This is a genomic window from Acinetobacter sp. YH12128 (genome assembly GCF_013418655.1).
GTDB lineage: Bacteria > Pseudomonadota > Gammaproteobacteria > Pseudomonadales > Moraxellaceae > Acinetobacter > Acinetobacter amyesii.
Genome location: NZ_VPBO01000009.1, coordinates 57,672 through 115,342 on the forward strand (window position 1 = coordinate 57,672; position 57,671 = coordinate 115,342).

General features: G+C 39.4%; 53 protein-coding genes and 1 tRNA gene (1 of these 54 only partly in view). 26 read left to right on the forward strand and 28 right to left on the reverse strand.

The genetic code is table 11. The features are described 5' to 3' along the window. From aspS to FTU64_RS06530, 3 genes are all read left to right on the forward strand, one after another. Positions 1-1,465 carry the 3' portion of an aspartate--tRNA ligase gene (gene aspS, locus FTU64_RS06520; RefSeq protein WP_180055859.1) on the forward strand. Its footprint begins 320 nt before the window's first position, so the window shows 1,465 of its 1,785 coding nt (coding positions 321-1,785); its start codon lies beyond the left edge, outside the window; it ends in the stop codon at positions 1,463-1,465. A gap of 314 nt (positions 1,466-1,779) precedes the next feature. Continuing rightward, entirely contained in the window at positions 1,780-2,646 is an 867-nt protein-coding gene (locus FTU64_RS06525) for a lysophospholipid acyltransferase family protein (RefSeq protein WP_180055860.1), read from the forward strand. A 125-nt stretch (positions 2,647-2,771) separates the two neighbouring features. After that, complete coding sequence (locus tag FTU64_RS06530; protein WP_180055861.1) at positions 2,772-2,993, forward strand: hypothetical protein; 222 nt, start codon at positions 2,772-2,774, stop codon at positions 2,991-2,993. 16 nt (positions 2,994-3,009) lie between these two features. On the opposite strand, the gene FTU64_RS06535 is transcribed toward FTU64_RS06530, so the two are convergent. From FTU64_RS06535 to FTU64_RS06580, 10 genes are all read right to left on the reverse strand, one after another. Beyond that, entirely contained in the window at positions 3,010-3,825 is an 816-nt protein-coding gene (locus tag FTU64_RS06535) for a hypothetical protein (protein WP_257222207.1), read from the reverse strand. Between the two features lie 60 nt (positions 3,826-3,885). Next, positions 3,886-4,644 (reverse strand): glycosyltransferase family 25 protein, encoded by a 759-nt coding sequence (locus FTU64_RS06540; protein ID WP_180059430.1) that lies wholly within the window; start codon positions 4,642-4,644, stop codon positions 3,886-3,888. Between the two features lie 17 nt (positions 4,645-4,661). Continuing rightward, the gene (locus FTU64_RS06545) at positions 4,662-5,669 is read right to left on the reverse strand and encodes a glycosyltransferase (RefSeq protein WP_180055863.1); all 1,008 of its coding nucleotides are present in this window, start codon (positions 5,667-5,669) and stop codon (positions 4,662-4,664) included. A gap of 7 nt (positions 5,670-5,676) precedes the next feature. Then, a complete protein-coding gene (locus FTU64_RS06550; RefSeq protein ID WP_180055864.1) occupies positions 5,677-6,321 on the reverse strand; it encodes a YrbL family protein in 645 nt (214 codons plus the stop codon). Next, entirely contained in the window at positions 6,305-7,324 is a 1,020-nt protein-coding gene (locus tag FTU64_RS06555; RefSeq protein WP_180055865.1) for a glycosyltransferase, read from the reverse strand. Before FTU64_RS06555 ends, FTU64_RS06550 begins: the two co-directional genes overlap by 17 nt. A 183-nt stretch (positions 7,325-7,507) precedes the next feature. Continuing rightward, positions 7,508-8,977 (reverse strand): phosphoethanolamine transferase, encoded by a 1,470-nt coding sequence (locus FTU64_RS06560; protein WP_180059431.1) that lies wholly within the window; start codon positions 8,975-8,977, stop codon positions 7,508-7,510. Between the two features lie 87 nt (positions 8,978-9,064). Continuing rightward, entirely contained in the window at positions 9,065-9,958 is an 894-nt protein-coding gene (locus tag FTU64_RS06565) for a mitochondrial fission ELM1 family protein (protein ID WP_180059432.1), read from the reverse strand. An 83-nt stretch (positions 9,959-10,041) separates the two neighbouring features. Then, positions 10,042-10,968: a branched-chain amino acid transaminase gene (locus FTU64_RS06570; protein WP_078191262.1), complete on the reverse strand. Its 927-nt coding sequence runs from the start codon at positions 10,966-10,968 to the stop codon at positions 10,042-10,044. A gap of 18 nt (positions 10,969-10,986) precedes the next feature. Further along, complete coding sequence (gene glnE / locus FTU64_RS06575) at positions 10,987-13,746, reverse strand: bifunctional [glutamate--ammonia ligase]-adenylyl-L-tyrosine phosphorylase/[glutamate--ammonia-ligase] adenylyltransferase (RefSeq protein ID WP_180059433.1); 2,760 nt, start codon at positions 13,744-13,746, stop codon at positions 10,987-10,989. A gap of 92 nt (positions 13,747-13,838) precedes the next feature. Continuing rightward, positions 13,839-15,125 carry a sensor histidine kinase KdpD gene (locus FTU64_RS06580; RefSeq protein ID WP_180059434.1) on the reverse strand — a complete coding sequence of 429 codons (1,287 nt, stop codon included), beginning with the start codon at positions 15,123-15,125 and terminating at the stop codon, positions 13,839-13,841. A 1,122-nt stretch (positions 15,126-16,247) separates the two neighbouring features. On the opposite strand from FTU64_RS06580, the gene FTU64_RS06585 reads away from it, so the two are divergent. Both FTU64_RS06585 and FTU64_RS06590 read left to right on the forward strand, forming a co-directional pair. Next, positions 16,248-18,482 (forward strand): NADP-dependent isocitrate dehydrogenase, encoded by a 2,235-nt coding sequence (locus FTU64_RS06585; RefSeq protein ID WP_180059435.1) that lies wholly within the window; start codon positions 16,248-16,250, stop codon positions 18,480-18,482. 191 nt (positions 18,483-18,673) lie between these two features. Continuing rightward, the gene (locus FTU64_RS06590) at positions 18,674-18,973 is read left to right on the forward strand and encodes an HNH endonuclease (RefSeq protein ID WP_180004595.1); all 300 of its coding nucleotides are present in this window, start codon (positions 18,674-18,676) and stop codon (positions 18,971-18,973) included. A gap of 412 nt (positions 18,974-19,385) precedes the next feature. On the opposite strand, the gene FTU64_RS06595 is transcribed toward FTU64_RS06590, so the two are convergent. Continuing rightward, positions 19,386-19,817 (reverse strand): hypothetical protein, encoded by a 432-nt coding sequence (locus FTU64_RS06595; RefSeq protein ID WP_092767600.1) that lies wholly within the window; start codon positions 19,815-19,817, stop codon positions 19,386-19,388. Positions 19,818-19,935: 118 nt separating this feature from the next. On the opposite strand from FTU64_RS06595, the gene FTU64_RS06600 reads away from it, so the two are divergent. The 6 genes from FTU64_RS06600 to FTU64_RS06625 all read left to right on the forward strand — a co-directional run bounded on the left by FTU64_RS06600 (position 19,936) and on the right by FTU64_RS06625 (position 23,623). Beyond that, the gene (locus tag FTU64_RS06600; RefSeq protein ID WP_058951649.1) at positions 19,936-20,130 is read left to right on the forward strand and encodes a hypothetical protein; all 195 of its coding nucleotides are present in this window, start codon (positions 19,936-19,938) and stop codon (positions 20,128-20,130) included. Positions 20,131-20,146: 16 nt separating this feature from the next. Next, the gene (locus tag FTU64_RS06605) at positions 20,147-20,521 is read left to right on the forward strand and encodes a hypothetical protein (protein ID WP_058951648.1); all 375 of its coding nucleotides are present in this window, start codon (positions 20,147-20,149) and stop codon (positions 20,519-20,521) included. Positions 20,522-20,653: 132 nt separating this feature from the next. After that, a complete protein-coding gene (locus FTU64_RS06610; protein WP_092767603.1) occupies positions 20,654-21,748 on the forward strand; it encodes a hypothetical protein in 1,095 nt (364 codons plus the stop codon). A gap of 3 nt (positions 21,749-21,751) precedes the next feature. Beyond that, positions 21,752-22,192: a hypothetical protein gene (locus FTU64_RS06615; protein WP_058951646.1), complete on the forward strand. Its 441-nt coding sequence runs from the start codon at positions 21,752-21,754 to the stop codon at positions 22,190-22,192. Beyond that, positions 22,179-22,868 carry a hypothetical protein gene (locus tag FTU64_RS06620; protein WP_092767664.1) on the forward strand — a complete coding sequence of 230 codons (690 nt, stop codon included), beginning with the start codon at positions 22,179-22,181 and terminating at the stop codon, positions 22,866-22,868. The genes FTU64_RS06615 and FTU64_RS06620 overlap by 14 nt, the downstream gene beginning before the upstream one ends. A gap of 83 nt (positions 22,869-22,951) precedes the next feature. Continuing rightward, on the forward strand, positions 22,952-23,623 hold the full coding sequence (locus FTU64_RS06625) for a hypothetical protein (protein WP_092767605.1): 672 nt from the start codon (positions 22,952-22,954) through the stop codon (positions 23,621-23,623). A 62-nt stretch (positions 23,624-23,685) separates the two neighbouring features. Here FTU64_RS06625 and FTU64_RS06630 read toward each other — a convergent pair whose 3' ends face one another. The 5 genes from FTU64_RS06630 to FTU64_RS06650 form a co-directional block, all read right to left on the reverse strand. Then, on the reverse strand, positions 23,686-23,931 hold the full coding sequence (locus FTU64_RS06630; protein WP_058951644.1) for an AlpA family transcriptional regulator: 246 nt from the start codon (positions 23,929-23,931) through the stop codon (positions 23,686-23,688). Further along, positions 23,918-24,889: a phage/plasmid replication protein, II/X family gene (locus tag FTU64_RS06635; protein ID WP_058951643.1), complete on the reverse strand. Its 972-nt coding sequence runs from the start codon at positions 24,887-24,889 to the stop codon at positions 23,918-23,920. Before FTU64_RS06635 ends, FTU64_RS06630 begins: the two co-directional genes overlap by 14 nt. Positions 24,890-25,121: 232 nt before the next feature. Continuing rightward, a complete protein-coding gene (locus FTU64_RS06640; RefSeq protein ID WP_092767610.1) occupies positions 25,122-25,454 on the reverse strand; it encodes a hypothetical protein in 333 nt (110 codons plus the stop codon). Next, positions 25,432-26,760, reverse strand: a complete 1,329-nt coding sequence (locus tag FTU64_RS06645) for an integrase arm-type DNA-binding domain-containing protein (RefSeq protein WP_092767612.1) — start codon at positions 26,758-26,760, stop codon at positions 25,432-25,434. Before FTU64_RS06645 ends, FTU64_RS06640 begins: the two co-directional genes overlap by 23 nt. Positions 26,761-26,917: 157 nt before the next feature. Then, positions 26,918-27,004 (reverse strand) — tRNA-Leu (locus FTU64_RS06650). 178 nt (positions 27,005-27,182) lie between these two features. Here FTU64_RS06650 and queA point away from each other — a divergent pair. The 8 genes from queA to secF all read left to right on the forward strand — a co-directional run bounded on the left by queA (position 27,183) and on the right by secF (position 35,444). After that, positions 27,183-28,223, forward strand: a complete 1,041-nt coding sequence (queA, locus tag FTU64_RS06655) for a tRNA preQ1(34) S-adenosylmethionine ribosyltransferase-isomerase QueA (protein ID WP_078191326.1) — start codon at positions 27,183-27,185, stop codon at positions 28,221-28,223. 21 nt (positions 28,224-28,244) lie between these two features. After that, positions 28,245-29,273, forward strand: a complete 1,029-nt coding sequence (locus FTU64_RS06660; RefSeq protein WP_180004596.1) for a hypothetical protein — start codon at positions 28,245-28,247, stop codon at positions 29,271-29,273. 54 nt (positions 29,274-29,327) lie between these two features. Then, complete coding sequence (locus FTU64_RS06665; RefSeq protein WP_078191268.1) at positions 29,328-29,894, forward strand: LemA family protein; 567 nt, start codon at positions 29,328-29,330, stop codon at positions 29,892-29,894. Between the two features lie 80 nt (positions 29,895-29,974). Next, entirely contained in the window at positions 29,975-30,871 is an 897-nt protein-coding gene (locus FTU64_RS06670; protein ID WP_180059436.1) for a DUF4303 domain-containing protein, read from the forward strand. Positions 30,872-30,951: 80 nt separating this feature from the next. Continuing rightward, positions 30,952-32,082, forward strand: coding sequence for a tRNA guanosine(34) transglycosylase Tgt (gene tgt, locus FTU64_RS06675; RefSeq protein ID WP_078191270.1), 1,131 nt, complete (start codon positions 30,952-30,954; stop codon positions 32,080-32,082). A 106-nt stretch (positions 32,083-32,188) separates the two neighbouring features. Beyond that, positions 32,189-32,518 carry a preprotein translocase subunit YajC gene (yajC, locus tag FTU64_RS06680; protein ID WP_078191271.1) on the forward strand — a complete coding sequence of 110 codons (330 nt, stop codon included), beginning with the start codon at positions 32,189-32,191 and terminating at the stop codon, positions 32,516-32,518. Positions 32,519-32,572: 54 nt separating this feature from the next. Beyond that, positions 32,573-34,471: a protein translocase subunit SecD gene (gene secD / locus FTU64_RS06685; RefSeq protein WP_078194180.1), complete on the forward strand. Its 1,899-nt coding sequence runs from the start codon at positions 32,573-32,575 to the stop codon at positions 34,469-34,471. A gap of 10 nt (positions 34,472-34,481) precedes the next feature. Next, a complete protein-coding gene (gene secF, locus FTU64_RS06690; protein ID WP_111885820.1) occupies positions 34,482-35,444 on the forward strand; it encodes a protein translocase subunit SecF in 963 nt (320 codons plus the stop codon). Between the two features lie 62 nt (positions 35,445-35,506). Here secF and FTU64_RS06695 read toward each other — a convergent pair whose 3' ends face one another. The 5 genes from FTU64_RS06695 to cysM all read right to left on the reverse strand — a co-directional run bounded on the left by FTU64_RS06695 (position 35,507) and on the right by cysM (position 41,743). Further along, positions 35,507-36,157 (reverse strand): hypothetical protein, encoded by a 651-nt coding sequence (locus tag FTU64_RS06695; RefSeq protein WP_180059437.1) that lies wholly within the window; start codon positions 36,155-36,157, stop codon positions 35,507-35,509. A 79-nt stretch (positions 36,158-36,236) separates the two neighbouring features. Further along, positions 36,237-38,543, reverse strand: a complete 2,307-nt coding sequence (locus tag FTU64_RS06700; protein WP_078191275.1) for a bifunctional (p)ppGpp synthetase/guanosine-3',5'-bis(diphosphate) 3'-pyrophosphohydrolase — start codon at positions 38,541-38,543, stop codon at positions 36,237-36,239. A 24-nt stretch (positions 38,544-38,567) separates the two neighbouring features. Further along, a complete protein-coding gene (gene rlmD, locus FTU64_RS06705; RefSeq protein WP_180059438.1) occupies positions 38,568-39,965 on the reverse strand; it encodes a 23S rRNA (uracil(1939)-C(5))-methyltransferase RlmD in 1,398 nt (465 codons plus the stop codon). 6 nt (positions 39,966-39,971) lie between these two features. After that, the gene (locus tag FTU64_RS06710) at positions 39,972-40,790 is read right to left on the reverse strand and encodes a 3'-5' exonuclease (protein ID WP_078194185.1); all 819 of its coding nucleotides are present in this window, start codon (positions 40,788-40,790) and stop codon (positions 39,972-39,974) included. A 32-nt stretch (positions 40,791-40,822) separates the two neighbouring features. Further along, a complete protein-coding gene (cysM, locus tag FTU64_RS06715; protein WP_180055878.1) occupies positions 40,823-41,743 on the reverse strand; it encodes a cysteine synthase CysM in 921 nt (306 codons plus the stop codon). 153 nt (positions 41,744-41,896) lie between these two features. Here cysM and FTU64_RS06720 point away from each other — a divergent pair, with 153 nt between their 5' ends. The 5 genes from FTU64_RS06720 to rsfS all read left to right on the forward strand — a co-directional run bounded on the left by FTU64_RS06720 (position 41,897) and on the right by rsfS (position 47,812). After that, entirely contained in the window at positions 41,897-44,704 is a 2,808-nt protein-coding gene (locus tag FTU64_RS06720) for an ATP-binding protein (protein ID WP_180055879.1), read from the forward strand. A gap of 111 nt (positions 44,705-44,815) precedes the next feature. After that, complete coding sequence (locus FTU64_RS06725; RefSeq protein ID WP_180009005.1) at positions 44,816-45,604, forward strand: crotonase/enoyl-CoA hydratase family protein; 789 nt, start codon at positions 44,816-44,818, stop codon at positions 45,602-45,604. Positions 45,605-45,636: 32 nt separating this feature from the next. Next, entirely contained in the window at positions 45,637-46,506 is an 870-nt protein-coding gene (locus FTU64_RS06730; RefSeq protein WP_180059439.1) for an NAD(P)-dependent oxidoreductase, read from the forward strand. A gap of 42 nt (positions 46,507-46,548) precedes the next feature. Continuing rightward, positions 46,549-47,346 carry a hydroxypyruvate isomerase family protein gene (locus FTU64_RS06735; RefSeq protein WP_078191282.1) on the forward strand — a complete coding sequence of 266 codons (798 nt, stop codon included), beginning with the start codon at positions 46,549-46,551 and terminating at the stop codon, positions 47,344-47,346. Positions 47,347-47,419: 73 nt separating this feature from the next. Continuing rightward, the gene (rsfS, locus tag FTU64_RS06740; protein WP_180059440.1) at positions 47,420-47,812 is read left to right on the forward strand and encodes a ribosome silencing factor; all 393 of its coding nucleotides are present in this window, start codon (positions 47,420-47,422) and stop codon (positions 47,810-47,812) included. A 90-nt stretch (positions 47,813-47,902) separates the two neighbouring features. On the opposite strand, the gene FTU64_RS06745 is transcribed toward rsfS, so the two are convergent. From FTU64_RS06745 to FTU64_RS06765, 5 genes are all read right to left on the reverse strand, one after another. After that, entirely contained in the window at positions 47,903-48,520 is a 618-nt protein-coding gene (locus tag FTU64_RS06745) for a hypothetical protein (RefSeq protein ID WP_180059441.1), read from the reverse strand. Between the two features lie 13 nt (positions 48,521-48,533). Next, positions 48,534-49,865, reverse strand: a complete 1,332-nt coding sequence (locus tag FTU64_RS06750) for an ammonium transporter (protein ID WP_180059442.1) — start codon at positions 49,863-49,865, stop codon at positions 48,534-48,536. 346 nt (positions 49,866-50,211) lie between these two features. Next, the gene (locus tag FTU64_RS06755) at positions 50,212-51,666 is read right to left on the reverse strand and encodes an NAD(P)(+) transhydrogenase (Re/Si-specific) subunit beta (RefSeq protein ID WP_078191286.1); all 1,455 of its coding nucleotides are present in this window, start codon (positions 51,664-51,666) and stop codon (positions 50,212-50,214) included. A gap of 3 nt (positions 51,667-51,669) precedes the next feature. Then, positions 51,670-51,990 (reverse strand): proton-translocating transhydrogenase family protein, encoded by a 321-nt coding sequence (locus FTU64_RS06760; protein ID WP_078191287.1) that lies wholly within the window; start codon positions 51,988-51,990, stop codon positions 51,670-51,672. A gap of 11 nt (positions 51,991-52,001) precedes the next feature. After that, on the reverse strand, positions 52,002-53,129 hold the full coding sequence (locus FTU64_RS06765; RefSeq protein ID WP_078191288.1) for a Re/Si-specific NAD(P)(+) transhydrogenase subunit alpha: 1,128 nt from the start codon (positions 53,127-53,129) through the stop codon (positions 52,002-52,004). Positions 53,130-54,069: 940 nt separating this feature from the next. Between FTU64_RS06765 and FTU64_RS06770 the strand changes: the two genes are divergently transcribed. Continuing rightward, positions 54,070-54,987 carry a DMT family transporter gene (locus FTU64_RS06770; protein ID WP_180059443.1) on the forward strand — a complete coding sequence of 306 codons (918 nt, stop codon included), beginning with the start codon at positions 54,070-54,072 and terminating at the stop codon, positions 54,985-54,987. Between the two features lie 123 nt (positions 54,988-55,110). Continuing rightward, a complete protein-coding gene (locus FTU64_RS06775) occupies positions 55,111-56,307 on the forward strand; it encodes an MFS transporter (RefSeq protein ID WP_180059444.1) in 1,197 nt (398 codons plus the stop codon). Between the two features lie 52 nt (positions 56,308-56,359). Here FTU64_RS06775 and FTU64_RS06780 read toward each other — a convergent pair whose 3' ends face one another. Then, positions 56,360-57,004: a HEPN domain-containing protein gene (locus FTU64_RS06780; RefSeq protein ID WP_180059445.1), complete on the reverse strand. Its 645-nt coding sequence runs from the start codon at positions 57,002-57,004 to the stop codon at positions 56,360-56,362. A gap of 97 nt (positions 57,005-57,101) precedes the next feature. After that, positions 57,102-57,512, reverse strand: a complete 411-nt coding sequence (locus FTU64_RS06785) for a hypothetical protein (RefSeq protein WP_180059459.1) — start codon at positions 57,510-57,512, stop codon at positions 57,102-57,104. Between the last annotated feature and the right edge of the window lie 159 nt (positions 57,513-57,671).

The following is a 57,671-nucleotide window of genomic DNA, read 5'->3' on the forward strand; positions in this document are numbered from 1 at the left end:
AACTCCTCCATTCCCATTGAATGACGAAAATACCAATATTTCTGAAGAAGTACGTTTGAAATATCGTTTCCTCGATATTCGTCGTCCAGAAATGTTAGATCGTTTACGTTTCCGTTCTAAATTGACTAACCTAATTCGTAACTACTTCGAAGAAAATGGTTTCTTAGACGTGGAAACACCGATTTTGACTCGTGCGACTCCTGAAGGTGCGCGTGACTATTTAGTACCAAGTCGTGTTTCTAACGGTAGCTTCTACGCACTTCCACAATCTCCACAATTGTTCAAACAGTTGTTAATGGTTGGCGGTATCGATCGTTACTACCAAATTGCTAAATGTTTCCGTGATGAAGACTTACGTGCTGACCGTCAACCTGAATTCACACAAATCGACGTTGAAACATCGTTCATGAGTGACGATGACATCATGGATTTAATGGAACGTTTAACGGTTAAGATGTTCAAAGAACTTCTAAACGTTCAGTTCGACAAGTTCCCACGTATGACGTATGCAGATGCAATGCGTGACTATGCATCTGATAAACCTGACTTACGTATTCCTTTGAAACTTGTTGATGTTGCAGACATGATGCAAGACGTTGAGTTCAAAGTATTCGCAGGTCCTGCAAAAGATCCTAAAGGCCGTATTGTTGCGCTTCGCGTACCAGGTGCTGGCGCGCTTCCACGTAGCCAAATTGACGAATACACTAAATTCGTTGGCATTTATGGCGCGAAAGGCTTGGCTTACATCAAAGTCAACGAACTTGAAAAAGGTATTGAAGGTCTTCAATCTCCAATCGTTAAATTCATCGAGCCAATCGTGCTTGATCTATTGAAACGCGTTGGTGCTGAAAATGGCGACATCGTATTCTTTGGTGCGGACAAAGCGAAAATCGTAAATGATGCGATGGGTGCTTTACGTATCAAAGTCGGTCACGACATGAAACTTGCAACTTGCGAGTGGGCGCCACTTTGGGTTGTTGACTTCCCAATGTTCGAAGAAACTGATGACGGTAAATGGACGTCTGTTCATCACCCATTCACGCTGCCAAAATCAAGCGTTGAAGAAGTGAAGAACAACCCAGGTGCTGCACTTTCTGTTGCTTACGATATGGTATTGAACGGTACTGAAATCGGTGGTGGTTCATTACGTATCTTCAACCTAGAAATGCAAAAAGCGATCTTTGAAGCGCTTGGTATTTCTGAAGAAGAAGCAGAAGAGAAATTCAGCTTCTTGCTTAATGCCTTGAAATTCGGTGCGCCTCCTCACGGTGGTTTAGCATTCGGTCTTGACCGTTTAGTGATGTTGATGACTGGTGCATCTTCTATCCGTGACGTGATTGCATTCCCGAAAACTAAGACTGCGGAATGCCCTTTAACTCAAGCGCCTGCGCCAGTTGAAGCAACCCAATTGCGCGACCTAGGTATTCGCTTACGTGAAAAACCAAAAGCTGAAGAATCTAAATAATCTTACATTTTAAGATTTAGATTTTAAGTTTCAAAAAACCCTGCGCTATGCAGGGTTTTTTATGTCAACCTACAAAAGGTGGTAGAAAACCTACAAAACATAAATTAAAGATTTGATGTACTTTGCTAATATCAAAACGCTTCAAGTACGTTATGATGTTGAACTACATCCTTTGAGCAATGGACAGCTCAATTTTCCACTTCCGATTATTTTGTTTTTAGATTCAGATCTTTTTGTACTTTTCATTGAATAAGTCCGGTCTCTTGGCAAAATTTATTTTATTCCATGCTGTCAATTTTGAGACCTTGTGATCCATGTACTTTATATTCAAAATCATCGCGCTATTGCCACTTTGGCTGTTACAAAACTTGGCCTTGATGATCGCGTTTATTCTTAATCTATTTAATTCATCGATCAAACTTATCACTAGCATCAATATTCAACTGGCCTACCCAGATTTGTCAGAGACTGCGCAGAGACAGCTCATTAATCAAAGTATCCGCAGCCAATGCCTGACCTATATTGAATTTATTAAATGTTGGGGGATGCCGCCAAGTTATAGCCTGAGCTTACTGAAAAATATTTATGGTGAAAATATCCTCACGGAAGCACTTGCGAATAAAAAAGGTGTCATTGTTGTGGTTCCGCATTTTGGCTGTTGGGAACTACTCAATGCATGGCTGAACTTGTATACAGAACCGATGATTATGTATAAACCGAATAAAAATAAAGGGATCAATCGTTATCTGTTAGAAGCACGAGAGAAGTTTAATGCAACCTTAGTCCCGACAGATGAAACAGGGATCCGTGCCATTTTTAAACATTTAAAACAAGGCGGCCTAACGGTGATTTTACCAGACCATTTACCAAAGCCTTCAGGCGGCATTTATTCCAATTTTTTTGGGCAAAATACTTTATCGATCACACTTGTTTCAAAGCTTGCTGCAAAAACCCAATGCAATGTCATCGGCTTAAGTTGTATCCGACAACCCAACTTAAGGCACTTTGATGTGCATTGCCACCCCTTAGCAGACGAGATTTTATCTAAAGATTTACAATCGTCTGTCGACGCGCTGAACATCGCGATGCAAGACATCATTAACCAAGCACCAGAACAGTATATCTGGTCTTATAAACGCTTTCGGGTCTGCTTTGGCAACATCAATATGTACCGCAAATAAAGGCGATCTAAACAGAACTCAACCTTAAGATTTGTGTATCACGCGCTTGGATTAATCTTATTCAATTGAGATCGATTATCGACAGTGGCATAATAGCCTCAATTTCCACTTTAAGTGATTCTCCTATGGCTATGCGTCCTGAAGTCCGTCGTCGTGCAATCGTCTTGATTGTTTTTTCTGTCGTACAATGGTTGTTCATGCGCTACATTTTAGCCAATGAATTATTCAACTTAACCACCTATAACCGAATTGTTTTATTCTGTGTCAGCAGCCTTGCAGGTGCATTATTAATCTTTGTCGGTTTGATTTATATGGTGTTGAAGGGGAACAGCGAGAAGGATTCCTAATAACCCATAATAAGAGTTAAAAATAATAAAGTGCTTTTTTTTCCACATCTTTATTATTTTCATATTTACTCAACATCTCGTTCATCTGAATAGTATTAAGATTAGCAGAATACGTTTTTCCCTGAGGTCTATAGCTATGATCTACTGGTGTGGCATCTACTATACCTATTCGGAAATACTTTTTTTCAGCAATTTTTGGCCAAATAAAATCAAGACCATAACCCATTGGACTTTCTACAGGGAATGGTAAAATATCCCCATAAACTGTTCTATGTATAGAAAAAATTGGACCAATTTCAACAAAATTAGTAGCTCTACAAGTTACATTTTTTTGAGCAAGACATATTTTATGATCATGAAAACTGTAGAATGTTCGTGCTGGTTGTGCAATTTTTAATGCGAACTTTTCTACATATAGTAAATATAAGTCAATAAAGTCAGCTAAAATATGAATATCATCATCACTTATAATTAAATAATCATACTTTTGATAATCTATATTATTAAGCAAGTTTGTAAGTAGTTCAAACTTAGGAATTTTAGTTGAAGAATGCCCTATAGTTACATCTTGCATTTCTACTGGAATTGGATTTTCTCCTATCGCAAACCACTTTTGTTCAACGTTATGAAATTTGGAACTAGAAAATTGTTTTTTTAAAATGGCTGCTTGGTTAGCATAATCCGTCAGATAAATACCTATGAGTAAAACATTAAGACTAACAGGAACATTTATCAAAATATCTTTATTGGTAGAATATTTATGACCATATCTCTTAAATCTACTCCTTAGCCAAGGACGAAATAAAGAAACTATTTTTTTACTAAGACTCATTAGAACACCCATAATTTAGATTTAAGAAATGAAGTATGTTTAATATACAAATGAAAAATATTATTTATATTTATGATTAAAAATCTTAGCTAAGTTTTTACTCAAAAAACCACCAAAATTACTCGTTTTTAAATCTGCAGAGCAATCTCTTTCATGTTGAATTAAGCTCACACCTTTATTATCACCATATTTTTCTACGATAGGATGATCAAATAAATGTGTCATTAAAATTTGCGAAGTTGAGTCAAAATCATGTAAATAACTCCAATCATCTGCGCGGCGAATAGGCTCATGATAATGTAGTAGGGTTTCCGCCATTACACGATCCACAATGTAAGCCACTGTATAATTAACTCTATTATAAAAATGAGGCGAGACTTTCAATATACTTTGATTTAAAAATGTATAAGGTTGTATCTTTCCACGAACATTTCTACACACTTTCATCTGTATACCACCTAAACTAAATAATATATTAGCTGGTAAATTAATGCTTTTTACTGTCTTATAGATAATATCTTCATTTAAATCATCTGGAATGATGGCATCATCTTCTAGAATAAGAGCGTAATCTTCTTTAGAGTTTAAAAATCTTTTCAAAGCCTCTAAATGTGATAAAGTGCATCCCAATTCACCAGGCGTTAAAGGTTTTTCTCTTCCTTTTACAGCCATTTCGAAATATTCTTTAGTAGGAAGATCTGCCCCCTTAATACCTATAATTTCGTAATGAATTGCTTTATCTTGAAAGAAGGATTGGTTTAAAAAATTTTTTAACCGAGGTGACTCTTTGTGTTCAACACTAATTATAAATACTTTCAATTGCCGCTCCAAAAAAATTACGATTTCTTTAGTTGAATCTGTTCATAGTACAATTTTTCAGTCTTTGTACACATTTCTTCAAATTTCAAATTCAATTGTGCTTTTTCAAAAGCTGATTCAAATTTTGGTTGAAGTTGAGATTTTAAACCAATTTTTTTGTTGATTAATAACTTAAGTGCTTGTGCGTCATTGGGTCGGCAAACATATTCTTGATCTAAAAAATCCGTCACCATTCCAACATCTGTGGCAAATACAGGTACTTTTAATAGTAAAGCTTCAGCAAGTGTAATAGGTCCACCCTCATTCCTAGAAGAAATAATCATAACGTCAGAATTTGTTAATAATTGAGGTATATCTGATCTCAAACCCAACAATTTTACATTGTCCTGCAAAAAAAGCTCAGATATTTTTTTTTCCAAAATAGGCCGATCTCCCCCTTCACCTGCAATCAAAAGATCAGCATCAACTCCTTGCCAAGCTTCAATTAAAAGATCAAAGCCTTTAGCTTGTACTAGCCGTCCAATAGCTAAAGCTTGTGGACGAATTCGTGGGGTCAATCTCATTTCAGATAAATACTCTACAGATGTCCCATTCCAGATTACTTGAACCTTATTCTCTTCTGGAAAAATTTGTGCAATTTTATGACTAACTGCAATTACCTTGTCAAATTTAAGGAATGGCTTAATATTAGTTTTAATATTGTGGATTGTAGCAATAGTTGGACAATCAAATTTATTGAGCCATGGTGATAATATATTTGCAGCCTTGTTTGCTTGTGCATGAATAATGTCTGGAGAAATACTTTTTATAAGCTGAAAAAGCTGATAATGAAGCAAGGGGTTAAATCGGCTTCTTGATAAATCAATATTATGTAACTTAATGCCTACGTGCAAATAATCTCGATATGAAGCATGAGCAATCAAATGCACTTCATGATGTTCTGCTAAGGCATTGCATAATTTTATGGTATGTTGTTCCAATCCACCCATACCGGCACTAGAAGCCATAACCTGTACTATTTTCATACGTTTTCTAGCCTTGTTTCTTAATAACTTGTTTCAACCGATCAGCCCTACGTAGAATTTTTTTCTTCATCAACCGATTAGACCAATATGAAATGGGGATAATTTCTTTACCACGAGCTATAGATTTAATATCGACACAATATAAACGCATCCCCTTTGAGGATTGCTGTATAACCATATTTCCAGAATTTAAGTCAAATAAAGGGATGCGATATTCAAGCAAAAATTTACAAAATTTATCAATCTCTTTGTATAACTGTTGCTTACTTAATGTGGAGTTTTCACATATATGATGATGTAAACTTTTTGCAACTGTACCATCTTCATTACGTACAAGTTCAGTTGATAATATCCAACCCAACTCACTCACATCAAGACTATAAATCGGAGCAATATATTCTAGAGCAATTTCATGAGTCACCAATTTGTGTAATTTTTTTGCAGCTCTCCATTCTACAAAATTTTCATTAAAATAATTAAAATTACGACTTAAATAGCGTTGTATTGACTGTCTCCAGTTTTTAGTCTTTTTCCGCTCAAATGGTAAATCAATTTTTAGACAAATCGAATTATCTCTTGGTGAAATCACACAATAACGATTTGCCCCTGAACCTAATAATTCTGCTTGAGCAATTTCACTTTTTGAATACATGTTCTAACCATTCATAATTTTCTGAATACGGCTTATCAAAAATTGTTTCCAACATAAATTTTGTTGTACGCTGACAATTATAACTCACATGTGCACGCTTCCAACCAGCCTCAGCTATTAACTTAGCCTGATCTGGATTATCTTTATAAAATTGTGTCTTTCGAGCTAAATCATCCAAGTTATCAAAATAGACTACTTCAGAATCATTAAATAAAAGATCTAATTCTGGTACTTTAGGCGTGAATGTCAGTAAACCATTCCCCGTCAATTGCACAATACGATCAGATACATATAAACAAATATCATTGCGTCGTGAATAACTCAATCCCATTTTACTTTGTGTTAGCGTTTGAATATAATCCGCTCCATACAACTTGGGCGCTACAAAACCAGGCAAGTACAGTTTTAAAAATGATATTTTTTGCTGCAACTGTTTTACAAAGTTTGCTCGCTCCTGATCTCCAGCAGAACCACAAAAAATAAAATCATGTGAAGTATTTTTATTTAAAAAACTTTGCCCTACTTCAACTACCGAATTGACCATGTTCGGCATATATGCAGCCACAGTTTGATCTTTAGCGAATTGTTTTAATAACTCACCGCCAGTTGTAACAAAAATAGTATCTAAGTAAGGCTGAAACTTATGGATAAACTTAATTTTTTCAGACTCATAGATTGGATCTACATACCAAAAGGCAATTTTAATATTTGGATATTTCTGTCTAATTTGCTTTAAAGTTTCAGGATCAATCTGTGGACAATGCCCAATCAATACTAAGTCTGGTTGTAAGTTATCAGTCAGACGTAAGACTTCAGCATTTGCCCATTTAGCCCCAATTTTTTTAGTCCGCCATATTGTTCCAAAGTAAGCCATATCTTTAAATGAAAAATCATAAACAAAATGACCATTTTGCTGTAATCCAAAAGAAATTTTACGGTCTGTGTTATAAAACTGCTCAGCAGATTTTTTATAAGCTAGGTTACAAATGTGAAGAATCTTCATCAGAAAATTAAGCCCCAATAATTTAACTTATTGTATATGATTCAAATTAATCTCGTTCATTTATTCAAATTATTTAACTTTATAGTATGAAAATTTGTCAGCACTCACTTAAACTTTCTTGTATTGAATAAGAACAGTATTTTGAATTGAGGAAAATTCTACTCACTCATACTAAAATTTTAATTATGTACCACCTAAACTTAGATATGGCACATAATCATCCCAATCAAAAACGGTGACATTTTGATTGTCTTCAATATTCGCCAACGATTTTTTAGGATCTAATAATGGTGTTTTCACCCCCAATAAATCTGCATAAATATGCATATAATCGTAGGCACTGACAGTCTTGTTATATTGTTTTTTAGCCTGCGCATCGCTACGTAATACAAAAAATGGAACCTGATAATTATCTTTAAATTCATTATCTACATGATATGAATCTTCATCTACGGTCATACCATGATCTGAAAAATACGTCACAGTGAAACTACGCTGATCAGCCTTTAAAGTGTTATAAATCTGCTCTATAAAGTGATCCAACTTATTGATCGAAGATAAATAACAATTAATGGTTTCAGGTTTATCGGCATACATACGTGGTGCCTTAAACAGACGTTCACACGCATCCGGATGTGAACCCATCATATGAATAAAAATTACATTTTTTTGATTGGCATATTTTTTTAACTGGGCCTGTAATATTTCGACCATTTTGTCGTCATCAATATTACTCGACATATAGTTACCACTTTTCAGGAAGAACTGATGATCGGCATGAATGGCAATTTTAGAAATCGCCGTATCATTTTTCCCCATAAATCCCTGATTTGAAATCCAAATGGTGTTATAGCCCGCTTGTTTTGCTAGCGTCACAACATTTTTTGCAATCTGCGGTTCACGATTTTGATCAACCAAAGTCAGCGTTCGAGTCAGACTAGTTACCGTATTCGGTGCAGTTGCGATGTAATGATCTACAACATCCAGTGGCATCTGATTTAAAAAAGGTGTGGTATCGTCTTTCGCACCGTAAAGTGATAAATGATCTCGCTGAACACTCTCACCAATGATAATCACTTGATTCTCATAGCTAGCATTCACCTGCTGAATTTCCCAATCGATATCTTGCACATTATCTTCAAGGAGTTTGGCCTCTTCTTGTTTATATTTAACTGTCGCCAGTGCAGTTTGAACACCAAACACACTGACGCCGTTAGCAATAAAGATAAGCGCCAAAATCAGCTTGCGATAATTCCCATGACGAGTTGGATTAAAAAATAGAATATAAAAACTGAGGCTTGAAAATAAAATCAAGGCAAAAATAATATATTTAGGATTAACTACAGATAAAAATTCAAAGGCTTCATTGGTATTGCTTTGGAACATCGATGCCACGATTCCCAAAGACATGTGCCCTTGTAAGAACCCCGTCCCACTTGCAATATACAGGCTAATGACAAAAAACAGAGTAAGGAAGATGTACTTAAAAATACGACTATGTAATTGTTTTACTGCAATGAAAAAAAACGTACTCGAAAGTACCAAGATAAAAAATAAAGGGGCATTTTTAATATGAGCTAAATAGTCCAAAAAACCTAAGCCAATACAAAACCCAATCGAAAGTAAAAGCGGAAACAAATAGGTTTTTAGCATGACCTGACAACCCTTTAATATTATTCAAACATTGTCTAGTTAGACTGAAATGTTAGTAGAAATTTTTCGTCGGGTATTATCTATACTTTAGGGACCGAGTACAATCTTTTTGGCGATACGGTCAGTTTCTTTAAATTCGGTAGCGAGATTCAAATCAGTTAAAGTGGTCTGTAACGACACCAAGCCTTGTTTTAAAATTTCATCTACCGACTTGGTAATCCGGTCTTCCTTCAAGCGATCCACTTCAATCACCCCGACTTTACAACCCGCGGTGAGAGCCTCGTAAATCATTGAAACACTATCTTCAGTTACCCAAACCGCTTCGGCTTTTTGCATTTCTTCGAAAATCCAACCTTGCGGAGTGACTTCAACTGGGAAAATCTGTACTTTTTCAATACTCTTTAACTGTTTTAATTCTGCTAAAAACGCTTTTGGTGTGCGCCGTGAAGTGGTCAAAATGATTTGTGAATTTGGATTTTGCTCGACTATTTGTTCAATTCGTTGGAGTACTTTAGCCGCATTCCACTGATGGCGTTTCGAAGAGCCACCCAAAGCGATCAGGATTCGACCATGCTGATGTCGCTCCTCATTCACAATAGGATTTAACGCACCCTGTGTGGTCAGTACTTTATTTGATGCCTGAATACCATCGTGCTGTGGAATCACCGCATAATCAAACCATGCAAACGGCAAGCTGGGCTTCATTAAAATAATGGTTTTGGCTTTGTTATACACTTTGCCTAACAGCCATACTCGAAAATGTGTATGGCTGCCGACGCCAAAAATATAGGTTGGCACGTGTTCTACGGCATGAACTTGATGGCTAAACAGTGCAGAAATAAGTGTCGCTATAGGCAAATCATCAATTGAAATTTCTTGAAATGTGAATGCTTCCTGAGATTGGCGCTGCATGGCCTTAAATAAACCTAGAGCCTGTGAGCGATGTCCTGCTTTACCATCACTGACATAAACAATATGCATAGTCTCGTTCCAAAAAATTCAATATCTTCAAGCCAATAAAAAAGGCGAAACTTAGTTTCGCCTTTTCATCTTAACCGATCAGCTTATTTTACGTAAGTTAACCAGTGCGCATATTTAGGGTCTTTACCCTGAACCGCATTAAAGAATGCAGTTTGGATTTGCTCAGTGATTGGACCACGACAACCTTCACCAATTTGACGGTCATCATATTCACGGATTGGCGTCACTTCAGCAGCAGTACCTGTGAAGAATGCTTCATCAGCAATATAGAATTCGTCACGTGTAATACGACGTTCAACCACTTCAAAACCAAGGTCTTTCGCAATCGTAATAATGGTTTGACGGGTAATACCATCAAGTGCACCACCCGCGATGTCAGGAGTATGAATCACACCATCACGAACTAAGAATACATTTTCGCCTGAACCTTGACATACATAACCTTGTGGATCGAGTAACATTGCTTCGTCATAGCCAGCATGTGCCACTTCTTGGTGTGCAAGAATGGACAAAGTATAGTTACCAGATGCTTTTGCTTTACACATGGTCACGTTTGGATGATGGTGCGTAAATGAAGACGTTTTAACACGGATACCCTTCGCCATCGCTTCATCACCAAGGTAAGCACCCCAGCTCCATGCAGCAACAACGGCATGAATGGTATTGTCAGTTGCTGCAATACCTAATTTTTCTGAACCAATAAAAATAATTGGACGTAGGTAGCAAGAAGCCAATTTGTTTTCACGAACCACATCAATTTGAGCTTGTTCTAATGCTGCATGATCAAATGGGACTTTCATTTGATAAATTTTTGCAGAATTTAATAAACGCTTAGTGTGTTCTTTTAAACGGAAAATAGCCGTTCCATTCGGAGTTTCATAAGCACGGACGCCTTCAAACACACCCATGCTGTAATGCAATGTATGTGTTAATACGTGAGTTTTCGCCTCACGCCAGTCAACCAATTGTCCATCTTGCCAAATAAAACCATCACGATCAGCCAAGTTCATGGCACACACTCCAAATTTTTATACACAGTCATTTTTATCCAATGCAAACGTTGCAGTTGGATCAATTAATCTTTGCCATAGCTTGCAAACGACCACTCGGGTATCGTGCCAATCGTCAGCTGAAACTTGCATGGATTGATTCGCAAGTGCTAAACGGTGGCTCTCGGCTCGTTCACGGAGATAAGCTTGAATCAATGCTGTCGCATCGGCGCTGGATAAGCAATCCGTTCTTGCGGCATCCTCAAGGATTCGTACGTTGTCAGAGTAATGGGCGAGATCGGGATTCGACCCACTCCATGCTAATACTGCATACTGTGCCATAAATTCGATGTCAACGATACCACCTGCATCTTGTTTTAAATGAAAAATTCCATCTTTTTGCTGCTCTTTAGAAGAACCTAGATGGTCTTTCATTTTTTGGCGCATTTTGAGCACTTCTGCACGAACATTGTTCTCATCTCGTGGCTGAGTCAAAATATTGCAGCGCAAGTTTTCAATTTCAATCCGTAAACTGTGCTCACCTGCAATCGTTCTGGCACGTACTAAAGCTTGATGCTCCCAGACCCAAGCATTTTTATGTTGATATTGCTCAAAGGCTTTTAAGCTGGTCACCAATAACCCCGCTTCTCCCGAAGGTCGTAAACGTGTATCCACCTCATACACTCGACCATCTAGGGTTTGCGTAGTCATTAAGGACATAAATTTTTGTGCCACCCGCATAGCAAATTCAAAGCCACTAATTGGTTTCTGTCCATCCGTATCGGCTTGTTCGTCCATATAGTGAATAAACACCAAATCCAAGTCCGAACCATAACCCAGCTCGATGCCACCCACCTTGCCATAGCCAATCACCGCAAAAGCCATGTGATCAATCGAACAACGCTGCCCTTCTGCATCAATTGGATAGCCATGTTTTTTGGCAACAATTTGATATGCCAAATGCAAGGTTGCATTCACCGACACTTCAGCAATATCGGTCAATGCATCCGACACTTTCATCAACGGACTTTCTGCCAAAACATCACTAGCAGCTACTGCTAAGACATTGGATTTTTTAAATAATCGAAGAACACGCATTTGGTCTTCGACTTGATCAATTTCAATTCGAAGCAGTTGTTGACGTAGAGAGTCTTCTAAATCTTTACGCTTTGGCAGCTCAAAATCCATCGACAAAAACTCGTCCAACAGCACGGGATAATGCGTCAATTCTTCGCAGATCCACGGACTCACTGTTGCCATTTTCACTAATCGTTGTAATGCCCCTTTGCTCTCAATCAGCATCACCAAATAGACCGTACGGCGCAGCACCGACTCCACCAAAGGCATGAGACGTAGTAAGGCCACCTGAGGTTTATCTGACTGTAATATCGCCTCAATGAGATGGGGCCAAAAGGTTTTTAAACGCTGTACTGCTTTGGCAGGTAATTTTTTCAGCGCATGTCCATACCAAAATTCGTGAATTAAATTTTTGGCATCATCATCTAGAACATCGTTCAACTGGGCTTCTAAATGACTAAAACTTTCCAATAACGGATCGGGTTCTTTTTCTTTAATAAGATGTTCAAATTGGTAAATGACTTTGGCACGCTTCTGATTGAGTACATTCAAAAAGTCAACCCAAGATGCAAAACCTAAAGTATCTAAAATACGTTGGCGTGGTTCAGGCTCATGTGGCAACGATTGGGTTTGCTGATCATTGAGCGCTTGTATCGCATGTTCAATGCGACGTAAAAATAAATATGCATCTTCTAGATCAGCAACTGCGGTTTTTTCTAATAATCCAACTTCACCTAAATGATGCAGACTCACTAAACATTGACGGTCTTGCAACTCGAGTTTTGAACCGCCATAGATGAGCTGAAAGACTTGAACAATAAACTCAACTTCACGAATTCCGCCTGCACCGAGTTTAATATCATCTTCGATATTACGACGTAGCACTTCACGTTCGATCATGGCTTTCATGTCACGCATAGCTTCGAAAGCGGTGTAATCGACATATTTGCGGAAGACGAAAGGTCGGGTCATTTCCAGTAACTCTGCGCCTTCTTTACCGCCCGTGACGATACGTGCCTTAATCCAAGCATAGCGCTCCCATTCACGTCCATGCTGGCTTAAATATTTTTCTAATGCCGCATGACTGATTGCCAAGGCAGAACCATCGCCCCATGGGCGAAGGCGCATATCTACACGGAAGACAAAACCATCTGCGGTAATATGGTCAAGCAAGTAAATTAATTTCTGGCCCCATAAAATACAGAACTGCTGCACATCAATACATTTTCGACCGTTGGTTTCACTCTGTTCATCAAAGGCAAAAATAAGATCAATATCACTTGAAAGATTAAGTTCCTGCGCACCCAGTTTTCCCATGGCAACCACAATCAGGTCTTGAACTTTCCCCTTATAGCTTAGCGGTTCGCCATATTTCGCGATCAACGGCTTTAGTGCAAAATCTTTTGCCGCACAGATGGATGCATCGGCAAAGTCTGAAAGCTCTCGAGTTAAGGTGACGACATCGGTGAGTTGATTGGCATCTTGCCAAATCCAACGAAACATCAGACGTGCGCGCAGCACACGAATTGCACGCATCCAGCTATTTTCATCTTGGATATCGGCAAGGCTGCTTACGACAAAATGTTGAATTTGTGCTGTACTGAGCGAGGTTTGAAACTGATCAATTGCATAGTCTTGTTCTAAACTGGCCTGATGGATTCCGAGCACCTGTTCAGCATATTGACTGGCACGTAATGTTTTCTGCAATTGCTCCGTATTCATTTCACAAACCCTAGCGTGATTTTTTTCTAGTTATAACAGTTGATAACGCTTAGGGAAAAGTATTTTTAGGCTTTTATACCAATAGACACGCTTTAAAGCTCGCTTAAGGTCGCATCTTTCTGTGCATTGCAGCTCTCGGTACTTAGGGTTTGATGCAGACTTGTCGCCTTTGGCAGCCAGACTTTAAATTGTGTGCCTTCACCTTCTTTCGAGTTCACCACAATTTCACCCTGATTCAAGTCCACAAAGCGCTTACACAGCACTAAACCCAACCCCGTACCACGCTCTCCTGCCGTACCTTTAATACTGACAGTGAGTTTTTGCTGAAATAAATCTTCAATCTGAGCTTGGGTCATACCCAATCCCGTATCTTGAATGGTGAATAAAATCCGTTCACCATCTTGTTCGGCAGAAATCGTCACCACACCTCGTCCATCGCTATGAGTAAATTTCAATGCATTTGACACCAAATTTTGCATCACTGATGTGATCATATTGATATCTGCATTGACTTTAATGCCTTCAGGCACGGCATTGATCAGTCGGATATTTTTCTTCACGGCCAAGCTATTTAAGACATCACTCACAATTTTTGCAGACTGATGCAAATCAAAATTAATCGGGTGATAAACAAAGCGACCACCTTCTGCCATAGCCCAGTTCAATAAGCTTTCTAAGAGGTTATACGTCGACTGTGTGGTGTCATATAAATAGTCTGCAATATTTTGCACACTTGAATCATCTAAGGTACTGCGCTCCTGCGCCAAAACTTCAGAAAAGCCCAATAGGCCATGAAATGGCGCTCTTAAATCATGAGCAATAATTTGGAAAAATTTAGTCTTACTAAAATTGAGTGCCGACTGCTGTTCATAAGCTTCTTTTAATTCGGCATTTTCAACGCGAAGTTGAATGATGTTGACTAGACTTTGTACAAATTCTTCAACGATCTTTAATTGTTTGGATTCAAATGCAGTGACTTGATCATCAAATAATATCACTTTACCGATAGATTCTTGGTCATATTTTAAATCGAAAGCGACTAAACGCTGATGCCCTAATCCAAGTTCTTGCATATAGTTGGAATAAGCTTGGTAATTTTCAGCGTCTCGGTCTATACGAGAATGTTCAGCAAAAAACTGATCTAGACGATCATCATCAGCTTCGGCCATAAAGGCCTTAAATATGTGCTCTGACGCATACCATATATAAGGTTCATTTTTAAATGCGAGGACAGCATTATCGACTTGCACAATACCACGCGCAAACTTTAAAAATTCTGCAATGCGGTTGTCGTCCGTATAAACCCCCATCAATAAAGACAAACGACAGGCAGTTAATAATTCGGTTTGTGTACCAATATCCAGTAAACGTAAAGCCATCCCGTTGCTCTCCTCAGGGTTTATCTTAAAGATAAAAACCAACTGTTCTGTTCAAGATTAATAGCAAAAATAGCCCAAACACTCAATAACAAAACCCAACAAAAAAACAAACATCATTTACGAATGCGCTATTTAATCGAACTTTCATCCAATTAGAAAACAAAAATATCTATAAAGAACATAACATTAAAGGTAAAACAAAAATTAAAACAATAAAATTAGAAACTTAAATTAATTTAAATTTTATTGACTGTTTATTTTAAATCGTACTTTTCGCGTTTTATTCAAACTAAAAACATGACTAAAAGAAATATTCACTTACATAAGACCTAAAAAACTGGGTTTAATTTTCTTTAACTACATCACAAAAAATAGTGAGTTTTATGATTATTCTACGACCAGATTGCTCATCAGGATGCTCGTTTCAGTCAGCTACACTAAATGAATCTATTTTTAAGTTTTTCTATTAGACTAATTTATTAGTTTTTATCAGTTGTGTGTGTCATTTGAGCGTTAAACCATACCTGCTCGCTTTTACTTTATTAAACTGAGCTAAAGATTCGTTTCATGCTTCTACTGTACATGAACTCATTCACCCAAATGACTGAAGCTAAAAAATAGCCATGCCTTATTCATCAGATATATAAGTTATCGTATAAACATTCCGAGAGCGCTCAAAGTCAAATAGAGCATTGAACTCACGTCGTTCTTTTATAAAGTCACCAATCCTGACTAATTTTCGAACTTACGCACCAAATCTACACCTAAAAGCTAAGGCTTTCGGTTTGACCTGTCCTACGCTTTGCTTTACAACTAAATTTCGAACGAGCCATAAAGAACAGATCAGCCCAAAAAAAATGATTTAAATTTAATTGTTCAATAGCTTTAAGCTATGAATAACAAGCTTTCAATATTCCCCTTCTCGGTTTTGCGCTAAAATTGGGCGTCAAACTGCACTTCTTTTGTATCATTTTTCTACGAAATGACCACATCACAGGATCTTGCGTTGACTGAAAAGCAATGAACCCCGATACTTTCATAGTTTTATTTAAGCAAATCGGTTCATAGAGGCGAGCCACAAGCTCGGACCTCAAAGACACAATCTAAAGCAAGGGGCTATATATGGCTGGTGGAAAGTCAACTATCATCTACACACTGACCGACGAGGCGCCATTATTGGCGACTTACTCTCTGCTGCCGATCATTGAAACCTTTACTAAACCTGCTGGCGTTGAAATCGTTAAACGCGATATCTCAGTTGCAGCACGTGTACTCGCTGAATTTTCAGACTACCTAAGCGAAGAACAAAAGGTGCCAAATAACTTGGCAGAGCTTGGACAATTAACCCAAGATCCAAGCACAAACATTATCAAACTTCCGAACATCAGTGCTTCAGTTGGCCAATTAACTGCTTGCATTAAAGAATTACAGTCTAAAGGTTTTGCAGTTCCGAACTACCCAGAAAACCCAGCGACTGAGGAAGAAAAAGAAATCAAGGCGCGTTATAGCAAATGCCTAGGTTCTGCTGTAAACCCTGTACTTCGTGAAGGTAACTCTGACCGCCGTGCACCTACTGCAGTAAAAAATTACGCGAAGAAACATCCTCACTCTATGAGCGAATGGAAACAGTGGTCACAAACTCACGTTTCTCACATGGACGAAGGTGACTTCTACCACGGCGAAAAGTCTATGACTTTAGACCGCGCTCGCAATGTAAAAATGGAATTGATCACTAAGTCTGGTGAAACTGTTGTTCTTAAGCCAAAAGTTGCGCTTCAAGATGGCGAAATCATCGACTCAATGTTCATGAGCAAAAAAGCACTTTGCGACTTCTATGAAAAAGAATTAGATGATTGTAAAGAAGCTGGCATTTTGTTCTCTCTACATGTAAAAGCGACCATGATGAAGGTGTCTCACCCAATCGTTTTCGGTCACTGTGTGAAGATTTACTACAAAGAAGCATTCGAAAAACACGGCAAATTGTTTGATGAGTTAGGTATTAACATCAACAACGGGATGTCTGGTCTTTACGAAAAAATTGAAACTCTTCCGACTTCTCTTCGTGAAGAAATCATTGCTGACTTACATGCTTGCCAAGAACACCGTCCTGCACTTGCAATGGTTGATTCTGCAAAAGGCATCACTAACTTCCACTCACCTAATGACGTCATTGTAGATGCATCTATGCCCGCAATGATCCGTGGTGGCGGTAAAATGTGGGGTGCTGACGGCAAACAGTACGACTGTAAAGCTGTAATGCCTGAATCTACTTTCGCGCGTATCTACCAAGAAATGATCAATTTCTGTAAATGGAATGGTAACTTTGACCCACGCACTATGGGTACTGTACCTAATGTTGGTTTGATGGCGCAAAAAGCTGAAGAATACGGCTCACACGACAAAACTTTCGAAATCGCTGAAGCGGGTGTTGCAAACATCACCGACCTAGAAACTGGTGAAGTGTTGATGTCACAAAACGTGGAAGAAGGCGATATCTGGCGTATGTGCCAAGTGAAAGACGCTCCAATCCGTGACTGGGTGAAACTTGCTGTGACTCGTGCACGCAACTCAGGCATGCCTGCGATCTTCTGGCTTGACCCGTACCGTCCACACGAAAACGAACTCATCAAGAAAGTTCAAACTTACTTGAAAGAGCACGACACTACTGGTTTAGACATTCAAATCATGTCTCAAGTACGTGCTATGCGTTATACACTTGAACGTGTTGCTCGTGGCCTAGATACAATTTCTGTAACTGGTAACATCCTACGTGACTACCTAACAGACTTGTTCCCGATTATGGAATTGGGTACTTCTGCGAAAATGCTTTCTATCGTGCCTCTAATGGCTGGTGGCGGCATGTACGAAACTGGTGCGGGTGGTTCTGCGCCTAAACACGTACAACAACTTGTAGAAGAAAACCACTTACGTTGGGATTCTTTAGGTGAGTTCTTGGCACTTGCTGTTTCTCTTGAAGAAATGGGCATCAAAGAAGACAACGCGAAAGCTAAACTTCTTGCAAATACACTTGATGCTGCGACTGGTAAATTGCTTGACAATGACAAGTCTCCATCACGTCGTACTGGCGAACTTGACAACCGTGGCAGCCACTTCTACCTTGCTAAATACTGGGCTGAAGAACTTGCTGCGCAAGACGAAGATGCAGAGCTTAAAGCGAAATTCGCTCCTCTTGCTCAAGCACTTGCTGAAAACGAAGAAAAAATCGTTGCAGAACTTGCTGAAGTTCAAGGTAAAGCCGCGGACATCGGTGGTTACTACGCTGTAGATACAGCAAAAGTAAATGCTGTAATGCGTCCAAGCGCAACTTTAAATGCTGCTCTTGAGGCTGCTCAATAAGTTGATGCTGAACTAATGCAAGTTAGGGATGTAAAAAACCAGCGCTTCGGCGCTGGTTTTTTTATACCCTCATTTATATAGTGTTATGACAACTCTTTCATTTAATACTTTGCTCTAAATTTTATGAATGTGATTTATCAAAGGTTAGGATTTTTCATTCAACTACAGCCCTAAAATAAGGAAAACCTAAAATGGCAAATTCATGGGGAATACCAAAGCACATAGAAGATGTGGTCTCGGAGCGAGACCTGTGCTGTGTATATTGCGGCAAAAAGTTTGGCACTGAAAGAGCCAACAAGAAGTCTTGGGAACACATTATCAACGATATAAGAATTACAACCTTAACCAATATTGCATTGTGCTGTGTTGGCTGCAATGCATCTAAAGGCAATAAAGACTTAGCAACTTGGTTCCACTCTGAGAATGCTCGAAAAAGAGGTGTCAACACTGAGACAATTGCAGATGTCATCAAAGTAGCTTTAGATAGTTAATAAATCTTTTAAATACTACAAGCCCTATAAGACACCCGATCAATCACATTTGATTATTGTATTGATCTAATAATTTAAGCTTAGCATCTGATTCCACCATGAGTACCCAAACAAAATTCAGGTACTCATTTTACGAAGTGACCACCTGAAACGTGGCTAGTGAAATCATTGGAAATTTTCTAGGAATTTTATATAATTCATTACTTTTAGACATAAAAAACCCCAAGTCTTAATAAGCTTGGGGTTTTTTAGAATTTTGGTCCGAGGGTCGGGATCAATATATTAATATATCCAATTGTTTTAACTAAATTTATTAAAATTAAAAAATTAAAAGGTACTCACTAAGGTACTCATTTTCAAAATTAGAAACCCTGCTATTACAATAACTTAAATAAAAAACAATCCTAAAATCTTAATAATTAAGCGTAGACACCAATTTAATAGCTTCTACTTTAAAGTCATCTAGATCATGAAAGTCAGGGTCAGGTAGCCTAGGAAAAAGTGCTTTTAACGCGTATTCACTACTTAGCCCAAACACATCCTCATCTAGCTTATAAACATGATAACTTAAATAAGAAGCAATCAGGGGTAATTGAGCAAGTAAGTCTTCAATACTCTCTGCACTGTAAAAATCCTCCTCCCCCTCTGAACTTCCAATTTTTCCGCTTGTAACATGGGCGTGGTAGTACAGCATATTATTTTCTATTTCTTCATCATCTATGCTGAGATTTACGAATAAAAAAGAATCCTTATCCTCATATACCACCCCAATCATATATGCATTGAAATTACTTAAAGTATTATTTTTATCAAGAATATAATCAAAAGCATCTTTTAACTTCATTATGTTTCCTTATCTAATAATATTGAATTACATGAAACTAAAAATCTAATTTTTTGATGGTGACAGCTTCTAAAGTATTGTAATTTAAGATCATAGTCTAGACTTTAAGGGTGTAATCATGGGGTATATTGTAAAGCTATTAGAATCAGGAAATTACTTTGTTGGTGATGAAGGAGAAATCGTGACTACTCCCTCTAGAGAAGAAGCAATTTCTGAAGGGCAATTCGATGAATATGAAGAAGCAAAAGAAACCGCAGAATATTGGTCTAGACAAATGGTACTAGGTGTAGATTACATCATTGAATCAGTCTAATGATCATGGAGTAGAGATGAAAGAGGAAGAATTAAGAAAACTTTATACAATTGAAGTTTTTTTGAAACATGGTGATCTACCTAAAACTATGCGTGATGATTGGACACCTAGTTTTGGGCTTGAACAGGGCAAATATGGTATTAAAGATGACGATAAAGCTCATGCCTATATCAGCCTAAACGGCAAACTTAAAAAAAGTAAATGTGAGTTTTTTGAAGATAAAAATTTAGCTCAAAAATTCCTAAACCATGTAGAACCAAAATTGAAAAAGCTATATCCAAGCATCACAATCAACCTAAGAAATGTTAAATCAAGTGAATTAGATTACAGAAGAAAGAAAGCACTAGAGGAAGCTATTGCTAATAATCTTAAAATTCAAAAATCACTTTAATAAAATCTATGAAAATCAAAAGCCATCAGATAATATTATTGATACATAAGTACAAGTAACTTTAACTTGCAAACTTTTACAAATAGTTAAGTTCTTATTCTCAATAAATTTTGCTTTAACCCCGAGGGAAATATGAATTCTAAAGTTGAATCTATTGATCTAGAAGTGATCAGAGCAGATTTATTGAAAAAAGTTAACCTTTTACGTAAAAGAAAATATCCTTTTGCACCTATAAATGATTTGGCTGAACAGAATGGAATTTCTTCCTCAAACGGGTATGACTCACTCTTAAAAAAAATTCAGCAAATTACTAAAGGTGATGTAGTAACAATCCTTACTAACTTTCGAAAGGCTTTAACGCCTGAGGTAGTTAAACACTGTCTATATGCCAATAAAGCTATTTCTATCTATAAGCTACCTGATGATATGAACTTAAATGATTTAGAAAAATCTTTAAGTACACTAACTTCAAATTGCTCTATAGATGACAAATATTACTCAATCGAAGATGAAGATAAAGTAGAAAAAGATTTCATTGCTCGATTCCAACCTGATGATGATATGAGTATCTTCGTTTATCACGATCAACGCTCTTACGTTTTTCGTAGTAAAGAAGAGTCAGCTAACGTTATTGATTCTTTTAATAACGAACTAGATCCATTAGATGAAAATCAAGAAGTACTGGAGTTAATTAAAGTAATAAAAGTAACAATTCCTGCTTTTGATTTTGTTGTTTTAGACAAGAAGCTAAAAATTTTAGTTATTGGCTTTGACCTAGCATATGTATTCCCTAAAGCAATGATTAATAAAGCTTTAGATCAATTAGAAAATAAGATTAAAAAGATTAAAGGTCTTGAACATCTAAATAGGTTAAATTTTAGAAATGCAATTGAAAATATGGAAAATGAAACAGATGGAGTTGTTTTTGGACATGCTTTTTGCTCATCAGGCGGAACTTTCAATCATTTAGGTAAGACGTCCTCAAAAAGAGCAGATGTACGAAAGGATAGCTTTTTTACAAAAGGTTCGACAGGTGAAATTCTGGATTATTATGGAATTAGAAAACGCTATAATACAGGAAAAAGAGATTGTGCCGTGACTGTAGCATTATCTTATAGAGAATATAAAGCTTCCGCCTTAACCCCTATTTATATAGCTGTATTAGACTATATGCAGGAAGCTAATGATCTAAGACATTGCTGTAAAAAACTTCTAGATAATTCATAGATTATGAAGAATTTTATCCAGAGAGTTGATAGCTTTCTTGCTCTTCTAAAATTTAAAGATAGTGATAATATTAAAAAATATTCACATAATATTATTAGTTATGTTGAGACTTTAGATAATTTAGGAGATCAAGAATTTTTATTCTCTTTCTTATTTAAAGTTTCAGAAGCAACTGAAAATGATTTAGAAAACTTCAGTAATGCTGTTTATCTATTAGTTAATGAACAAGTTAATTTCTTCAATCAAAAGTTTCATTATCACAATGAATTAAATGATGACTGGGAACCTTACTCCGCAGAGCTATTTTCAAAGAACTTAATTAATAATATATTCATTCACCCTCAAAGTGGTGAAACTATTACTAAAACTGAATATTTAGAACTAGTTCAACCTTATTTCGTCGCATCTAATGAATTATTGGGAGAAAGTTTTGAATCTCAATAGTTTACCTATCAATGCAACTATGCTTGCCTTAAGAAATTCTATTACTAATTACGATGATTGGATAAAAGTTTTATATATGGATATAGATGAAGTCTACTCATCTTGTCTAGACAGTACTGAAATATTCCTCAAATTATCTGAGACAGAAATAAGCTCCATGATAGGTATGGGACTTAAAATGAGATTCTATAATGTACAAGTTGATTCAGATAAAAACGGTAATGCGGATTTAAGTGTTCAATCAGGTTCATTTTTATGGATAGGTGAAGCCAAGATTGTCAACAACAGTACAAAAACAGATTTTGAATATCTCCACGGCGGATTGAAGCAACTACTAACCCGTTATAGTAAAGGGCAAGGCAATGCTGTTAATGGCTCTCTTTTAATCTATCTTAAGCCAAATAGTAGGTTTACTAACGAAAATAATTTTATGAGTGACTGGATAAGTTATGTGCAAGAACATGAATCTTCATATGTGACTCACTATCAATGTACTCAGAAAAATACGAATAGCATTACTGACCATAAGCATCCCACTTCAGGTAATGATTATTCCGTAAGACACATGCCGCTTACACTTCATCACCTACCTGAAGATAGCAGTGGAAAAGATGCAAAAAAATATGCAGAAAGACGTAGCGTATATGAAAGTGCAAGTATTGGTCCAAGCAAGTAAACTTTACATTTGTACATATTAATATATAGATGATGTCATTCAGCTGTGGAGTGGTGTGGCAATTGTGTATAGAGTCTTAAAAAATGTCTAAATCTACAAATTTTGCTACAACACTTACCGTAATTTATTTAGCATTAATAGCCGTATGTATCGCTATATATCACTTACTTATTAAGTTTATTCCTAACCATGACTATCAGAGTCTTGCCGTAGACCTTCTTTCATGGTCTGCTACTTTATTTGCTACTATTGCCCTCCTCTATACATTTAATAGTTGGAAAGAGCAAAAAAGATACGAGCTTTCACATAGTATTAGTTCTGATATATACACTAAGTCCCAAAATTTCCGTTCAAATTTTACAAGTGTAATTATTGCAATTTATGCTATGCATGAAACGAAAGAAATTGATGAATCTGTAAAGAAGGTAGAACATCTTATTACTTCTTATTACGATGATTTATCAGAAAGCTTTACAAAACTTAATTATATTTTTAATGATAAAAATCTCACTGATAAGTTTATGAAACTATTAAAAAGTGTAGAGGCACTCATAGACTTAATAAACTTAGCTAAGATGGCTTGCTGTACTGATGATAATGAAAAAATTATCTATGAAAAAATTTATGATAATAAATTACAAGAAACATTTGATAACCAATATGCTCAAATCCAAACCCTTATAAATAATTTCACAGATAATGAAGATATATATAGAGAAGCCTTATTAAAGATTTCTCTATATAAACACGTTTAAATCATTAGATAATATTTTAGAAAAACCTTTAAATATTTTAAAAAAATGTAAAATTCCATTTTTTAATATGATCTAACTTTATTCTTCCAATTTTCGTACCAATTCATTACCTCTAAATAATCAAAGTAAACGGCTGACTGTCTATTGATGCCAGATTTCAGAGCTTTAGGAAAGCTTTTATCTTCTTTCTGTAATCTATTTAGTTTATCTCTACAGATGCCAAGCATTGAACTTACTTCTTTTGCAGTTAGTCGGAATTTTGGAACCCAAACGTGATTTAAATTATTATTTTCATTATTTAATAACATTATATTTTTCCCCTATTATTTTTTTATTAGCAATTGCCTTATTTATTAATGTATCAATTTCTAGATTATATTTTTCTAAAAAATCTTTTCTCTTTCGATGAATTGTAGTTCTTGAATAAAAATCTAGAACCGTTCCATCAAGAACAAAGTTATAAAATTTCTGGTCAGCTTTATTTTTAATTGTGGAAACTTGTGCTGTACGTCTAAAATCAGGCATTTCCAATTTATTGAATTCATTATAAAATAATTTTTCCAAATAATTAATATCAAACCAATTATATCCAAATTTTAAATTCAACTCTTTTAACTTTCTTGAGTAAATCTTTATTTCTTTTCTAATCATGCGATTCGCTAATAAGGCTAGCTCTTTACTTATTAAGTTTTTTCTTTTATTAGAACTTAACTCATTTCCTTTATGATAAAAACCTAAAACCCAATGCTTAGAATTTTGTCCAAAATAAACACCATTTTGATATAGTGTTTTCTTTCTATAAGGATACCGACCACCATTTTTAATATTATTTAAATACTTGATAGAAATTTCTTTATCATCAAAAATCAGATCAAATTTAATATGAACACAATAAAGTTCAAATTTACCTTTTTTTATTTCATTTAACTGCGCATTAGTAGGTGAAATTAAATTCATTTTTTTAAGCACTAAGATTGTATCAGTTACTAAATTGACTACAGAGTGACTGCCATCTACATTTTGTCCATTTAACCATTTATATAAGTTACCTGAGATTCTTAATTTTGAACCTTTAGATTTAACTTTAATTGTCTGTCTAGTTTGAGATTCAATCATTTTAGATTTATATAATATTTTTTCTTGTTCAATATTCTGATTTTTATCAAAGAAAATATATCCACCTTCCGATAGCTCTAAAGGATTGTGATCTACATCTACAACAACATCTATCCAATCAACATCAAAACTTTTTTTATTTTTATTCATAATGTCTCCTATTATTTTTTTTATTATTAATTTTTAAATTATTTTAGGAAAAGAAATACCCCCGTGCATTATTTTTACACGAAAAATTTAAGATAAAATTAATTTAAGAAAATTCGAAATATATATTTATTTTTTTGTTTTATTATGCTACAAACGTAGTATTAATATTAAATATATGAGATATATTATACAATAATTTATTTTAAATGTCAACTTTTAAGCATTCTATAAGTCAGTAAGAGCCATAGTTTTTCAGTAAAAACACTTCTTTTTCATACTCCTTGAAGTCAAATAACACATGACCAAAATTTTTAAAATATTTTATATTATTATCATTATTTTTTAACAAAAACACTTTTGGAATTATTTGACTTAAATCATCTAAATTAATATTTTCAATTTTAGGGTAAATTAAACCAAATCCCACCCAGTACTCAACCGCATAAGATAAAACATCATTATTTTCACTTATATCTTCAGCCAAAATTGATTCAACATTTTGGTATTCCATTAAATCTTTAACTGAACACTTAACAACCCTACTATTCGCTAAGAAGAGCTTCATTCTTTTTCTCTTTTGATTTCAATTTTAGTAAATCCGCATATTCATGAGGTGTTATATACGGATTATTTTCAATATAGGTTAGCCAGTTACTCCATACATTCATAATTTTTCTACGTTCTTCTAAGTATTCTGCAATATGAGTATACGCTCCAACAGTATCATTCTTTTCTAGATGGCTCATTTGCTTTTCTAAAGCATCTCTTTGGAACAAACCCATTTCAGCTAAAGAAGATCTTGCTAAAGCCCTAAAACCATGTAAACAAATCTCTTCTTTGTCATATCCTATACGCTTTAAAGCATTATTAGGTGCTTCCCCACTCAAAAATTTATTTTTGTCATTTACACTTGGAAAAACGTGATTACAGTTACCACTATAAGTATAAATTTCTTTTAAGATTTCTATCACCTGTGGAGATAACGGCACAAGATGTTCTCTTCTTGATTTTGCCCCTCGATTCGAATACTTAATCCCTTCAATTAATTCTCTTCTAGCAGGCACACGCCACTGTTTCTTTTTAAAATCAATCTCAGTCCAACGTGCGTATCTAACTTCAGAAGAACGAAGAAATGTATGTAATACTAGTTTTAAACAACTCTTAGTTAGAAAATGTCCAGTATCTTTCTCAATCCCTTTTATAAGGTTTGGGATTTCATCTAGTGATTTAAAAGTAGCTCTATGTTTTTTGGGAGCAGATAAATCTAAAGTATCTTTCAAATCTCTAGCTATATTTGTTTCGATAAAACCATGCTGTAGTGCGTATGCATAGATTGATATCAAGTCTGCCCTGATTCTCTGTGCATGATCTGCTGACTTTTCATAGATTCTATTTAAAAGATTCATCAATTCTTTTAATGTAATTTTTTCAATCAGTTTATCTTGAAGGATTGGAAAAACATGAATCTCAAATTTTCTTAGTCTTTTATGCTTAGTTTCTTCATCTAATTCAGCTTTCTTTGCATAAACTTCTAACCAAGCAAGTGTGATTTTCTTAAATGTGTGCTGATTATCTTTTTTCTGATTTTGTAAATGCTTTTGTTCTTTTGGATCTAAACCTTCTGCAAGCATTGTTCTGTAAGCTGAACGATATTCTCTAGCTTTAGATAAACTTAGTTCAGGATAGGTTCCTAACGTCATTTTAGACACTTTATTGGCTATTTTATTTTTATATTTGAATTGCCAACTTTTCGTACCAGAGGGTCTAACAAGTAAAATTAGACCGTCACCATCATGCAATGGATATTCTTTATCTCTAGGTTTAGCAGAAGCACATTTAGTATCAGTAATGGGTTTAACTTTTTTCGCCATTCCAAATGAATACCTTTAACACATGAGGTACTCATTAAGGTACTCATTTGACATAGGTGTATCAAGGAATATAACGTGATATAACGATTGATAATTTAGATAAATGCAGGATTTACAAAGATATTTTATTATATTAATCCATATATCTTAAAAGATATGGTCCCGAGGGTCGGACTCGAACCGACACATCATCTCTGATAGTGGATTTTGAATCCACCGCGTCTACCAATTTCACCACCTCGGGAAGGTGTTGAAACGTATAATAAACTGTTTCAAAAACTTGTCAACGCATGATGTTCTCATTTGATTAAAAATAAACCGTATAAGAATTTTTAGATGGATAATCCATCAATTTCAGCGTTAAAACCCAAAAAAGCTTATACTAAGCCAAATTTCATTATCCCCTTTTCAGATTTCTTAACATGCAACTTTCTGACTTTAACTTCAATCTCCCCGACGAACTCATTGCCCGCTATCCGCTTGAAACACGTAGTGCATCACGCCTGCTCCATCTCGACCTCAATGGCGAATATCACGACCATCATTTCACTGACATTTTAGACTTACTCAATGAAGGTGACTTATTGGTACTGAACGATACCAAAGTGATGAAAGCCCGCTTGAAAGGCAAACGCGCTACAGGCGGTGCAGTTGAAGTCTTGGTTGAACGTATTCTTGATCCAAAAACCGCACATTGCCACATTAAAGCCAGCAATACGCCTAAAGAAGGTGCGGAATTATTTATTGGTCCAGACGAAGTTAAAGTGACCGTTCAAGGCCGTCATGAAAACTTATTTGTTGTGGAATTTTCACAGCCTATTTTACAAGTTTTAGATTTATACGGCGCATTACCGATTCCGCCTTACTTTAACCGTGAAGCAGAAGCGATTGATACCGAACGTTACCAAACTGTTTTTAACGATCCGACCAAATTGGCTTCAGTTGCAGCACCAACAGCAAGCTTACATTTTGATGAAGCGCTACTCAAAAAATTGGCGGACAAAGGTGTAAATAAAACCTTTGTTACCTTGCATGTGGGTGCAGGTACATTCTTACCCGTACGTACCAATGACATTGAAAATCACATCATGCACAGTGAGTGGTGTGACGTATCAGAAGAATCTATGGCTTTAATCCGTGAGACAAAAGCACGTGGCAATAAAGTCATTGCTGTCGGTACTACAGCGACTCGTGCGACTGAAAGTGCCGCTCAAGCCAATGGCGGCGAACTCAAGGGCTGGACAGGTGATACGCAAATCTTTATCTACCCTGGTTATGAGTTCAAAGTGGTCGATCGTTTAATTACCAACTTCCATTTACCTGAGTCTACCCTGCTCATGTTAGTGTCAGCGTTGTCTAATCGAGACAATATTTTGAATGCCTATCACCATGCCGTCGACAGCCAATATCGCTTCTTTAGTTATGGCGATGCGATGTTAATTGATAACATTAACCACAAATAATCGAACGCTGAAATCATCCCTATGCCGATAGATTCTGTAAAGCACTCCATCCATATTCGTCGAAAAAAGAATGCTGTGGTTTTTCAGAATATCGCTCGGCTCTGGGATATCGGCCGAAACGCCAAAACACACCAAGAGCTCCTCGATGGACTGCATCCATGGAATGCTCCCATTACACTCAAATTTGAAAATTTACTGCCGCTGGCTTTAGCCGCACTGGGTATCGGATTCATGCTGTTTATTGTAATTCAGCCCGATCATGGCTGGGCACAGCTCTGCTTTGCTGCGGGATTGGTCATGGTGTTCTGGGCCTATATCAGCTATGAAAAAGATGACCCGCTCGAAGATGTTATTGCGTTTTTGGAAACCGAATGCATCGCAAAAAAATACCAACTGGCTTTTAACCGACAGCCTCAATACATTTCAATGCCGCTGAATAATCTACAATTTATTGGCAATCTTAAACGTATGTTCCCCGTATTTAAGCAAGGCAGCCTTTCGAATGATATTCAGACCTTCGCGAGCACCGTTTGGGAAGATGAAAATCAGCAACAGCATCAAGTCATGGTCTTTCATTATCACTATGTGAATGAACTGAAAGTACGTGACAAAGACGGTGATGAAGTCACGGTTAAAGAAATTCATAAAGACCTGTGGGGCGCATTTGTTTTTGATATTGGCATCCATGGACTTGCCGTATCTGCAACAGGCAAAAACTTTGGCTATCCCTATAGTTTTCCTTGGCACAGCAGCGACATTCAAACCAATCAAAAATTAAAGTTTTATGGCGAGAACCAAATGGAAATCGCTAAATTGCTCAGCCCAGGCTTTGTCCTCCGACTAGCGGATTTTTTTCAAAACCGTGAAGGTGATCTGCTATTTCATCCGAGCCACCGCATAATGTGCTATCTTGGCTCTACAGATTTATTTAAAGTCAGTAGTAAAGCAAAACGAATTCAAGATGTTTCGGCATTGCGTGGACATCTCAGAACCTTTAAATTAAATGCTTTAGAAAATTTGAAAAACGATTTAACGCAGTTTTTAAAATAGATTTCATACAATAATGTTTTAACTTACGACCTTTTATCTTGAGGATAAAATTTTATGGGGCTTTTGATCTTTGTTTTAATCATCATTGCATTGGTGATTGGTGCAATCATGATTCGCAACAATATTGTTCGACATCACAATGCAACCATTCGTGCATGGTCAGATGTAGCTAGCTATGAACGTCAAAAAATCAAAATTTTAGATGGATTACAGCCTTTGGTTGAGCAATATTCCAATTTTGAACAAGGGACTTTGGCAAAAGTCACTGAACTCCGTCAAAACATTATGAATTTGAACGTAAACAGTACCGATGTCAGCCAATTACAGCGTATTGAAGCCTTAAATCAAGATCTAATGCGCAGCCTGAATGTTGTGGTTGAAAACTATCCAGAGCTCAAAGCCAATGATATTTATCTGAAAATGATGAATGAAATTGAAGAACAAAACGAAAATGTCGGTGCGGCGATTACTATTTTTAACCGCAACGTTGAGTTGTTCAACAACCACATTCAAGTGTTTCCTAACAATATTATTAATACGCTATTGCTGAGTAAAAAAGCGGTTCGCCCTTTCCGCGATCAAGCTGCCAGCCAAAATTTTGATTATCGTCCGAACTTTTAAGTTCGGGCTTTAATGCACAAAAGTAAAAAAATAATGATGAGGTGATCAAGCACCTCCAAAACTAGAAAGAAAAATAAAATATGCAAAATCAAATTAATGCACTGAAAAATGTGCTGATTCAGGCGTTTTTCAAACTCTATGAGCAGCACCAAGACGACCATATTTACGCATGTACGTTGGTGTTCAATCCCTATTTTTCCATGGACTATATCGCAGTCTCTACGCAGCGTAGTATTTTTGTCGAAGATGAAGATTCTGCTCAATATCTTGCAGCGCATGATCGATGGAATGTGTCGAAATGGCGCTATCGTAGCCTACTGGCTTTAAGTCAAGACTTGGCGCAGTTCAAACTGACATCTGTAAATGAAGTGGGCCATTTAAACCTTGATCCATCTTCTATAAAAATTACGATAAAGTCTGAATCGGCTAACCATCTTTCAATCTTGCTCAATGCCATACAACAAACAAAATTCGACTTGGTTCAGTCCTACGGCATAGAACTGGACAATATTCTGTTTTTTATCACGGTCCCGACACAGCCCGAAATAGAAATTTATTCAGCTCAGGTTTTAAATCCTCCAAGTACACAACTTGACGATTTTCTCAAATCCAAACAACCCCTCAAGCTCGACAGTTTACCCAAGCGTATGAAGCTGTCTCAGTATGATAAAGACCTGCTGATTGATTTGGCTCAAATCGTTGAAATACAACCTTATAACTATTTACATGTAGCTAATGAAGTCTATCTTTTAAGCTTAGAAAAAAGCTATGCAACCACGAATCCTTATATTCAAAAGCTTATTGACAGTATCGTGGCCATGACATCGGACCCGAAAGGCACATTTGCGATGGAAAAAGAAGAAATTTTGCAGCGAATTAACCAGTTCTATTTTAATGCCAAGAGTTCAGATGGAGCCTTGTCACAAGACGCAATCTATAAATTTACAGACTTAACACCCGACAAAGCTAGCGTTTAACCGCAGAATCAAGGAAAATAGAGCACTTTTAGCACTCTTACCATCAGCGAACTGTTTTTTCGCCTTGATCTGGACCTTGTATGAAGTTTGAAAAATTGGCGCAATCGGGCCGTGCTCGTCGCGGCCGTTTAACCCTTGAACATGGTGTTGTTGAAACACCTATGTTCATGCCTGTCGGTACTTACGGTACTGTAAAAGGCATGCTCCCACGTGACATTAAAGAAATTAAATCCCAAGTTATTTTGGGCAATACCTTCCATTTATATCTTCGCCCAGGCCTAGATGTCATTCGTGAACATGGTGGTTTACACCAATTCATGAAATGGAATAACCCGATTTTGACAGATTCAGGCGGTTTCCAAGTCTTCAGCCTTGGCGCTATGCGCAAAATTAAAGAAGATGGCGTAACTTTCCGCTCTCCAATTGACGGCTCTAAAGTCTTTTTATCTCCTGAAATTTCGATGGATATTCAGCACACGCTGAATTCAGACATCGTGATGATTTTTGATGAATGTACGCCTTATCCTGCGACACATGAAGAAGCGCAAAAATCATTGCAGCTTTCTTTGCGTTGGGCAAAACGCTGTAAAACTCAACATCATGACGTGCTGAAAAACCGTAATGCACTATTTGGTATTATCCAAGGCGGCATGTATGAAGATTTACGTGATGAATCTTTAAATGGTCTGAAAGAAATTGATTTTGATGGTTATGCCATTGGCGGCTTGTCTGTTGGCGAACCTAAAGAAGAAATGATCAAAGTATTGGATTATCTTCCAGAGAAAATGCCTGCGGATAAACCACGTTACTTGATGGGAGTCGGTAAACCAGAAGATATCGTAGAAGCGGTTCGTCGCGGTGTCGATATGTTTGACTGTGTAATGCCAACTCGAAATGCACGTAATGGTCATTATTTTGTGACCGACGGTTTAGTGCGTATTCGTAATGCCAAATATCGTCATGATCAAAGTCCGCTTGACCCACATTGCGACTGTTATACATGTACAAACTTCACCAAATCTTATCTCTTCCATCTTGAGAAATGCGGCGAAATGCTCGGTTCGATGCTCGGTACTATTCATAACTTACGTTATTACCTACGTCTGACCGAAGCGATGCGTGATGCTCTCGATCATGGCACTTTTGATGAGTTTGTTGAAGACTTTTATCGTCGTCGCGGCATGGAAGTGCCACCTTGTCCTCAAGATTAATTCTTTCAGCATTTGCGCTGAAGAAAAAGACAAGGTAAATTGCTGAACAAGTCCAATTTATTTATCAAAGTATTGATAACCAGTTTTTTTAGTTTAGGAAAATGAAATGAGCCTTTTTATTTCTACTGCTCACGCGGCAGGTGAAGCTGCACAGCAACCGAGCATGATGGCAAACCTGTTGATGATTGCGGTATTTGTCGCAATCTTCTACTTCTTGATCTGGCGCCCTCAATCAAAACGTGCAAAAGAACATCGTGCACTAATTGAAAGCCTAGGTGTTGGTAGTGAAGTTGTTTTTGCGGGCGGTTTAATGGGTAAAATCACAAAAATCGAAGGTGATTTTGCAGTTGTTGAACTGAACCGTGGCGTAGAAGTAAAAGTACAACGCGCAAGTGTGATTTCAGTTCTGCCTGAAGGCACTCTAAATAACCTTTAATCAAAAAATAAGTCGTGCACCCGCACGGCTTTTTTCATTTTAAGAAGAAAACGAATGCGTTACCCAGCATGGAAATATCTACTGATTCTAGTGGTACTAGTCATCAGTACATTATATGCCCTGCCAAGTTTGTATCCTGATGAACCTGCTGTTCAAATTTCAGGTGCCAAAGCCGGTACCCAGATTGACCAAAGCATCGTACAAAAAGCAGAGCAGATTTTAAAATCTGAAAATATTGCCAGCCATGACAATAGCTTCACCAATAATGCCGCTTTATTACGTGTTGATTCGAGCGAACAACAATTAAAAGCGAAAGAAGCACTACGTCGTGGGCTCGGTGAAAATTATGTTGTCGCACTGAACCTTGCGCCTACTACCCCAGAATGGCTACAAAAAATTGGTGCTAAACCAATGAAGCTGGGTCTGGATTTACGTGGTGGTGTACATTTCCTACTCGAAGTGGATATGGATAAAGCCATTTCACAACGTATGGAAACGTCTGCGGCTGACTTACGTCGCCAACTTCGTGACAATAAATTAAAATTCAATAGCTTATCTTTGAACAACAACACCATTACGATGCAATTTGCAAATAATGATGACCGTTCTGCAGCTATGGATTTCCTTCGTCGTAACGGCAATGAATATACTCAACAAGCGGTTGCAACTACTGAAGGTTCGACTCTTCGTCTAAGCTACACAGATACACGTAAACAAGAAATTCAGTCTTATGCTGTCAACCAAAACTTAACGACTTTACGTAACCGTATTAACGAGTTAGGTGTAGCGGAAGCATTAGTACAAACTCAAGGTAGCAATCGTATTGTGGTTGAATTACCGGGTGTGCAAGATACTGCTGAAGCAAAACGTGTACTTGGTCGTACTGCAAACCTTGAGTTCCGCTTAGTTTCTGATTTAAACGATCAATATATCGATCCTTACACAGGTCAAGCAAAAGGCTCATTACCGCCAGGTACAGAAGCATTTGCTTATGAATCTTTGGACAGCGGTCGTCAATTATTGCTTAACCGTAACCGTATCTTAACAGGTGAACGTGTACAAAATGCGTCATCAGGTTTTAGCCAAGATACAGGTGGTGCTGAAGTAAATATTACTTTGGATACTGCGGGCGGTAAGTTGATGTCTGAAGCCACTCGTAATGCTGTAGGCAAACGAATGGCTGTTCTGTTCATCGAGAACAAACAAAAAATTAGTTATGTTGCAGATCCTACAACAGGCACACAAACTGAAGTTCGTACACCTTATACCGAATCTGTGGTCATCAATGCGGCAACGATTCAAGCCGTATTGGGTTCTCAGTTCCGTATTACTGGTCTGGATTCACCTCAAGAAGCGTCTGAACTTGCATTGATGTTACGTGCAGGTGCATTGGCAGCGCCAATGTACTTCGTTGAAGAACGTGTAATTGGTCCGAGTCTCGGTCAAGAAAACATTGACAAAGGCGTATTATCAACTCAAATCGGTTTCTTATTGGTTGCGATTTGGATGGTGGTCTTCTTCCGTGTGTTCGGTTTGATTGCCAACTTTGCTCTCGTGGTTAACCTTGCCATGATTTTAACCATCATGTCTTGGATTGGCGCGTCCCTCACCCTTCCGGGTATTGCAGGTATCGTGATTACCATTGGTATGGCGGTCGACGCCAACGTACTGATCTGTGAGCGGATACGAGAAGAAATTAAATGGGGTGCCTCGCCGAAACAGGCGATTGTTGCGGGTTATGATCGTGCGTATAACACCATCTTTGACTCCAACTTAACCACATTCTTGGTTGCTTTCATTCTGTTTGCAATTGGTACAGGCCCGATTAAAGGCTTCGCGGTTACCCTAATGATTGGTATTGTGTGCTCGATGTTCACAGCGATTACCGTGACACGTGCAATCGTACAAATCATTTATGGTAAAAAACGTAACCTGAAGAAGTTGAGCATTTAGGAGATCTAAGATGACTGAAAATACTCAACCGAAACAATACGGCCGTCCGGACAACGAGCGCATTATTCCGTTTATGAAGATTGCCAAACCGGCAGCCTTGATATCGATTATTTTAACGCTCGCAAGTATCTTTTTTATTTGCACCAAAGGTCTAAACCTCGGTTTGGACTTTACTGGCGGTGTGGCAGCAGAGTTGAACTATAGTCAACCAGTAAAATCTACCGATGTGAGCTCAGCGCTGACAAAAGCTGGTTTTAAAGACCCTGTGGTACAAACCTTAGGATCTGACCGCGACCTGATGGTTCGTATGCCAGTTCAAAAAGACATTGAAGCTGAAGACCTAACCAAAGCCATTACGACTGCCGCTCAATTGCCAGGCAATAAAGCAGAAGTACATAAAGTTGATGTGGTTGGTGGTCAAGTCGGTAATGAACTCTACGTGCGTTCTGCGGGCGCTGTTGGTCTTGCCCTACTGCTCATGCTGGTTTATGTCACTATTCGCTTTGAGTTCAAACTTGCGATGGGCGCTGTACTGTCTTTATTCCACGATATCGTGGTGACCATTGGTATCTTTGCTATGATGCAGTGGCCGTTTGACTTAACAGTTTTGGCTGCGCTACTCGCGATTATCGGCTTCTCGCTCAACGATAACATCGTTGTATCTGACCGTATTCGTGAAAACTTCCGTAAGATTCGCGGTGCTGAACCTCTTGAAGTTGTGAACAGTGCTTTGACTGAAACACTTCGCCGTACCATTCACACCTCTATGACACTGTTACTGGTTGTTGTAGCGATGATGGTACTGGGCGGTGATGGTCTGAAATGGTTCTCTGTTGCAATGTTTGTTGGTGTATTTGTGGGTACATATTCATCAATTTACATTGGTACAGCCTTCGCGTTATGGCGTGGCCTGAACCGTCAAGACTTCATTGTACAAGTGAAGCCTGAATTTGAAGAAGAAGAGATTCCTTAAGCTTTTCGACTTATAGTTCAAATCAAAACCCATCTTCGGATGGGTTTTTTTATGCGACTACGTTAAATAAATGAGCTAGGTAAGATCGCAATAATAGGATGTAATTTTTCAATATCGGATTGCAGGAATTCCACCTGTCGTTTTTGGTCTAGACTTGCAAATTGCCACGTGTCATCTGTTTGCTGTATCACGTTTAAAATAAGATTTAAGCCATTCCGCAAATATACACAGGCTAGATCCGATCTCTCCACTCCTCGCCTTTCATCACAGACCACAAGCCAACCCTCTTGTAATACAGGGGCATAATACGACGCTGTGATGCGAATAAAATATAAGCCTTGAGTGTTTTTAAATAATGCTGAATATTGAGATGCATTATTTGAAATCGGTTTTAATGAAAATGCCTGTGTCTCAACCACCTGCATTTCAAAAAGGACCAAGCTTGCTTGCTCCTCAGTGCACTTGTCTTGTTCTATAAACTGAACCTCATTATCTAAACTTCCCTTAATGAGTCCCAATTGTGACTCTAACTCACGTGCAAATTTCTCTCCAATCTGCCGATGACTATTTAATAATTGGGAAATTAAAGGAACTGCTAAGCCAAAATGTTCACACACGGCTTTGCCATTTTTAAAAGAGCCTGTTGCCACCCAGTGGTCAATGGCTTGTGTTAGATTCTGTCGACGCTTTTCAAAAAGCTCTGAAGGCAGCATAAGCATTCAATTTTATAATTTCTCTCCCCCAATATAATAAAAAACCCGCACGCAGCGGGTTTTTTATACAGCTTTATTTTTAGCTACCTTGTACCAAGCGACGTGCGCTGATAATGCCTGGTTGTTGCTCTAGACGTGCCAACAGTTTCGACAACTGCGCCAAGCCCTTCACTTCAATCAACAGCTTCATATTGGCAATACCATCACTTTCCGAAATCGTATTCACCTGACGAATGTTGATTTGGTCTGAGAAAATCACTTGAGTCAAATCTTTGAGTAAACCACGACGGTCATAAGCTTCCACCACGATTTGTACACTTTGACCACGGGTTGGCTGCATTTCCCAATCTGCTTCAACGGCACGTTCAGGCTCTTGTCCAATCATACGGATATAATCCGGACATGCGACCTTATGGATACTCACGCCACGATTCAGCGTGATATAACCAGCAATCGATTCACCATGCACAGGCTGACAACATTGAGCAATGTGTAGTTCTACATTGTCCAGACCATCAATCAAAATACCATGCGCCGAAAGCGTATGACTTGCACGTGGGTTCAAGGTCGGTTTTAACACCAGTTCAGGCTCATCCTGATCGAGGTGCATATGACGGTTAACCTGATTGATTAAGGCATGTAAGCTAATGTCACCACTCACCAAGCCAATCAATATATCTTCACCCAATTTCACATTAAAATGATTGCAGTAATCATTCAAATCGATACTTTTCGGGTGAATCGCCAAACGTGACAATTCTTTATTCAGAATCTCACGTCCCACTTCCAAGTTTTTACTACGGTCTTGCTGACGGAACCAATGACGCAACTTGTCACGTGCACGAGCCGTCTTGATATAACCCAGCGAGTTCACCAACCAATCTCGGTTCGGTTCACGATCTTTCTTGGTTAAAATCTCGACCTGCTCCCCAGTTTTTAGGGTATAGGTTAGAGGCACATAACGTTGGTTCACCCGTGCTGCATAGCACTTGTTACCCACTTCAGTATGCACATGATAGGCAAAGTCGAGCACAGTCGAACCGCGTGGTAATTCTTTGATATCACCGTCACGACTAAACACATAGATTTTCTCAAAATCTTCAAACTCTTGGATTTGTTCGAAGTTTTCAGAATCTTCATCTTCTTTATGTGCGCTGGCATCATTTCGTTCTTGATAATGTTCAAGCACTGCACGCAAAGAATGTAAGCGATGATTAAATGAATAATCTGTGGTTTTAGAGCCTTCTTTATAGTTAAAGTGCGAACACACCCCGAGTTCAGCTTCTTCGTGCATATTGTGCGTACGAATTTGCACTTCTAAAGATTTGTTCTCTGCAATCACGGCCGTGTGCAGTGAGCGATAACCATTGGCTTTCGGGTTGGTAATATAATCATCGAACTGATGCGGAATATGACGCCAAATCTGATGAACGATCCCCAGTGTATGATAACACTCAGGTACATTATCCACCAAAACACGAACCGCTCGAATGTCATAAAGCTGATCAAAGCTCAGGTTCTTACTCTTCATTTTTCGATAAATCGAATAAATGTGTTTAACCCGACCATTAATCTCGGCCTCAATGCCATGATCTAACAGTTCTTTACGCAACTTTTCTGTTACGAACTGAATATATTGTTCACGCTCTAAACGTTTTTCATTTAGTAAGGATGCAATTTCTTTATAACGTTCAGGTGCTAGATAACGGAAAGCGAGATCTTCAAGCTCCCACTTAAGCTGTGCAATCCCTAAACGGTGCGCGAGCGGCGAGTAAATGGTTAAAATTTCTCGTGCGACACGCTCTTGACGCTCTTTGGTTGAATGCGCTAACTCACGTAATGCATAGGTACGTTCAGAAAGTTTGATTAATACAACGCGAACATCTTCGGTCACCGAAATCAGCATTTTATAAATGCCAGTCAAATGTTCACGCTGGTTATTATTAAAATGATCTTCTAAACGTTTATTTTGCTCAATCAGGTCAGACAACTTACCCATGGCAAGCGTGCCTTTCACCAAAGCATGCACTTGATCGCCAAATTTGCTTTGGACTTCTTCTAAACTGGTTACGCCTTCACGAACACTTCGATACAGCATGGCTGCTGATAACGTATCTTCATCCGCATACAGATGAGCAAGAATATCCGCCATTTCAATACCGGTATAGAAGGTATTTGAGCGATGGTTGACCGTTGTTTCAAGTTCATTCTGTAAGGTCAGATGTGCAACTTCTTCGAGTTGCTTTAGAGGAGCCCCGTCAAACATGCCACTCACACGTTCTAGCCATTCAGCTAGATCATGCTGTGCTTGCTCGGCATGTTCTACAGTCGTTTCCTGTGACAACTCATTGAGACGTCCAGGTAATTGTTCACGTACTGTGACCATACCCTACTCCTAGTTTTCTACGCTTCATAACTTTTGATCGTTTATCTGATTTTCTTTTTCGAACAAAGCAATCGATTCGACATGCCCTGTATGGGTAAACATGTCCATGACACCCGCTTTTTTCAAACGGTAGCCTTGTTGTACCAGCATTCCAGCATCGCGTGCTAGTGTTGCAGGATTACATGACACATAAACGATTCTTTTTGCACCAAATTTGGGCACATAACGCATTATTTCTTCTGCACCAGAACGTGGTGGGTCTATCAATAATGCATCAAATCCTTGTTTTGCCCAAGAATGATGCGAAAAATCTTTTGTTAAATCTTGTGAATAAAATTTCAGTTGCGAAAGGCCATTGTTTTGTGCATTTTCTGCACCACGCTGAACCATTTCTTCACTCCCTTCAACTGCAACGACTTGACCCGTTGAACCCACACATTGAGCAAGTGGTAAAGAAAAGTTTCCTAAACCACAAAACAGATCTAGAACTCGCTCACCTTGTTGTAACTGAAGCAATTCACATGCCAGTTTCACCATTTGCGGATTAATCGTGGAATTCACTTGTGTGAAGTCTTGAGGATTAAAGCCAAATTCCACACCAAAGTCACTTAGACCATAGTGCAGACGCATCGGTGCATCGGGATAATCCACGCGATGTAAGCTGTCTGGCCCTTCAGGTTGTAAGTACAGTTGCCACTCTTTATGTAACGCAAATTTTACTAATTGGTTGACATCTTCCGCGCAAAGTTCCGCCGTATGACGAATCAGGAGGGCAATTTCTTGATCTCCCATGGCCAGTTCAATATGCCCAATATCTGCTTTACCTTGCAGACTTTGTAACAATTGTTTGAGTGTGGTGATTGAGCCAAACTCACGATCCAACACCATACAACGGTCAATCGAAGTCAGTTTATTTGACTGGCTCTCACGAAAGCCGACCACGAGCTTATCTTTTGCAGGTAGGTAACGCACACCGATACGTGCTTTGCGACGGTAATCTTCACGCAATGAACGTAACGGAGCTAACCATTGATCAGGCTGAATGCCGGCAAAATGTTGCAAATGTGATTGTAAAACATCTTGTTTTAAACGAATTTGCTCGTCGGGATGGATATGTTGCATGCTACAACCACCGCAGACCCCATAATGTGGGCAGGCCGGTTTTACTCGTAGTGTAGACTCTTCACTCAGCAACTCCAGACTGTCTGCTTCTTCAAGGCGCTTAACGACATTGGTAATACGCGCACGCACGGTTTCACCCGGCAAGGCATAACGGATAAAGACTTTCTTACCGTGTTTTTCTGCAGGATGATCTGGATGCGTCCCAAAGTGCGCTATGCCTCGCCCCTCATGTGAAAGCGATTCAACCTGAAATGTATAAATGGGTTGTTGGGCTTTTTGGGGTTTGGCTTTGTGTTTCATGCGTACCTAATGTGTGGAAGATGGGAAATCAGATTGGGTGAATTCGGTACGTTGCGAGGTTTGCTGCCATACCAATAAAAAGTCAGCGTGTTGCGGCTGAGTTTGTAAATATTGAATCGTACTTTGAATCAAGTGCTGATGATCATTCAATAATAACTGCCCTTTCAGCAACAGCCAGCGTAAATAAATCAACCATGTATTGAGCACATCGCCTTCACAGTAGCTGGTCAGTTCAGTCCACTGTTGTTCACGTACATATTCAGGCACATGGTAGCCACCATCACCACGTTTACCAGGGAAACCAAGTAAATGTGCTGCATCGTCAAGTTTTTGAAAATGACGACCATGGAACATGGCCATGACATCCATCAAATCTACATGACGATGATGATAACGATTCTGGTAGTTATTATAGCGCTTTTGCGTATCAATCTCTCCCTGATCGAACAAACTTGGTGCAGATAGTCCGTGATACATGGCACGGAACAAAATCACAGGCAAATCAAACTGTGAACCGTTCCAACTGACCAAGGTCGGATGACGCTTTTCAAAAATAGAAACGAATTTTTTTAAAATTTCAGCTTCGCTATTGTCTTCACGGCTAAATGAAAACAACTTCATGCCCTTTTCATCAATCCATAGTCCAGAGATACAGACAATTTCATGCAAGGCCAAACGCTGAAAATCCGTGCCCGCCTCTTGGCGACGCAGTTTAGTCAGCGCAGCATCTAGATCCACCTCAGGCAGATCCAGTCCATACAAATGCGCACCTGACTTCAAATCTGTCAGTGTTTCGATATCAAAAATTAAAACAGGTAAACGCATAAGTACTCACCAGTGCCGATCGGCCACTGTAATTATTCAGGATCAACAACAGAGAATAGACCAGTAGACAAGTATCGGTCACCACGGTCACATACGATGCAAACAATCACGGCATCCGGATTTTCTTCAGCCAATTTAACTGAAGCCCATACCGCACCACCCGATGAGGTACCTGCACTGATACCTTCTGTACGTGCTAAACGACGAGCTGTTTTTTCCGCTTCAATTTGCGGAATATCCATAATGCGATCAACACGTGAAGGGTCAAAAATCGTAGGAAGATATTCTTGTGGCCAACGGCGAATACCGGCAATGTTTGAACCTTCAGACGGTTGTAAACCAACAATTTGAATATCCGGATTTTGTTCTTTTAAATATTTCGAAATCCCCATAATGGTCCCGGTGGTTCCCATTGAGCTGACGAAATGTGTAATTTTACCACCTGTTTGTTTCCAAATTTCAGGCCCAGTAGTAAGGTAATGTGCTTCCACATTGTCTGGGTTACCAAACTGGTTTAGGACTAAACCTTTGCCGTCTTTTTCCATTTGAAGGGCAAGATCACGTGCTTCTTCCATGTTTTCTGATTCGATCAGTTCAGCACCGTAGGCACGCATGGCATCTTTACGCTCTTGGCTAGAACTTGCGGGCATGATCAAAGTCATTTTATAGCCACGCATTGCTGCAACCATGGCTAAAGCAATCCCCGTATTTCCGCTCGTCGCTTCAATCAACGTATCACCCAGTTTAATCTGACCACGCTTTTCCGCTTGCATAATCATGTTATATGCAGGGCGATCTTTGACCGAACCCGCTGGGTTATTGCCTTCTAACTTGGCTAATACTGTTGCTTGAGTATGACTTGCCAGACGCTGTAAACGCACTAACGGCGTGTTGCCGACGTAATGGTCTAATAAAAAATCGTCTGCTTGAAAATCAGGGGTTGTATTACTCATTATTCACACCTATATCGAGGTGCGCCTATTGTATGAAAAAATGCCTTTGCCTGCACCCATTTGCCTCGCTTTTTCGCGAAAGTAATTAAAGCGCAATCAGTTTTAAATAATCCATGCTAATATTCGGGGCATAAGGAATAAACTGCTTAAACCATGTCAAATATCAACAAAAAGCTTTTTAAACGCCTACACTTAAATCATGCCTATGGTCAGTTGATTGCACTTATTTTCGTGCCGATCACCATTTTGGCCTGTGTCGGTGCAATGTTGGTAATAACAGAAACCTCCAATGCAGCCAAAGCACAACAAAAACAAATGGCTGTCGCGATCCTGACGCGCTATCAACCCACGTCAGAATCTGCCATAGAGTTACTCAACCATTATCCGTGGCAGTTTGATCAAGCTCGTAATGCCATGCAAAGCATGTTGAACGAAAAACATTTGATTCGTGCTGCGATTATAGATTTCAAAGGCAATAACCGCCTGAGCATTGGCTTTCAAGATCAAGCTATTTGGCCTGCTTTTGAGAGTAAAGCATCTTTTATTGGACCAATTCCACATCAGGGTAACCATGTTTATGCCCTGAAAATTTCAGATTCAACCCAGACGCCGGCATGGTTAAGCATTGAACTGGATAATCAACCGCTGCAAATTGCCCGCTATCGCGTGTTAATCGTGTTGATTGCAACAGGTTTATTGACACTCTTATTACTTTTGCTGTGTTTGAATTTTTATTCACGTCGTTGGATCGCACCAATGTACGAAATTCGCATGCAGTTACAACGTTTAAATGCCGATACTCTAGATCAGCACATGATCATTAACAGTACTGGCGAGCTCCGTTTATTACAGCGTGATATTGCCAATGTGGTTAAACGCTTACATTTCAGCTTTTTAGAACTGCGTGAACATACCGAACAAACGGAAGATGACTTAAGACGCACGCTTGATACTTTAGAAGTGCAAAATATTACCTATCGTCAAGCACGTGACCAAGCAATCCATGCCAATCAGTCGAAGTCGGTGTTCTTGGCCAATATTTCCCATGAACTGCGCACGCCACTCAACAGTATTGATGGCTTTATTCATCTTTTACTGCGCCAAGGCAACCTCAGTAATGAACAAAATTTATATCTACAAACGATTCGTAAATCTTCTGCGCACTTATTGGCTTTAATTAATGATGTGCTTGATTTCTCCAAAATTGATGCAGGTAAATTAGAACTTGAAACTGCGCAATTTGACTTAGAAGAAGCCGTCTTTGATGTGATGGATATGTTGTCACCATTGGCAGCACAAAAGCACATCGATATGACCTTCTACTATGCGGACAATGTGCCGAAATTTGTGGTTGGTGATGCCCTTCGCTTCAAACAAATTTTGACCAACTTAATTTCAAATGCGATTAAATTCACTCCAGATGGTGAAATTATTGTCCGTGTCCGTATGGAGCATGATGACATCGGTCAATGTCTGCTGCACTTTAGTGTCCAAGACAGTGGTATCGGCCTAAGCGGTACTGACCGCAAGAAACTGTTTGAATCCTTCTCACAAGGTGATGCATCTGTGACCCGTCAATTTGGCGGTACAGGTTTAGGTCTTGCCATCTCCAAACAATTGGTCAGCCTAATGCATGGACAAATTGGTTTTGAAGATAACCAAGAACGTGCCCCAACGGAAAAAGGTTCAACCTTCTGGTTTACTGCGCGCTTTGTGGTCGATGAAGAAATTGAAATTGTGCATCCACAATTTAGCAATCTACAAGTCGTTTCCTACTTAGCACATCCAGCAACCGCCAATGTCCTGCGTCATTACTTAGAAAATTATGATGTTGAACATATTGAAACGCAGTCAATCCTAGATTTATTTAGCCGACTCAATCAGTTGCAAACCAACGAAAATACCTGGTTGATCGTCGATCATAGTGGTGACTCCGAAGCTTTACTGAAAGAAATTCGTCATCGTTATAGCGGTAACTTAGCGGTTTATGGCTACCAAATGATGCTCGATCCAAACATGTTGAACGAGTACCGTGCTCGCCCATTGCATCAACCCCTCAGCCGTACAGCGCTGATTCAGTTGTTGAGTAATGAGCCGTGGTTTGATCATGAGCAACATGAAGAATTTAATGGTCAAGGTCTGCACATTTTGGCTGTCGACGACCATTTACCAAACCTGATTGTACTTGAAGCCCTGCTCTCTGAGCTGAATGTGAAAACCACCAAGGCTTTAAGTGGACAAGAAGCCATTGAAATCATTCAAGCTCGCCAAGAGCAAGGTTTGGCAGCTTTTGACCTCATCTTTATGGATATTCAAATGCCTGTGATGTCAGGTGTTGATACCACGCGTGCCATTCGATCACTTGAGTCGACCTTTGAAAATCATAAGCGCCTTCCTATCATCGCTTTGACGGCACATGCGCTCTCTGATGAAAAACAAAAGCTTCTGCAAAGTGGTATGGATGACTATGTCACCAAGCCCATTCAAATGGATCAAATTATTCAAATCTTGACTCAATGGACTACCGATAACTTTAAGAAAGTACCGGTTTTAGAGCGCAGTTCGGTGATTGAAGCTCTAGAGCCAAGTATTTTAGATTGGCAGCAAAGCTTGCAGTTGGCCGCGAATAAAGAAGACCTTGCGGTCGATTTACTGAAAATGCTCGTCGATAGCTTTGAGCAAGAAACCCATGAAATGGCACAGCTCATAGAAGATGAAGATTTTCCACAATTAGAGCATGTACTACATCGGCTTTATGGCGCAACCCGCTATGTGGGCGCTCCAACCCTCCAAGAGGTTTCAGGTCAATTTGAGCAATTTGTTTCGACCTTACGTAAGGAACGCCGTAAAGCAGATGACGCTTTTGTCCAAGAAACCCTGAACCGTTTTGATGAGTTAAAAAATGTCATGGCTCAAGTTGAACACGCAGCTCAACAAATCTTAGCCAAACAAAATAATTAAGCACAGTCCGACTAAAGTCAGTGCCGTCCAGCTTCTGTTGTGACTGCACTGTCATGTATCCTATCAGGGTGCATGCTATGCTCGGGCGCAGAAACAACAAGAGTAATTACCATGGCTTTATTACGTGTAGAAAAAAATAATGGCATTGCAACGGTTTACTTAAACCGTCCAGAAAAACGTAATGCAATGAGCTTTGCATTGCTCAAAGAATTGGTCAGCACCGCTGAAAAATTAAAAAAAGATCGTAGCTTACGCTGTGTCATTTTAACCGGTGAAGCCAATGTATTTAGTGCTGGCATTGATTTGGCTGACCTAAATGATCCGAAAAATCGTGCCTATGCTGCATGGGAACTGTTAAAACCCGGTCAAAGTTTATTTCAAAAAGCTTTTCTGATTTGGCAGCAACTTCCTGTGCCGGTGATTGCCGCACTTGAAGGCTTTTGCTTTGGTGCAGGCATGCAACTTGCCTTGGCTGCCGATATCCGTATTGCCCACCCGAAAACGCAAATGTCGATTATGGAAAGTCGTTGGGGCTTAGTCCCTGATATGGGCTTAACCCGCTCACTCAAAGGTGTGATTGGACTGGATTTAGCCAAAGAATTAACCCTTACAGCACGTATTTTTGACGCAGAATATGCCAAGGAAATTGGATTGGTGACACATTTAAATGAACAACCTTTGCTTCAGGCGCAGCAGTTAGCCGAAGAATTATCACAACGTTCTCCAGATGCTTTGGCAGCAGCAAAACAAGTCTTAGATGCCATGGAACATAGTCCAAAACGATCTTTACGCTTAGAAAAAATCTGGCAATTAAAATTACTGCTCGGCAAAAACAGCCAATTGGCACGTAAAAAAGACAAGAACCCTGAGGTTCAGTTTTTACCACGCCAATATAAGTAAAATAGTCACACAGGATAGATTGAGTACAGCACATGGCGTTTGATCGTAATACAAAAATTGCATTTTTAGGTATGGGGCTGATGGGTAGCCGCATGGCCACGCGCCTCATTCAGGCAGGATTTGAAGTTGCGGTGTGGAACAGAACTGCTGCTGCGTGTGATGAGTTGATTGCGATTGGCGCGACAGCGCTTCAATTGGAGAAGATTGCCCATTATCCTGTGGTTTTATCTTGTCTCGCAGATGATGCTGTTGTTGCCGCGGTGTATGCAAGCATCGAAAATCATTTAGCGGCAGGACAAATTATTGTCGACTTCTCGAGTCTTTCTGTGAATCAAACTCATCAATTGGCTCATGCTGCAACGTTGAAACAAGTCACTTGGATTGACTCTCCTGTTTCGGGGGGCACAGCAGGCGCTGAGCAAGGCACTTTGGTCATCTTTGCCGGCGGTGATGCTCAAACGATTCAAGATTTGAGTCTGATCTACAATGTTTTATCACAACGTGTTACCCGCATGGGCGACTCAGGTACAGGTCAAGCCACCAAAATTTGTAATCAGCTGATCGTCGCTGCCAATAGCACGTTAATCGCAGAAGCCGTCGCATTAGCCGAGAAATCAGGTGTAGACACCACGTTATTAGCACCAGCACTTGCTGGTGGATTTGCAGACTCAAAGCCTTTTCAGATTTTAACTCCACGTATGGCAACGCATCAGTTCGAGCCCGTGCAATGGAAAGTTCAAACTTTATCTAAAGACCTGAATAATGCAGTCCAACTGGCTGCCCAGTTTGAATTAAGCATCCCTGTTGCCAGCCTTGCTTTATCGCAACTCAAAGCCCATCAGGACAATGGTTTTGCAGAAAAAGATTTAGCCACCATCATTCAACATGTCGAACATAACTAACGACTTTCACTTTAGAAGTAAATTGCTTCAAGGACGATATACATGACTCAGCTCGCGGTTAATTTATCCATGATTTTTACCGAAGTGCCATTGTTAGAGCGTTTTGCGTTGGCTCGTGAACACGGTTTTAAGCATGTAGAAATTCAGTTTCCGTATGAGCTGAGTATTGAGCAAATCCAAACCCAGCTCACTATCAATGATTTAAGCCTGTGTTTAATTAATGTCCCTGCGGGTGATTTGATGCAAGGCGGCGATGGTCTTGCGGGAGTTCCGGGGCGTGAAAATCAATTTCATCAAGCCTTAGAACAATGCATTCGCTATGCCACTGCGTTAAATGTACCGAGTGTCAATATTTTAGCCGGCAAACAGCCACAAGATGCTGACTTGCTCCCATGTTTAAATACCTTGTCGAGCAACCTCAAACTGGCGTGCCACATGTTGTCTGAACATCATATTCAACCGGTATTTGAAATGATTAATGGCACTGATATGCCGCGCTTTTTGGTCCAAAATATTGCCCAAGCTCAGGAAATGCTTGAAGCTGTACAACACTCTACTTTGAAGATGCAATATGACTGCTACCACATGGCGATGATGGGTGAAGATATTCTCAGTACTTTGGCAGAAAATATTCAGGATATCGGTCACATACAGTTTGCTGACTGTCCGGGGCGACATGAACCTGACTCAGCGCAGATTCCATTTGCAGAGATTTTTAAATGGTTAGATCAAAGCCAATATACAGGTTACATCGCGGCTGAATACCGACCACGAAGCAACTCATCACATTCTTTTGCGTGGAAAGACAAATACTTCCCTCATTTAGCCAATGGTCAATGACGTGTTGATTTGAAATTCAGCAACAAAACCGCTATATTAGACCATGTAAAATTGTCAGGAAATCATACCCTCTATGAATTTAGAACCATCGCCCAGCGCTTCTAATTCTCTCGATCTCGCAAATATCAAAGATGTACAAGCTTGTTTAGCTGTTGTACGTAAAGCACTTGAAGATGTAAAAGCCAAAGATATTGTTGAACTTGATATCAAAGCAATCAGCAACGTAGCAGATGCGATTGTTATTGCGAGCGGTACTTCAACTCGTCACATTAAGTCTCTTGCAGACAACGTGGCAGAAGAAGCACGTAAAGCTGGATTCCGCCCTATCGGTGTTGAAGGCGAACGTGATGCAGAATGGATCCTGATTGATCTCGGTTTTGTAGTGGTACATGTGATGTTACCTACAGCACGTAAATTCTATGATTTAGAAAGCTTATGGCGTACAGCTCCAGAAACTGTAGCTTAAGCTTCCAGAAAAAAGCGACCTAATTAGGTCGCTTTTTTTATCCCTTGATTTCATACACGGACAATCAGCTTCATGGTGTTTCCCCCGGCACTAAACCAGTTGATGTAAATCCACCTCAGGATAATTGGCTTTTATTTTCAGCTTGGTTTGTGCATAAACTTGGTCTGCACGCATCGGGCCATAAAAGTCACAATACACTTCATAAATGCTCGTTAAAACTTTGGCATAACTGGTCAAGGGCAAAAACTCGACAAAACTCGCCGTATTTATTTGTGCATTTGCCGCAATTGCCAGCCCGATTTCTTCTAATTGCTCAATCACATCTTGGGTGAAATCAGCCTGATCTGTAGATTTCACCGTCAGCATGACTGACTCGATAAAGCCTAAAAAAGCTTCGCTAATGGTCTCTGCAATGAGCTCGTCTTCTTGCACCTGCTCCTGTGGTTTTTCAGCACATAACAGTTCCTGCTTTTCTAAGGTAGATAACTCATACAAAACTTGCTTCAGCATATCTTTACGATAAAAGCGAAGCTCCTCTGTGGTACAGATATCATTTAAGAAGCGATTTAAGACAAATGACGGTTTCATGCTGTACTGCTGTTCCCAGTGCCGTAGCGCACTGTCGAGTAAAGTCCCATGAATAAATTGTTGTAAGCCTTTTTCTAAAGCTTCGCGGCGTTGTGCCAAATTCAACAGTTCGGTACTCATTGCTTTACTCCTGTTAATGACGCTTGGTCATATCATCCGTTTCAAAAGTCACATCTTTTTGAAACTCGGGATAAGACAATTCAGCATGTTCGGTATAGTCCAAACCACGTTGTTCATGTTGCTTACTCACCCGTAAGCCACCCAACAATTTGTCCAAGACCTTAAATACAATGAACGCAACGCCAAAGCCCCATAAAAAGGCTGCAATCACTCCAAGCCCTTGTATCGCGATGACATCGCCATTAAACATATTATTTTGAAGGAAGATCCCTGCAGCCAATGTTCCCCATGCGCCACAGAAACCATGTACCGTCACCGCATCCACCACATCATCGAGTTTCATTTTTTCCATGAGCATTGGTAGGAAGGTCACCATCACACCTGCACATAAACCGGTGATGACCGCATACAGTGGAGACATCGTTGCACAGCCTGCCGTAATGGCAACCAAGCCACCCAGTGAGGCATTGATCGTACTGCGGATCAAAATGGCTTTAGATCGGATGAGACAGAGCAACATATATGCAACCACGGCAGCACACGCCGCAAGATGCGTATTTAAAGCAATACGTCCTACGCTGACATTGGCATTCATGGTCGAGCCTGCATTAAAACCAAACCATGCTAACCATAAAATAAAACCGCCTAATGCTACCAAAGGTAAGTTATGCCCCGGTAAATAATGGCTTTGCCCATTGCGTCCAAATCGTCCCAAACGTGGACCCAATACGATAATGCCCGCTAAGGCCACCCAGCCACCCATCGAATGCACCACGGTCGAACCTGCAAAATCGATAAACCCGAGTGCTTTTAACCAACCGTCTCCGCCAAATAAACTGCCCCATGCCCAACTACCAAAGACAGGATAAATCAGACCTGACACAACGGCCGCACTCACCACATAAGCGACAAAATGAATCCGCTCTGCCATCGCACCACTGGCAATAGTGGTTGCCGTTGCAGCAAACATCATTTGGAAAAATAGAAGGCTCCATTGCCAATCATCCAGTTGATCGGGTGCAAAATGACTAAAGCCAAACCAGCCCGTGGTATTAACCCCAAACATCAGACCAAAACCCACCAGCCAAAACACCAGACCACCCAAGCAGGCATCCATGTAGTTTTTCATGAGTACGTTCACGGTATTTTTACTGCGAACTGAACCACTTTCGATCATGGCAAATCCGGCTTGCATAAAGAACACCAAGATACCACCCAGTACCACCCAAATACTGTCGAGTGAAATACGAATGTCTTGAATATTACTGGCGATTTGCGGGTCAACTGCCCATGCAGTCGATGTCAGGACACTCAGAAACAGTGCCATCAAGTATGTTTTTTTCATGATTATTCCCCCAAGAATAACCATGCTGTGCAAAAAGAATACCAAATTTCAGACAATTAATTATTTTTCAATGCATTGCGTCACAAAACCAGTTCGCGACAATATTTTGAATCACTGAGATCGAATTTAATGGAACAAAACAGCTCATCGATCTGTACCTTGGTTTCAAAACACGCATCAATTTGATTCAAGCACCTGATGCGCTAAATATTTGTGCACTTTTAGTGTGAAGCATTCATTAATCAAAAGCCAAGAAAATAAAAGCGAAGAAAACAAAAAACCACCCGAAGGTGGTTTAAATCTTCCTCAATCCCGCTTTATCACAGCGGGACTTTGGCAATATGGATTAATGACCACCGCCATTAATGGCTTTTGTCATATCTTCCACAACTTTCTTCGCATCACCGAAGATCATCATCGTTTTATCGTTATAGAACAAGTCATTGTCTAGACCTGCGTAGCCTGTAGCCATAGAGCGTTTGATCACCATAATGGTACGTGCTTTATGCGCTTCAAGGATTGGCATACCGTAAATTGGAGAACTTGGATCGTCTTTTGCCGCTGGGTTCACAACGTCATTCGCACCAATCACGAGTACTACATCTGTTGCAGGGAAGTCAGAGTTGATCTCATCCATTTCAAGAATGTCTTCATATGCAACGTCAGCTTCAGCTAAAAGTACGTTCATGTGGCCCGGCATACGACCTGCCACAGGGTGAATCGCAAAACGAACTTTTACACCTTGCTCTTTTAAGATTTCACACAATTCTTTCACGGCATTTTGTGCACGACCTTGCGCCATACCATAACCCGGTACGATCACAACGCTATCCGCATTTGACATCAAGAAGCCAGCATCGTCTGCAGAACCTGAACGGTGATTACGCTGTGCTTTTTCACCATTATCCGCCGCCGCTACTGCTGTACCACCCATTGCACCACCAAACAAGACGTTGATGATTGAACGGTTCATGGCTTTACACATGATGTAAGACAGAATCGCACCCGATGAACCAACCAGTGAACCTGCAACAATCAGCATGTTGTTTTCAAGCGTGAAACCAATCCCTGCTGCAGCCCAACCTGAGAACGAGTTCAGTAGCGATACCACCACTGGCATATCACCACCGCCTACTGGCGCAATCCATACCCAACCAAATGCAAGTGCAAGAACAGTCATTGCCCAGAAAGCATTCATGTTGCCTGTAGTGAAGAAGTAGATACCACACGCCAACATCGCAAGGAAAATTAAGGCTTGAACAGGTTTTACCCATCCACCTGAAATGGTTTTTGCCCATTTCTTCGCAGCCAATTTACCGTAAGCAAATACCGACGCTGTGAATGTAATCGCACCAACGAAACAGCCTACAAACAATTCAAATAAATGAACTTTGCTCATGTGGGCATGTTCTACACCCGCTGCTGTTAATACCGCTTCATTCTCCGCGAATGCCGCAGTCAATTGGTTGTTATGTAGAATCGCAGCGATCGCAATCAGTACCGCAGCCAAACCGACCAATGAGTGCATCAGTGCCACAGTTTCAGGCATTTGCGTCATCGGAACTGTTTTTGCACGTGCAATACCTACGACCGCACCCAACACCATTGCACCCACAATCATCCAAATCACTGGATGATCTGCGACAAAGAATGTAGTAATTACAGCAATTGCCATTGCGATCATGCCATAACGGTTACCTTGAATCGCAGTTTTTGGACCAGACAAACCACGCAACGTTAAGATAAAAAGAACGGCACCAATCAGGTAGAACCAATCCGCATATTCTTTAATGAATTCCATGGATTAACCCTCTTTTTTCTTTTGCTTAGGTTTGAACATTTCAAGCATACGTGCAGTCACCGCAAAGCCACCAAAAATGTTGATACTTGCTAGGAAAACGGCAATCGCACCTAAAATACTCACTACGTTAATGCTTTGGAACTGTACGCTTGCATCCACAATACCTGGGATACCAACGGTTTGAATCATCGCACCAACGATAATGATCGATGACAAAGCATTGGTTACAGCCATTAATGGTGTGTGTAGCGCAGGTGTTACCCCCCAAACCACGTAGTAACCAACAAAGATTGCCAAGACAAAAATAGTAATCGTTTCAACCATGATGATTCTCCTTAACCACGTTTCAGCAGCACTTGGCCGCCATGAGTGACAAGTAGTGCTTTTTGAATTTCTTCTTCAGGGTTAATCGCGAAGTTCTTTTCGCTATCAAACATGGTTTCAATGAAATTCAAAACGTTACGTGCATACAGTGCCGACGCTTCAGTCGAAACTGTTGAAGGAATATTTGGGATACCGAGAATTTTCACACCATTTGCAGTCACGACATTTTCGCCGCAGACAGAACCTTCAACGTTACCGCCAGTTTCAACCGCCATATCTAAAATGATTGAGCCCGGTTTCATTTTGGCAACAGTTTCTGCTTTGATTAAACGTGGTGCGTCACGGCCCGGCAATAATGCAGTCGTAATCACGATGTCAGCATTCGATACGGCTTTATCAACAATAATCGCTTGGTCACGAATGTAGTCTTCACCTGGCATCCAGCCATAACCATTTTTTGCAGCATCAGCTGCTTTTTGTTGCTCTTCTGGTGACATTGGTACGTCTAACCATTTACCACCCAAAGATTCAACTTGGTCACGTGCTGTAGGACGTAAGTCAGTTGCTTCAACTACGGCACCTAAACGTTTCGCTGTTGCAATAGCTTGTAAGCCTGCAACACCTACGCCCATGATCACAACACGTGCAGGTTTTACTGTACCAGCTGCTGTCATCAGCATTGGGAACATACGTTGATATTCTGCCGCAGCCAAAAGCACAGATTTATAACCTGAAAGGTTGGCTTGAGATGAAAGTACGTCCATGTTTTGCGCACGAGATAGGGTTCGTGGCAAAAGTTCCAATGCAAATGCAGACACGTTTTGTGACGCAAATTGGTCAAGTTCGGTGTTGCGGTAAGGGTCAAACATCCCCACAACGGTGGTACCCGCTGTGAGTTTTTGAATTTCGTCACCTTTAGGCGCACGAACTTTCAAAATCATTTGACTACCGGTATAGGCATCATCCGTAATTTTGGCACCAACTTGTTCATAGGCGCTATCGATGTAAGCAGCGTTTACCCCTGCTCCACGTTCAATAACGACGCTATGACCAGCGCTGATCAACTTCTTTACTGTTTCAGGCGTCGCAGCGACGCGATTTTCACCGACAACAGTTTCGGCTGGAATTCCGATCTGCATGAGCGTTCCTCAAGCTAATTTTTCTTAAGTAAACATCGCAATCCGCGATGTCTCCCCTCAGGATGTGTTTTTGTACAATTTTTGGATTCTAATTGAACTTTATTAAAATACTACCCAATATTTATTTAATAAATACCCATATTTTGAACTCATGATTCATGAAAAGAATAGTCCGATATTTCATTTATTCAGTTTTATTTGTCGATTTATTACTCATTTTTATCCTATTTATAACTTTTTAATATTACTTAAGACCAAAAACATAAATAATTTCGCTAGTTTTAGTGCAGATTGTTTCACTGCGTTGATCATTGTGACATTTTCATTCAACACAGAATGACCTGAACGTGTCGTGAAAAATCGACTTAAGTCAGGTAAAGCCACTCTTTCATCCAAACTGCATCAGCTCGTTGACTCATTTGACAGTTTTGACATGCTGACCTGCATTGAAAACTGACTTTTTTCTGCCACAGTCTCGTCAAATCGGTCAGCTTGAATATCCGATGGATTTTTGCGCACGTTTCGGGTTTATTGAGATCTTGCCCTCCCCACCTGATGCTTCGCCTTAAGTCTTAGAATTGCTTTTTTAGCTAAAAAAATAATTTTTTGAATATTTAGCATCATGATATCGCTACTGACTTTCTATCCCAAAAAAACACTATTGCACCATTTATGTGCAATTTTCACCTTAAATGTTTCATCCTGATATATTTGACCTGCCGAGTCATGTTGATATTAAAAAATTCAAAACCAAATTGGTCATTTCTTCCGCTGTTTTTCATGTTTGATCTAGCAATCCCTTATGCATAAAGGAATAAGTACTATTCTTTTTTTGCATTTTTACTCACACGATGCATTTTTTATAATCAAAATGACAGTTCAAATTTATCGGAACAATGCTGTCGAATTCGTTCAGTCGTCATGAGGCACACCTTAACTTATGTCAAGAAACCTTAGTCCGCACTTCATCGGTGCAATTTTTGCGCTGATTGCTGCCTTCTTGTTTAGTACCAAAGCGATCTTTATTAAGCAAGCCTATGCACTTTCTCCTCTTGTCGATGCCACTGTCCTCATGGCTTTACGCATGATGAGTGCATTGCCGTTTTTCTTGGTCATTACATGGCTGAGTCGACGTTCTTATCAAACGATTCAACGAAAAGATTGGGTGCTCTTGCTCATTTCCGGTTTAATTGGCTATTACTTTTCGAGCTGGCTCGACTTCCGTGGCTTGATGTATATCAGTGCTTCGCTTGAACGAATTATACTTTTCCTATATCCCACATTAACCGTGTTGGCTTCCGCTGTTTTATTCAAAAAGCCACTAAGTTTTAAAACCATTCTTGCCCTGATTTTAAGTTATGGCGGGACAGTGTTAGTGATGCTACAAGAACAAAATGCCGCACCACATGATCAGCACTTTTGGCTCGGATGTAGTTTGGTTTTTGCCAGCGCCGTGTTATTTGCGATTTATTTATTACTCACGCCAGGCCTCATGCAAAAGTTTGGTTCTTTACAATTTACCGGTCTAGCCCTGAGCATTGCCTGCGTTGGGACGATTATTCATTTTCTCTTTGCAACACCACAGCCTATCGCCTTGCTCCAACAACTCCCGAGTCAAGTCTGGCTGTATGGTTTAGCGCTCGGACTATTGGTTACTGTGCTTCCAACCATTTTAATGATGCAAAGTATCGTCCGACTGGGGGCTGCACAATCGGCCATGATTGCCTCTATCGGGCCCATTTTAACGATTTTACTGGCCGTCGCGTTGTTGAATGAACATTTAAACCTATGGCAATGGGTCGGTTGCGGTCTGAATATGCTGGGTGTCTTGATGATCAGTCTCAGTAAGAAATCCTAATCGCGAGCTGGGATACTATTCACAGAGAAACACTTTAAGACCTGTTTGATTTTCCTTATAGTGACCACAACAGCGTGGCAGCAAATTCTTTGCATACGCTTCCGCCCAAAATCTGGACAATTTATGAAAGCCTCGATCGACATTAGCCATGATAAAACCCTATTGTGGCTTATGGCTGCTGCATGTGGTTTATGTGCGGGTGCCAATTATTATTGCCAACCTTTAGTGGCTTCCATCCAACAAAGCTTTCAAATTTCACAATCAGAAGTGGCGCTAACCGTCACTTTCGCGCAAATTTCTTATGCTTTGGGTCTACTGTTTATTGTGCCGATTGGCGATATTGTGAATAAAGCCAAATTTATTCCACTGCTCATGCTTGGAGCGACTGTGGGTTTAGCCCTCTGTGCTTTTTCAACCAATCTATACATGCTTTGGGCAGGAACCATTATCACCGGGCTATTTTCAGTGGCTGCTCAGGTCCTCATCCCTTTGGTCACGGTTGCGATTCGACCTGAAAAAATTGGGGCAGTTGTTGGCTTTTTAATGAGTGGGTTATTGGTCGGCATTCTGTTATCGACCAGTCTCTCTGGCTTATTGTCCTATCTGTTTCATTGGAAATCGATTTACATCCTCAGTGCGCTCTTGATGTTGGTGTTAGCCGTCTTACTCAAAAAACGTCTGCCCGTGGTCAGCATCACACGGATGCCCTACAGCCAAGTTTTCCAGTCAATGGGCGCATTACTCAAACATGAGCCACGGTTAATTTTCCGATCTCTGATTGGGGGCTGTGTCTTTGCTGCGATGAGTATGCTGTTTTCCACCATTGCCATGTTACTGACTGAGCCACCTTTTCAGTTGGCCGATGTTTGGGTCGGTGTTGTAACTTTAGTTGGTGTGTTTGGTGCCCTATCGACACAGTGGATCGGGCGTTGGGCGGATTTGGGTTTCAACAGAAAATTAACTTGGCTCGGTTGCAGTATCTTAGCCCTCAGTTGGGGACTGCTATATTTGGGTGGAAGCTCCCTCGCCTTTTATATTTTGGGCTATGGTTTAATCAACCTCGGTTTGGCTATGGTACATAGCTGTAATCAAAATATTATCTTCCAACTCAACCCGATTGCACGCTCTCGAATCAATTCAATTTACATGACGTTTTATTTTGTCGGTGGTGCATGTGGTTCAGCTTTGGGCGTGTTTGCATGGCATCATGGTGGCTGGACCACCACCTGCATGACAGGGATTGCTTTAGTAATTGCTGCTGGATTTTTCGTATTAATCGATCAACTCTATACTGCAAGGCAACTGAAATATCCACAATGAAATGTATGGATCATTGCTCTAAAGCCACAATAAGTGGCTTTATTTTTGCAAATTAACTGACCTGCACCACGGGATAAAAGGGTTTGCCTAAATCCAAGGTTTCTGCATTTTCCAAAAGAATCACCATAAACACCGGTAAGAGTGCCGACAGTATTGTGCAGCCATCTTGAAGCTGTTTCCGATTGACCGAACTTTTATAGGTCGCGCCGCCATGAACCATTTGATTGCGTAGCGTATACATGCGATTGAACAGCACCATTAAAATATCAACGGAATCTTTTTCTTTAAGCGCGCGTAGTACTTTCTGTTTTTCATGCGCCAAGCCCTCTTTGCATGCGTCATGGCTAATTTTTTGATTTTGATAATCCCAAAAACCCTGATAAACATAGGGATTATCCAAAAACAACCGTATCGGCTGACTAAAACGCTCCCATAAAATATTATAGATTTTATGCTCTGCATCCTTTTGGCAAATCACATATAAAAACTGCCTTAAGCTTTGCTTGTCCTGAGCAATCTGTAAGTCTTGCGCATATATTGCGTTGAAGGACACCCACAAACTGATAAATTGCAAATCGAGGTCATCTTGAAGATCAATCGACTTTTTCAGCCAACTCAAACCTCGATGAATGCGTAAATTAAATTGGTCGGTATGTTCCGACTTTTTACTTTTGAATATTTCTTCAAGTAGCATCATGCCTGCTAAATTCCAATGGATAATTCGTTTATTTTTCTACCATTTGAACTTAGCGCAATTGTTTACCGGCATGCAATCAAAATATCTCTGTATTCAACTATTTGGTTTCATCTTGTGTGAGATAGGTATAACGTTCTAACAGATCATTTTCATCAAAAATCAATTCATAAGACATTTTCTTTCCATTAAAAACGGATTCGGCAGGTGTTCCTAAAAGTTCCCATAACCCCACGGTCGCCACATCTGCAGCACCATGCCAAAACGCACGTCCCACTTTACTGGCAGTCGAATAACCTTGAGTAAAAGTATAAATTTCATGGCGTTTGCCATTTTTATATTCAGAGATGATCGGTGCGCCAAATTCAGCAATTACCAAGTTACGAGACAGCCCTTGTTGAATCATTTCGGTATTTTTCTTGCTCGGCTGCTTGCTTGCCATGACAACTGAACAGCCTGTTGTGCCTGATAATGTGAAAACTAAAGCTAATCCTAAGCAGGTTTTTTTCATCATGTGGTATTCCCCAAATTCTTCACATTTCTATTTTTAATTTTTGATTTTCATCTGCTGTTGATCTTAATTGTTTCTTTCATCTTTTTCATTTTTTTATACGACTATTCGTCTGATTTTTAGAATGATTAGCGCTTGAAAGATTCACATTTATGAAGG

What these genes read in the sequence shown, in the direction of transcription:
- FTU64_RS06525 (WP_180055860.1), top strand. Translation starts at nt 1,780, where the DNA reads ATGTACTTTATATTCAAAATCATCGCGCTATTGCCACTTTGGCTGTTA.
- FTU64_RS06530 (WP_180055861.1), top strand. Translation starts at nt 2,772, where the DNA reads ATGGCTATGCGTCCTGAAGTCCGTCGTCGTGCAATCGTCTTGATTGTT.
- FTU64_RS06535 (WP_257222207.1), bottom strand. Translation starts at nt 3,825, where the DNA reads ATGAGTCTTAGTAAAAAAATAGTTTCTTTATTTCGTCCTTGGCTAAGG.
- FTU64_RS06545 (WP_180055863.1), bottom strand. Translation starts at nt 5,669, where the DNA reads ATGAAAATAGTACAGGTTATGGCTTCTAGTGCCGGTATGGGTGGATTG.
- FTU64_RS06550 (WP_180055864.1), bottom strand. Translation starts at nt 6,321, where the DNA reads ATGTATTCAAAAAGTGAAATTGCTCAAGCAGAATTATTAGGTTCAGGG.
- FTU64_RS06555 (WP_180055865.1), bottom strand. Translation starts at nt 7,324, where the DNA reads ATGAAGATTCTTCACATTTGTAACCTAGCTTATAAAAAATCTGCTGAG.
- FTU64_RS06560 (WP_180059431.1), bottom strand. Translation starts at nt 8,977, where the DNA reads ATGCTAAAAACCTATTTGTTTCCGCTTTTACTTTCGATTGGGTTTTGT.
- FTU64_RS06565 (WP_180059432.1), bottom strand. Translation starts at nt 9,958, where the DNA reads ATGCATATTGTTTATGTCAGTGATGGTAAAGCAGGACATCGCTCACAG.
- FTU64_RS06570 (WP_078191262.1), bottom strand. Translation starts at nt 10,968, where the DNA reads ATGAACTTGGCTGATCGTGATGGTTTTATTTGGCAAGATGGACAATTG.
- glnE (WP_180059433.1), bottom strand. Translation starts at nt 13,746, where the DNA reads ATGAATACGGAGCAATTGCAGAAAACATTACGTGCCAGTCAATATGCT.
- FTU64_RS06580 (WP_180059434.1), bottom strand. Translation starts at nt 15,125, where the DNA reads ATGGCTTTACGTTTACTGGATATTGGTACACAAACCGAATTATTAACT.
- FTU64_RS06585 (WP_180059435.1), top strand. Translation starts at nt 16,248, where the DNA reads ATGGCTGGTGGAAAGTCAACTATCATCTACACACTGACCGACGAGGCG.
- FTU64_RS06590 (WP_180004595.1), top strand. Translation starts at nt 18,674, where the DNA reads ATGGCAAATTCATGGGGAATACCAAAGCACATAGAAGATGTGGTCTCG.
- FTU64_RS06595 (WP_092767600.1), bottom strand. Translation starts at nt 19,817, where the DNA reads ATGAAGTTAAAAGATGCTTTTGATTATATTCTTGATAAAAATAATACT.
- FTU64_RS06600 (WP_058951649.1), top strand. Translation starts at nt 19,936, where the DNA reads ATGGGGTATATTGTAAAGCTATTAGAATCAGGAAATTACTTTGTTGGT.
- FTU64_RS06605 (WP_058951648.1), top strand. Translation starts at nt 20,147, where the DNA reads ATGAAAGAGGAAGAATTAAGAAAACTTTATACAATTGAAGTTTTTTTG.
- FTU64_RS06610 (WP_092767603.1), top strand. Translation starts at nt 20,654, where the DNA reads ATGAATTCTAAAGTTGAATCTATTGATCTAGAAGTGATCAGAGCAGAT.
- FTU64_RS06615 (WP_058951646.1), top strand. Translation starts at nt 21,752, where the DNA reads ATGAAGAATTTTATCCAGAGAGTTGATAGCTTTCTTGCTCTTCTAAAA.
- FTU64_RS06625 (WP_092767605.1), top strand. Translation starts at nt 22,952, where the DNA reads ATGTCTAAATCTACAAATTTTGCTACAACACTTACCGTAATTTATTTA.
- FTU64_RS06630 (WP_058951644.1), bottom strand. Translation starts at nt 23,931, where the DNA reads ATGTTATTAAATAATGAAAATAATAATTTAAATCACGTTTGGGTTCCA.
- FTU64_RS06635 (WP_058951643.1), bottom strand. Translation starts at nt 24,889, where the DNA reads ATGAATAAAAATAAAAAAAGTTTTGATGTTGATTGGATAGATGTTGTT.
- FTU64_RS06640 (WP_092767610.1), bottom strand. Translation starts at nt 25,454, where the DNA reads ATGAAGCTCTTCTTAGCGAATAGTAGGGTTGTTAAGTGTTCAGTTAAA.
- FTU64_RS06645 (WP_092767612.1), bottom strand. Translation starts at nt 26,760, where the DNA reads ATGGCGAAAAAAGTTAAACCCATTACTGATACTAAATGTGCTTCTGCT.
- queA (WP_078191326.1), top strand. Translation starts at nt 27,183, where the DNA reads ATGCAACTTTCTGACTTTAACTTCAATCTCCCCGACGAACTCATTGCC.
- FTU64_RS06660 (WP_180004596.1), top strand. Translation starts at nt 28,245, where the DNA reads ATGCCGATAGATTCTGTAAAGCACTCCATCCATATTCGTCGAAAAAAG.
- FTU64_RS06665 (WP_078191268.1), top strand. Translation starts at nt 29,328, where the DNA reads ATGGGGCTTTTGATCTTTGTTTTAATCATCATTGCATTGGTGATTGGT.
- FTU64_RS06670 (WP_180059436.1), top strand. Translation starts at nt 29,975, where the DNA reads ATGCAAAATCAAATTAATGCACTGAAAAATGTGCTGATTCAGGCGTTT.
- tgt (WP_078191270.1), top strand. Translation starts at nt 30,952, where the DNA reads ATGAAGTTTGAAAAATTGGCGCAATCGGGCCGTGCTCGTCGCGGCCGT.
- yajC (WP_078191271.1), top strand. Translation starts at nt 32,189, where the DNA reads ATGAGCCTTTTTATTTCTACTGCTCACGCGGCAGGTGAAGCTGCACAG.
- secD (WP_078194180.1), top strand. Translation starts at nt 32,573, where the DNA reads ATGCGTTACCCAGCATGGAAATATCTACTGATTCTAGTGGTACTAGTC.
- secF (WP_111885820.1), top strand. Translation starts at nt 34,482, where the DNA reads ATGACTGAAAATACTCAACCGAAACAATACGGCCGTCCGGACAACGAG.
- FTU64_RS06695 (WP_180059437.1), bottom strand. Translation starts at nt 36,157, where the DNA reads ATGCTGCCTTCAGAGCTTTTTGAAAAGCGTCGACAGAATCTAACACAA.
- FTU64_RS06700 (WP_078191275.1), bottom strand. Translation starts at nt 38,543, where the DNA reads ATGGTCACAGTACGTGAACAATTACCTGGACGTCTCAATGAGTTGTCA.
- rlmD (WP_180059438.1), bottom strand. Translation starts at nt 39,965, where the DNA reads ATGAAACACAAAGCCAAACCCCAAAAAGCCCAACAACCCATTTATACA.
- FTU64_RS06710 (WP_078194185.1), bottom strand. Translation starts at nt 40,790, where the DNA reads ATGCGTTTACCTGTTTTAATTTTTGATATCGAAACACTGACAGATTTG.
- cysM (WP_180055878.1), bottom strand. Translation starts at nt 41,743, where the DNA reads ATGAGTAATACAACCCCTGATTTTCAAGCAGACGATTTTTTATTAGAC.
- FTU64_RS06720 (WP_180055879.1), top strand. Translation starts at nt 41,897, where the DNA reads ATGTCAAATATCAACAAAAAGCTTTTTAAACGCCTACACTTAAATCAT.
- FTU64_RS06725 (WP_180009005.1), top strand. Translation starts at nt 44,816, where the DNA reads ATGGCTTTATTACGTGTAGAAAAAAATAATGGCATTGCAACGGTTTAC.
- FTU64_RS06730 (WP_180059439.1), top strand. Translation starts at nt 45,637, where the DNA reads ATGGCGTTTGATCGTAATACAAAAATTGCATTTTTAGGTATGGGGCTG.
- FTU64_RS06735 (WP_078191282.1), top strand. Translation starts at nt 46,549, where the DNA reads ATGACTCAGCTCGCGGTTAATTTATCCATGATTTTTACCGAAGTGCCA.
- rsfS (WP_180059440.1), top strand. Translation starts at nt 47,420, where the DNA reads ATGAATTTAGAACCATCGCCCAGCGCTTCTAATTCTCTCGATCTCGCA.
- FTU64_RS06745 (WP_180059441.1), bottom strand. Translation starts at nt 48,520, where the DNA reads ATGAGTACCGAACTGTTGAATTTGGCACAACGCCGCGAAGCTTTAGAA.
- FTU64_RS06750 (WP_180059442.1), bottom strand. Translation starts at nt 49,865, where the DNA reads ATGAAAAAAACATACTTGATGGCACTGTTTCTGAGTGTCCTGACATCG.
- FTU64_RS06755 (WP_078191286.1), bottom strand. Translation starts at nt 51,666, where the DNA reads ATGGAATTCATTAAAGAATATGCGGATTGGTTCTACCTGATTGGTGCC.
- FTU64_RS06760 (WP_078191287.1), bottom strand. Translation starts at nt 51,990, where the DNA reads ATGGTTGAAACGATTACTATTTTTGTCTTGGCAATCTTTGTTGGTTAC.
- FTU64_RS06765 (WP_078191288.1), bottom strand. Translation starts at nt 53,129, where the DNA reads ATGCAGATCGGAATTCCAGCCGAAACTGTTGTCGGTGAAAATCGCGTC.
- FTU64_RS06770 (WP_180059443.1), top strand. Translation starts at nt 54,070, where the DNA reads ATGTCAAGAAACCTTAGTCCGCACTTCATCGGTGCAATTTTTGCGCTG.
- FTU64_RS06775 (WP_180059444.1), top strand. Translation starts at nt 55,111, where the DNA reads ATGAAAGCCTCGATCGACATTAGCCATGATAAAACCCTATTGTGGCTT.
- FTU64_RS06780 (WP_180059445.1), bottom strand. Translation starts at nt 57,004, where the DNA reads ATGATGCTACTTGAAGAAATATTCAAAAGTAAAAAGTCGGAACATACC.
- FTU64_RS06785 (WP_180059459.1), bottom strand. Translation starts at nt 57,512, where the DNA reads ATGAAAAAAACCTGCTTAGGATTAGCTTTAGTTTTCACATTATCAGGC.